The sequence below is a fragment of the Nostoc sp. genome (genome assembly GCF_036916655.1).
Classification (GTDB): Bacteria; Cyanobacteriota; Cyanobacteriia; order Cyanobacteriales; family Nostocaceae; genus Nostoc.
This window is the reverse complement of the sequence record NZ_JBALFY010000090.1, coordinates 1-57,671: the sequence shown is the minus strand read 5'-3', so window position 1 is coordinate 57,671 and position 57,671 is coordinate 1. Positions and strand designations below refer to the sequence as shown.

Here is a 57,671-nt window from a genome sequence, read left to right as displayed (position 1 = left end):
TCTTCGTAGTTGGCCTCAGCTGAATTCGGACTGGTCATCACCAGTGCTGGGAGCTTGGGAGACTGAGCGGCGTGCCCACTTGCTGTTGCTAGTGCCAGAACACATAAAGTAAAAAAACCAAAGCGCATTGAATTTTCCGAGCCTGAATTAGTGTGTCCAATCAAGGTTAACTGCAACGGACACTAAAGAACAGAGTTGGCTCGGTAGGCGTATGCAGCAAAGGTGTGAAATGAGCAGTGATACCAAAAGTTACGAGTATGCAGGGAAGGAAACCCCCAACTGAAATCGTTATACTAACTGTGGGAGGCTGTTTATCTATCCAGCCAGATTCCATAGTTGTATTTTTTTATAGCTTGTTGCACTATGTCCTTCTTCAAAACCCCGCTGATTGGTTTAAAAGCTGACTCATTTCGTCATCCATTAGACCTGGAAGCTACCAGAGCGCTCAAGCAGATACCAGGCATAGATATGTTAGTGCGAAATTGGCTTGGGCCAATGGCAGAGCAGGTTTTTTATGTGGAAAATATTGCCTCCAGTATTCTGGTGGGTGAAAACCAACTGCCCGATTTATACAAATTGTTGTTAGATGCCTGTAAAATCCTCGACATAGATCCTCCCCAGTTATACGTCCGGCAGCATCCGGCTCCCAACGCCTATACTTTTGCTATGCGGAGTAAGCAGCCCTTTGTTGTGCTACATACTTCCCTGATTGATATGCTCACACCAGAGGAAATACAGGCAGTAATTGCCCACGAACTGGGACATCTCAAGTGTGACCATAGTGTTTACTTGACTCCTGTAAATTTATTAATATTAGCTGCGGCAATTGTGCCCAATGTTGGTACTTTTGTTGCCCAAGCCATACAGGCACAACTTTTAGAATGGGTACGTTGTGCTGAGTTTACCTGCGATCGCGCCGCATTACTAGCAACCCAAGATCCCAAAGTTGTCATGTCCGTATTGATGAAGTTGGCTGGTGGTTCTCCCGCCTTAGCGCCACAACTGAATCTCGATGCCTTTGTTGCTCAAGCCCGCGCTTACGATGATATTAGCAAGACCGAACTAGGCGAAATGGTAAAAGCCGCCCGCACAGCACAATTAACCCATCCAGTGCCAGTATTACGGGCACGAGAAATTGATCGCTGGGCAAGCAGCACAGAATATCAAACTCTGTTGCAAACTCACGGATTGAAGTCTACTAATAACGAAGTTGCACCCAAAGGCGGATGGCGCAATTGGTAGAGTTACTAATCGCAACCACTTTTATGCTTTGTAGAGGGGAAAACGAGATTTGCCTCATCCACTAGACATTTCCAGAAATTAAATATGCATTATCCAGAATCCTTGTAGAGACGTAGCAGTGCTACGTCAAAACAATTCTTTTTCACCAGAAATGCAGAATATTTAGCAAAGCTTTAGCAGTAGTCTTAAGGCATACAAATGTGATGTCTGGCAACAAGCTGTTCTGGAAGTATGTGTCTACGCACTCAGATAAAATATTGGTACAGCTAAAAAATCAGCTAATGACCAGGTTTCCCTACGACCAGTTTGCAAAAGACTCAGAGCAAGCCATAGAAAGACCTATAGACTACCAAAACCAGAAACAATATTATTCTGGTAAGAAAAAAATGCACACTTTAAAAAATCAGTTTATTGTGCTGCCAAAAGGAGAAGATATTGTTGATGTATATGTTGGTAAATTAGGTAAAGCAAGCGATATAGGTTTATTTCGAGAAACACGGCATAAATTCAATGTTGAACAAAAGTTTATCGGTGACAAAGCCTATATCGGAGATAATGCAATTACTACACCATATAAAAAACCAAAAAAATCAGAGATTTCACAAGTACAAAAAGAACAGAATAAAGAATTATCTTCACGGATAATTGGTGTCGAACACATGATATGTTGTCGAGTGAAAATATTTCGAGTAGCAAGTGAGAAATTTCGTTTATCTCGTCATCGCTATAATCAGGTAATAATGGCAGTATGTGGACTTGTCAGATTGCGACTTAATTGCTCATGGTTTTTATCTATTAATAATTGAGTTTATCAGGGAGAGAATAAATTTTTATTCTTTCTATCTTTTCCTGCCTAACTGATAAATTAGCTCGATTAATTGCCCTAAAGCCTTATTGTTGCGTCCACAAAGTGCTTGCGATGCCTGCGGCGGTTCGCAAAGCGACCATCACAATCCATTAAAATAGCTAAAAATATTGCACAGCAAGCATTTTAGGTTTTCGGATAAGTCTAAAATATTAATTTTGCTGACAATGATAAAGTTCATATTCGTAGCCATTGACGCCTGGTAAAGATTGAGTATCAGATATAACGCACGTTTTGACGGCTTCTGCGACGGGGGCGTGAAAGTTTACCAACCATAAGTCAAAAGGTCGTGGTAATTTATTTAAAGTATTTTCTAGAGCTATGGTGGAGGTATTGGGGTCTTGGTCTTGATGGGCAAGGAGAAACAGAGGTTTCTGGAGTGAATTGCCAAGTTTAATCTCCCTAGCTACCCCCATCATTTCCCCAGTGTGTACATAAGTTTTGTGGGTAGTGGCAATCAGTACTGGTACTGGGGATATTTGTTGAATTAGTTGCACAAACAGGTCAGGGCGATAATATTTTTGATAGCCGAGATTGCAGAACACTGTAACTGCACTCAAAAATGCCATTGACCAAATTAATATCACAGCTTTTTTGCCATTTATTCCCCATCTACCGATGGTTTTGATGCCATTTTTCTCTAGTTCTCTTCCCAGCAATTCCTGGGGAGGATGCCAACAAGCTGCCAGACTTGTGCCTAGTAAAATAACGATCGCCGGAAAGTAAACAAAATTATATCTAGCACCTCTGGTCAGATCGATACCCAAAAAGTAGGTAAAGATAAAGAATAAAGCGATCGCGCTGATAGTGACTCCAATAAACACCTGAATCATCATCCCGTTTTCTGGATGCTGTAGTTGAATCTTAATTCCACGTAGCAAGATTGGTACTGCCCAAATAAAGAAAGTCAACATCACTACTCCAGAAGGAATCACAACCAAAGCTTGAGAAGATTCCACTGGTAATAGGCAAATCATGGCAATCAATGTTCCCAAAGCCTGAAAAATTGGGCTTAACCAATCTAGTCCAACGCGCGAACCTCGAATCCACTCGGTCAAAACACCACGATTTTTATTCTCTAATAAGATTGGTATCCAAATTAAACCCGCCACACAAGTACCTATAGCAACGGCATAGATGCGCCGCCAGGGAGGAGAGAAGAGGAAAGAAAATTTTCTGCTAGTTTGCAATTGCAGCCAAGCAAGAAAAATCAAAACTACGGCTTCTGTGCAGAGAGTGAGGGTAAAGAAATAATGAGTCGCAATACCTAAAGCATTAATTACTATCCAGAAAAGTGCTATCCAGATGGGTAAAGGTGTGCGGTTTTGAATATGACGTGTGGCAATTACTAAACAGGTGAGGGAACCAATTACCCATAAAATTGCCAAAGTGTAATGACGCGCTTCTTGTGCTAAAAACACGCCGTAGGGTGATACTGCCATCATGGCAGCAGTCAAGTGTCCCACTAATGGCGAACGAAATGCTACTCTACCTAATACATAAACACACGGAATGGAGGCAGCGCCGAGGATTGCTGGCAATAATCGCGCCCCAAACAACGACACTAATCCCCCATCGCTCTTAAATAATTTCATCCACAGATAAGCCAGTACAAAATACAGTGGTGGATGGTTATCTTGTGTAGCTAAGTTATGAACCACATCACCAATACTAGCCGTTGGGTTTAGTTGCAGTGGTTGCAATAAGGTATCAGGTGCGATCGCTCGATCTAAGGGTACTCCTAAAAAAGTATTTCCCAAGCTAAACACCAAGGTGGAAAATTCATCAGTCCAAGGAGGCTTTGCAGTCAAGTTGACTAGGCGCAAACTGATGCCGATGAGCAACCATATTAAGTTCAGCAAAAAGTGAACCCAAAAAGGAGGAAGTCGAGCCTGCCAATTTTGCCAATGCTTGTATTGTGAGCCATGTTCGGCAGAGGCAAGTAGCAACGAGATAATTTTTCTGTAAAAATAAAATGCAGCTGGGAAAAGAACTCTCATTGCTGGGCCTCACACGAATGGATTTGTAGATTTGACGCTGAAGATTGAAGTTCGTTCTAAAATCTAAAAACAAAAATCAAAATCTCAAATCCCTCGTTGTGATTATTTCACGTCGGTGACACGCCAGCTAAGTTTTAAATTAATCCAGAAATTCCAGATAGTAGCAACTGCGATCGCAATAAAGTTGGCAATATAACGGTTGTGAATAATAAAATTGAATACCAAATTCAAGATCAGTACATTCAATACCAGTCCAGCCAGACAAATAGCATTGAATTTCAAAAACCGCTTCAGGCGTTGATGCCATTCTTGCTGTCTGGCGCTGACATCGGCAAATGTCCAAGCGTCATTCCAGAAGAAATTATTTAAAATTGCAATCTCACCGGCAACAATTTTGCTGCGTGTCAGTGGCCAAGCCAAGGTAGTGGGATCGCTGAGTAAGTAAAGTATTGCCATATCCACAAAGACGCCACTAAAGCCAACTAATCCAAAACGCAGAAATAGACTAACGGGGAAATTGACTTTTTTACTCAATCGTCCGACTCGCCCTGTGGAAAGCCGCAACCGTACTAAGTGGTGGACATAATCTATATATTGCTTCCATGTCACCTTACTCTCGCCCTCTTTGCGTTCGCGGAACACATACCCAACTTCGGCAACTTGGTTTACCTTTCCCCGGCCGATTACTTCTAGGAGAATTTTGTATCCGACTGGATTGAGTACTGCATTAGCGATCGCACTCCGGCGTACCATAAAATAACCACTCATGGGGTCGGAAACTCTGCCCAGTACCCCCGGTAAGATCACTAAGCCTAACAACTGAGCGCCACGAGACAAAAAACGCCTTACTACACTCCAGCTACTAACACCGCCTCCTTCCACATGACGGCTGGCTACAGCTAAATCGGCTCCTTGCTCAACACTACGCAACAATTGCATCAGCACCTCTGGCGGATGCTGCAAATCTCCATCAATTACCCCCAACACATTCCCCGTCGCAGCTTGCCATCCACGAATCACCGCTGACGACAGCCCCCGTTCCTGTTGACGTCGCATCACCCGCAACTGGGGGTATTCTATCGTCAATGATTGTGCTATTTCCCAAGTTCGATCTGGGCTATCATCATCTACCACTATTAGTTCGTAGTTTCCTGGAATAGATTCATCCAGTAACTTACTCAAGATGCTGACTACATTCTTAACGTTGTCACGCTCTTTATAAGTAGGAATTACTAGAGAAAGGTAGATAGATTCACTACTTGTACCCAAATGGTTGGGAGGCAACTCTGAAATTTTTAGGGGGCCAGTTGGTACTATTAACAGCGAGTTGGATGAGTTTGTCTTCATATTCCAAATTGCAGAACGACGATATGTAAAGTCCGTAGAAAATAGAGCCAAACGTCTGCTGACTTTATTTACTCAACCTAGTTACTTAAAACTTGAGGAATACTTTTGCTACAGTTAGCTGTTCTGAAAGTTTAGTAATTCCCGCACTTCGATATCACACTATTTTTCTAAATTTAATCTAAACTTTGCATTCTGCTACTAATTTTATGGTATTGTCTGTGCTATTAGATAGATTTTACATAAGTATACTGTACCATTAAGTAAACTAAGTCAATAAATATACAGATGATTCAGCTAATTTTTATAATCTTTTAATAAAAATATGGATAATATCAAGTAAGTATGAAGTATTCGTAAATTTTGTTAACATAATTCCAGACCACATTATTATTGTCAATAATCCGATTAAGCATAATGGTTTTTCAGTACTTAGTTATGCTAAATCATTAATTATAAATGTTAAACAATACAAACAATTGTATTATTATATACTGAGTAAAATCTCTGATGTAATCGCTTATTCACTGTAAGTACAATAAAAAGGTTTTTTGTGTATCGAAAATATAGTCAAGAAAGAGGATATTAAAATTCTTACAAAGCTTCTTGATTTACTTTTGTAGAAGTTGTGTAATATTGTTTTCATATTGGAATCGAAATTATTTTACAAACCGAATCAACAAAATCATACAGTACTTGTCCTCGCTGTAGTACAAAAATCTATGAACTATACCACAATCCGGTTATGGATGTAGAAATTTTGATAATTTCCGAGCTTAGACGATGTTTGAAAAGTTTTGGGCGAATATAATTCGCTACTACATAAACGAAGTCTACCTCCGTGGAAAGCATGAAAAATCAAGGGTTTTTAACCCACGTTTGTCCTTGGCGTTCGGTAGGAAAGGTGGGTAAAGTCTCGGGTAGCTGCGGTTTTTAATCGCCAGGACAAGTAATAATTTAGACTTTTCAAACAACCTCTTAGATGCTTGTTAAATTGTCATTCAAACTATTAGCTAAACATACTATGTCCTAAAGAACCAATAAAATTTTACCATCGGTTATTAAGGCTTTGAGGAGATTGAAAGCTACATGAAAAAGCAATTGTCACAAAACTGGATTATTTCTAAGTCTTGGTTACGTTTTTTAGCGATCATCATATTAGTAATAGGTGTATTTTTTCGCTTCGTAAATCTTGACAAGAAAATTTACTGGAATGATGAAGTTTATTCATCATTACGCATATCTGGTTATCTCGAATCGGAGATGAATGATCGGTTACGCAATGGTCGTTTGGTCAGTCTTGAAGATTTGCAGAAATATCAATATCCTAATTCTGAAAAAAACACAATTGATACGATTAAAGGATTGATTTCAGAAGAATCGCAGGTTGTGCCACTATATTTCGTGATACTCCGGTTTTGGGTGGAGTGGTTTGGCAATTCCATAGCAGTTATAAGAAGTTTTTCGGCATTCATTAGTCTGCTCACTTTTCCTTGTCTTTATTGGCTATGTCAAGAATTATTTGGCTCTTCACTAGTAGGTTGGATGTCCATTGCGTTGATAGCCATTTCACCTATTCATGTTTTATATGCACAAGAAGCACGAACATACAGTTTATGGATAGTAGCCATCTTAATATCGAGCAGCGCACTGCTGCGAGCCATGCGCCTTAAAACAAAGGTTAGTTGGTGTATTTATGCAGCAACATTGTCACTAGGATTTTATAGCCACTTATTTTTTACTTGGATTGCTCTTGGACAGGGAGTTTACGTAGCTGTAATCGAACGCTTTAGATTGAGTAAAACATCGATTAATTACTTGTTCTCAGCGCTTGCAGGGTTTATAACTTTTCTGCCTTGGATTTGGATTATTATTACTCACCCTACTCCTGATAAACTAAGTTGGGCAAATGCTAAACAAACATTCTTTGAGTCAGCTATAAGGTGGGTTGGGATTATTAGTCGTGCTTTTCTTGATGTAGGTATTGGCTCTAGCGAACCGCTAAAATTTAATATTGCCTTAATTTTTTGCATTTTCATTATTCTAACTCTAATTATCTACTCAATTTATGTTCTTTGCCGAAGAACCTCTAAAGAGGTTTGGTTATTTATCTTAATCTTGACTGGATCTGTAGCCCTTCCTCTACTGGCAGTAGATTTATTATTTGAAAAACAATCTACTAGTACTCGATATTTACTTCCAGTCGTTTTAGGTATGCAGTTATCTGTTGCTTATTTATTTACCATTAAATTAACGTCTATTTCTCCTAAAATTTGGCAAAAGAAGCTATGGTCACTTGTAGTTTCCATAGTAATTATCAGCGGTATCGTATCTTGTATGCTCAGTTCTCAAGCCCAGCTATGGTGGATCAAAGTCCCTCAAAGATACCAAGAATATCCCGAAATCGCTAACATTCTTAGTAAAACTAATAAACCGCTTTTAATTAGTGATGCTGACATGATTTTCATCCAAACACTTGGTCATTTACTTGATCCAAAAGTGCGATTTCAATTCGTAACTCAAGAGCAGTTACCAGAGATTACTAATGGCTTTACTGACATATTCCTGTTCAAGCCTTCTGACTTCTTAAAGGCTGGGATTGAGAAAATTTATAACTCAAAGTTACAGCAGATAGACAGATCACTCTGGAAAATCACAAAATCTAGTTAAACCAACAAGGATACGATCGAAATCTAGCAGTTGGGATGCTACCTTTGAATATGACTCGTAGGTTAAAAATTAATATCAATTAGCCTTATAAGTAGCACAATTAGAGCCAAAATATACTTGCTTATTCAGTATATAGCGTTTCCTAAGCAACCGAGATACACCTAAATCATTTCAACAAAGATTAGTAGCTTTGAAAATGTACCTCATCAGGTCATAAACCGCTATATAATATGCTTAATTAATAGTTAAAATGGTAACTTAACAAGCATCTAACTCTGAAAATATCAAAGTTTATAAATCCTATTAAACAAAATAGAGACATATTATTCATATCAAAGTCATTTTTTTTGAAAGAGTAATAGTTATTTATTAACCGTAAGAGCAGCCATAGGATTTCTATTTTGTTTTAGAAAAAAACGACCTACTCCATAAAGTAATACCAATTCTGTATGAAGATGCACATAATATCCTTGTAGTCCCCCTGAGGCATTGGAGGACGGCGATAGCCGAGGGGAAAATTATATAAAGCTTCACAAATAAACGGTATAAGAGACAGTTATTAAAGTAGACATATACAGATATTGATATTCCTCTTTCCCAGGATTTATCAACGTTTAACGATAAAAAAACTCAATGTTTAATAAATTAAGTATACTATTTAGGAGATATTGGATGGTAAATATGTCAAAAATAACACCATAAAATCCCCCAATAGGGCATTGCAAAAAAGATAAAAATTTTGTTTGTTATTAAAATGACGGTGTAGCTTTATTGCTTGTTTTGACTAAATTAACATCTTAAGAATACAGGGGAAATCATGCATATTCCTGATGGATTTGTTTCTGTACCAGTGGCAGGGGCTACTGGTTTAGCGAGTGCAGCAGCGCTGTTTATTGCCTTCGGGCGATCGCAAGAAACCTTTGGTAGCCGTCGTGCGCCCATATTGGGACTAACCACCGCCTTCATTTTTGCCGCCCAGATGATCAATTTTCCGGTAGCAGGTGGTACTAGTGGTCACTTGTTAGGGGGAACCTTAGCGGCGATCGTTTTGGGCAGTCCTTGGGCAGCAACTTTAGCCATGTCAACAGTTTTCGTGATTCAGGCAGTTCTATTTGCCGATGGTGGCATCACTGCATTGGGGGCAAATATTTTGAACATGGGGTTGGTCGGGATCTGGGTTGGTTGGTTGTTATACCAACCACTACAGCGATTACTAGGAGGTTCTAGAGGACGCTTACCTTTGGCAGCCGGCATTGCAGCAGCGATTAGTGTCGTTGCAGCGTCCATTGCATGTGCTATTGAGTTAGCCATTTCTGGAACAATACCCTTGAACATCGGTTTGCCAGCAATGGCAGGTGTCCATATTTTGATTGGGATTGGCGAAGGATTGATTACAGGGGGCGTGTTAAGTTATCTTGTCAAAGTTCGACCTGACCTCTTGCCAGGAGAACAGCCGCAATTACAGAAGTGGTTAGTACCAGTGGTGAGCATTTTCTTAATTGCTGGTGTGCTATCGCTGTTTGCCTCAACTTGGCCTGACGGATTAGATTCAGTAGCCGAAAAATACCGCTTTAAAGACAAAGAAGCCCCAGTAGTTGAAATTCCTACTCCTTTGGCTGATTACAAGGTCAAGGGCTTGGATGGAAAAATTAGCACCAGCATTGCTGGGCTTCTGGGATCTGGGGTTTGCTTTGCTGTTGCCTTTGGCATTGCCAACGTGGTGAAACCGAAGAATGCTTAAACTTTCTTTACCGCTACGCTTGCAACTGTCTCTAGTGATTGTGGTGGGGGCAGCTTTATTAAAGCATCATGCTTGGTATGAACTAAGTATATATGGCGCGATCGCACTTTTATGGGCTTGGTTATTGCGCGTACCAATTCGCCAATTGGGAGGATTACTCGGCACAGAATTGATTTTTTTGTCATTGCTGGCCTTGCCCTTAGGATGGGAGCGAGCTAGTTTTTTACTGGTTCGTTCGCTGATTTGTCTGGTTACAATGAATAGTTTTTTGTTGACCTTACCGCCCCACAGTTTCGGAATTGCCCTTAAAAGTTTACCCGTACCAGCACCTTTAAAAGAAAACTTGTTGTTAGCTGGGCAATATATGGAAATTTTACTCTCAGAAGTAACCCGGATGCGGCGCAGCGCCCAATTACGCGGTTTGACTGGTACAGGAGGATGGTTGCGTTATGCCAGTGCTGCCATGATTGGAGCTTTGTATCTCCGTAGTTTGGATAGGGCAGAGCGAGTCTATGGGGCAATGGTAACTCGTGGTTACAACGGACAATTGCCCATAGATTCTACCCTCAGACCAAAAGAACGTTTTGCCCTATTACTAGCTTGGGCGATCGCTGCTGTTGTCACCCTAACTTCTTACAAAATTTAACCCACTCCTCAGAGACGAATACGCTTGGGTTAAGAAATTTGTCCGTTGAGGCAGGCAGAGGTAGCAGGGGATATGGGGGATGCAGGGGGGAGAGAAAAGCTTATCCCAAGCGTATTGCCTTATAGACGCAATTTATCGCGTTTCTACTGTACACTCCATTACATAGGTAAATTTTGAAATCTTTAACTTCCAATTCCCAAACATCAACCAGTAACCTCCATACAGCCGTAGTGGAGGTTAAGAACCTAGTGTATGCGTATTCCCAGCAGGAGCCAGTATTACAACAAATTTCTTTTACCTTAAACAAAGGCGATCGCGTAGCATTGATGGGAGCAACGGGTTCGGGGAAAAGTACCTTGTTGGAGAACCTAATTGGCTTAAAAGAACCGCAATCTGGGAAAATTGCAATTAATGGTATTCCCGTAGAACCGCAAACCTTACCCCAAGTGCGTCGTCAAATTGGTTTTAGCTTCCAAGATGCCAACGACCAATTATTTATGCCGACCATTTTAGAAGATGTTACCTTTGGGCCACGTAACTATGGTATGTCACCAGCAGAGGCAAGCGATCGCGCTCGACAGTTATTAGCTGATTTTGGTCTAGAAGCCTATGCCAATCGTTCCGCACATGAACTTTCTGGTGGACAAAGACGCCTAGCCGCCCTAGCCTCGATTTTAGCCCTAGAACCGACAATTTTAATTTTGGATGAACCAACTAACGGTCTAGATCCAGCATGGCGGCGTCATTTGGCGCAAGTATTGTTAAAATTACCCGTGCAGGCGATCTTAATTGCCTCCCACGATCTACATTGGTTAGGCAGAGTTACTCAACGCGCTTTGGTGTTATCTGGTGGTCGCATTCAAGTAGACAGCGACATTGAACCACTTTTGCAAGATGGCGCTACTTTAGACCAGTTGGGTTTGCCGATAGATTGGTGATTTGGGCATTGATAAAGAGGCAGAGGGGCAGGGGGCGGAGGGGAAAACTTTTCTCCCCAGATCCCTTGCTTCTTCCCCAGTCCCCTCATTTACTCGTAATATTGGATACTATATTCTCTGTTTTATTGCTGTTGGGGTGTTAATGTCTGTTTTACATAAATATACTGTTCTTGCTCCTGTTAGCCTGAGCATTGCTTTGTTCGTTACTAGTTGCAGCGAAAATAAAGTCTCTCAGTGTCAGCGACTAATTCGAGTTGTAAATGCCGGAACTTCTCTGATTGATAAAAATAAAGGAACCCAAGTGATAACCAGCATACAGCTATCTAAAGATTTAGAATTTGTGACTAAATCCATTGCGGAACTGAAGTTAACAGATCCTAAGCTGAAAGAATTTCAAAGCGGTTTTGTCAAGATTTTTCAAAATCTCAGTCAAGCGATAGCTATTGCAGGTAAAGCGCTTGGTGCAACCAAAACAGCAGAAGCATCCGCATCTGGCAGAGAAAAAATCCAAAAGGCTAGAGCCGAAATTGATTCAACACTGACAACAGCAGCTACAACGGTTGGCAAACAATCAGATACGTTAGTGAATGAAATGAATAAGTATTGTAATCAGCCTGAATAATTTATCTGGGGGATTGGGGATTGGGGAATTAGATTAAATGTTAGGGTTCAAATAGTTTTTTCCAGTCCCTAGTCCCTAGCGCTCTTTTATTACTCTCATGAGAGTATAATTAATTATTAACAGTTTAACTTAGCAAGGGTATTTAATTGGGTTCAAGAACAGCTACCTCCACGAGCGCTGTGGTAGATCAGTACTGCGATGCCTATAGAGATTTATTTCCAGATGTTTAGACTCAATAACTGTTACTCAGAATTTTTGATTTAGAAGTAAGAAGTCAATTCGTCCTTTGATGATAGTTTGTTTATCTTGTGTTTCAATCTCGATAGATTTCTCTAATTTGACGTGAAAAGGAGGTAAATAAAACTTGCCAATGAATAGCAGTGGTGATAAAACAATCGTGTTCACTGTATTTTCTAATAAAGGCGGATAGTTTCGTAAATTTATGTAACCTGCCTTTATTTAATCCAATAGCTGCTTTTTTAAACTTGTCAGTTCTGGTAGGTCATCTTGCCACTCTCGAAAGAATTCTTCCGAATCAACTAACTCTAATCCATAGAACAATATTAGTTGCTTAAATGTGACGTTTTCCGCAGCAAGAGTTTCAACCATTATGTTAATCAAGTAGTAGAAAAATCTACCAGTTTAGTAATTCACACCTTCAGGTAGGGTGAGAATTTCAACGCCATCTTCAGTTACAGCTAAGGTATGCTCACATTGAGCAGAAAGCTTGCGATCGCGCGTTACCGCAGTCCATTTATCGCTGAGAACTTCGACTTCGTAAGTACCTTCGTTAATCATTGGCTCAATAGTAAAAACCATCCCCGATCTGAGGCGCTTGCCCTTGCCGCGTGTGCCATAATGGGGAACATCTGGCGCAGTATGGAAAATATTACTGATGCCGTGGCCAACGAAATCTCGCACTACAGAAAAGCCTTGTCCTTCAGCATACTCTTGAATAGCTGCACCAATGTCGCCAATGCGTGCCCCTGGTTTAACTTCAGCAATACCTAGACGCAGACACTCTTCTGTCACCTCTACCAACTTCCTCGTTTTTGCCGAAGGTGTACCAACAAAGAATGTCTTGGATGTATCGCCGTGATAACCCTCAACAATGGGCGTGACATCAATATTAATAATGTCACCTTCTTTCAGAATTTGCTTGGCGTTGGGAATACCGTGACAAATTACCTCATTTACACTGGTGCAAATCGATTTCGGATAACCCTTATAGCCAAGGGGTGCGCTTTTTGCGCCATGCGCTTGTGTCCAGCGTTCGGCTTCATCATTTAGTTCCAGAGTGCTAACCCCTGGCTTCACGAACGGTTCTAGATGCTGGAGAAGTTTAGCAGCTAAACGCCCAGCTTGCCGCATTTTCTCTATTTCTCGTTGGGATAAAATAACAATTAGTTCAGTTCTCATTAACTTTTATCTAGAAATCTTTCATAAACATAGTTAACCCTGTCTGTGCGGCTCTTTGGGCAGCATCAGCAACCTTTAGAGTATATAAGCTCTCCTCTGGGGTAACGTACAAAGGAGTGCCATCAAAAAGATGATCTAACACCATACTCGTGTCTTTAGCGAATAAACCCCGGCGAGGCCCAACCTCTATAGATGTTGTTTCTCCTGGCTGGATGAAAATTCCGGTGTCACCATCAAAAATTAAACCACCTTTTTCACCGTGAACTTCAAACTTGCGTTCTGATTGCCAAAGACTTTCACCTTTGCCGTACACTACTTGGGCTAAAAGTCCACTGTTAAAACACAATTCACTAGTGCAGAAACAGGTTTGGTAATATTCCGGTTCTATTTCCCAATATCGCTGGTGACAGTTAACTGTAAATACTTTACCAAATAAATCTGTGAGACGATGTAGGCGAGACAAAGCCCCCATTAAGGGAAAGCCGAAAAACTCGTGGTTATAAGTCCATTTGCGGGGTGCAGGATTTTGAGGATTGATGGTGCTGTAGCGAACATAAAACACTTCACCAATTTTGTCTAAGTTTTGCTTCAAAGCTTGATGCAAACCACCCAAAAGTTCCAGGTGTTCGACGTGTAGGAGTTTTTGTTGTGCTTTGGCTAAAGCAATCAGTTCCTCAGCCTCAATTACATCCAACGAAAGAGGATACTCTACAATCACATGTTTGCCGTTGGTAAGTGCTGCACGAGCGATCGCACCATGATCTCGATTAATTGTAGAGATCGCTACTAGGTCTATATCTTCACGTTCTACTAGCTCTTGCCAAGAACTCAATATTTCAATCTGGTACTCTTTAGCAAAGGTTTCGGTTTTTTCTTTTGTATGACCAACAACTGCGACTAAATGCGATCGCTCATCGTGGAGCAATGCCTCAGCCCGAAACTTTGCCGCATACCCAGTACCGATCAAACCTACACGCACTTTTGCTTTTTCCGAAGCAGCTTTTGAATTATACATGATCCTTAACTAGTTCTGTTTTTGATCTTCTCACGCTTCTAGTGGTAAGATTTTCGGTTCATGAGGTTTACCAGTCTAGACTCTACAACATTCGTCCGAACCCCTCAAGCACGTATGAGACTTTATTTTCAAAATCAAGCCCCCTTTTTGAGAGCAGAACTAATGTGATTCACAATATGTAAAATTTGTCAAATAGAAAATTTTGGAAAAAGTTACCACGTCAGCTTGCTTTCATCGGGGTATGCGATCGCTATGATAATTGTCTAATCAGATTAGAAAATGAAACAACCCCGCTTTTTACAGGAGTTGGGGGATTTGTTCTACGTAAGTTCTACAGAATCCAGATAACATTAATATTGCTCATATTTTTTATATATAAAATAAGCTTTTCTTATTGCAACCTGACTAAGGTCGAAAATAACATAAATAAAACTTATCGGGATTAAGTAACTAAATTTCATTACTAATCGGGTTCAATTTCCAGTCACATAGTTTAATTTTTCTCGTAGTATCAGAATTGAAGCAAATTTAAACCAGCGGCTAATCCCACAGAACAGCCGTGACCTTTGCCTTAAGATAACTTATACTGCCGTTTGCAAAAGAGAGGATTACTCAATGCCAAGTTATAAAGTGACACTAATCAACGAAGCCGAAGGACTAAATACAACACTTGACGTTGATGATGATGTCTATATTCTAGACGCGGCTGAAGAAGCTGGTCTTGACCTGCCCTACTCTTGCCGCGCTGGTGCTTGCTCTACCTGTGCAGGTAAAATCATCAAGGGTACTGTCGATCAAGGCGATCAGTCATTCTTAGACGATGAGCAAATCGAAAAAGGATATGTACTGACTTGTGTCGCTTACCCAACCTCTGACGTAACAATCGAAACTCACAAAGAAGAAGACCTTTACTAAGAACTAAGCAACTCAACCATAAACCTCTTGCAAGAGTTACCAATGTTGAAAAAATATAAGTATGGCATCTAGGGCCAACACACTTGCAATGCTGTGTGTATCTCTAAAAGCGACTTTGATAAAAAGCCTAGTTCCGTATTGGGCAGGAACACAATATTTACTGTGTTCCTGCTTAATTTTTATCAGTAATTTGAGGTATTTAGATCGCGATTGAGACGGGGAGTTAGGGTAATTCAATTACTTGAAAATCAGTATACTATGGAATTACCTCGTACTTAGTGCTTAAACTCAGTGCGGATACTTTAAAGCTTAATTTCTTTACTGAGAATTTTAATCTGAGTACCAGGATAGTAGAATTGGAGAATTTTTGGACTTGACCAACCTAGTTTTGCTAAATTTTGAGCGCCAGTTTGACTTAAGCCGACTCCATGTCCTAATCCACCACCAATAAAAGCATATCCCCAGAGTTCTGCCTTGCCTTTGTTTAGGGGTTCTATGTAAAAAAGCGTACTTACCGGAGCGGCAAAGGCGCTGCGAACTTCATCTTTATGCAGAACAAAGGTGCTGCGATCGGTTTTAACCGCAAGTTCAAGAATGCGTCCACTCTGACTTCGCTTCACAACTGCCATAGCCTGAATGGTCTTAAATTTGGCATGAGGACTGTTTTTCACCTGCAAAAATTTCTGCAAGTCCTTGATAATATCCTGTAAAGGGGTTTCCTTATGCCAACGAAACATATCCCACTTGCTTTCATTAAATCCTTGTTGTATGTTGATAAATTTTTGGAAGTTCTTTTCATCTGCTAAACTCTGCTTAGATAAGTCCCAAAAATTAGTCGGAGCATCCAGTATAGGGCGCAGATAGGGACGATCGTCACCATTCCAGATATCACTGAAGGAAGCGGTGACACCACCAGTGGTGGAAGAATACAGAGCATCTACTAGTTCATTTTTATAAGTTAATACTTTACCCCTGGTTGAGGCGATCGCTTGGTCTGTTTTGGCAGCTGCTCCCTTCAGCCCATAATAAACTTGGCAGTGAGTATCAGCACACAACTGATAATTATCTGCGGCAAACCTGCGTAAATTTCTCAAGGCATAAGTCCGGGCGAGAATTGCTTGGGCTTCTAGCGCCGCTTTTGGTGCATCTGTTCCTATTTCGTAAGGTACAACCCCACGCAAATAAGTTTCTAAGGATACTTGATTAACGAGAGTGTATGTGCCATAAGCGTTTGGCTGCAAATTCAGGCGACCGGCATAAAGACGAGCATTTTCTGGTTTCTCGCTTTTATTCACCCGAATTAAGTTTTTATCAGTGCTAATTTCCAAGTCATTCGGGCTATAGCGATTACCATCCACTACCCAACTTACTCGCGGCACTTGTTTTAAAACTTTAGTATCAAGATATACTTTATCTTTGGTAGAAGTTTGGATGTTTTGCAATAACAAGCGTCGCAATAAAGGAGTGCTGTAAACATCTCGTTTCGCCCAAACCTGCCAGCGTTCTGGCTGGGCTATTTCCACTTCCATTCCCTGAGAACGCCATTTATTAGCACTGTCTTCCGCAGTTTCAAAAGTGCGGTATGTGCCTAAAACTACTACTTCTTCGACTGCTGGCTGGGGTAAAGCTTGTATGACTGTTTCTAGCTTTACAGGATTCTTAGTAAACAGAATTTGCTGCTTGTTGCCCACTTGAAATTTTAACCTTAAGCGATCGCCTTTTATGGGTTCAAGTTGTAGCTTGGCTGTGGCTTCGGCGCCAAATCGCTGCACAATCCCAATTTTAAGTTCTATATCCTGGATATTGCTCTCTGGCCCTGATGCCGCAGTCAGTCCCAATAGACAAAATGTTGTCAGCACAGTGTAGGGAAAACACCAAAATGAAAATTTCATGACCACCTGATAGCGTTCGCGCAGCGTCTCCAAAAGTTGCGATCGCGAGTAATCGTTCGCGTTGGCGGAGCCTCTCGTAGAGAGCGTCTTCTGCCCCTTAATGTGTCGTTGGAGCTTATTTTCCAATTGCTTTGTAGCGCGGTTTTTTTGTCGCATGAATGCTCCAATGATACCATTACCAATTTTGCCCCAGATACTAGTTGCAAAAACGAAGTCATAATGACTATGATTTATTTAGAGACAAAAAACAGAACTAGTTGGATAAACTCTTTATGGTTAAAGTCCAAGAAATTCCATTAAATCAGATAAAACGGCCACTGCCTCGTACAAACGATCCAAATAAAGTGCAAGCCTTAATGGAATCGATTGCGGAGATTGGGCAGCAAGAACCTATTGATGTCCTAGAAGTAGATGGACAATATTATGGCTTTTCTGGTTGCCATCGGTATGAAGCTTGCCAGCGTTTAGGCAAAGAAACCGTTTTAGCCAGAGTTCGTAAAGCACCCCGTAGCGTTTTGAAGATGCACTTAGCATAGACAATAGGGATTGGGGACTAGGGACTGGGGACTGGGGACTAGGAATCAAGGGCTTAATTTTCTTGCCAATCCCCAATACCCAATTCCCAACCCCAAATTACATATAACCTAATTAGGAGAAAATTATGTCATCGAAAGTAACAGTTAAAAATGTAAATATCGGCATTGACGAGGCGAGTAGGGCTAAAATTGCTGACGGTTTATCTCATCTGTTGGCTGATACTTATACACTGTATCTGAAAACTCATAATTTTCATTGGAATGTAACGGGGCCGATGTTTCAAACGTTGCATCTGATGTTTGAGACTCAGTATACAGAATTAGCCTTAGCAGTGGATTTAATAGCCGAGAGAATTAGAGCGCTTGGCTATCCTGCACCAGGAACCTACAGCGAATACGCCAAACTGAGTTCGATTCCAGAAACTCCTGGAGTTCCTAAAGCTGTGGAAATGATCCGCTTGTTAGTGGAAGGACAAGAAGCCGTAGTCAGAACTGCACGGTCTATTTTTCCCGTGATAGAGGAAGTTAACGATGAACCTACCGCCGATTTATTGACTCAGAGGATGCAGGTACACGAAAAGACAGCTTGGATGTTGAGAAGTTTACTGGAAGAATAGGAATAAGGGGCTGGGGACTGGGTACTAGGGACTAGGTAATAATGTACTTTTAATTTGCATAACTAGGGCGGGCAAGATGCCCACCCCACAAGAGTTTTAATGCCAGGTAATATGCAAGTTAAGTGTCCAACAGCTTACTAACAAATAAAGACTTAATTTTTTTACCAGTCACCAATCCCCAATCCCCAATGCGCCATACCCAAAAGTTGCAAGATTTAATGCAGCAGCTAAGTATTTCTAGTTTTAAAGCGCTGAGTCGCGCTGCTGGTGTCTCAGAGCGTCAAATTTTGCGATTACGCCAGGGAAAGCTAGAGCAGATGCGGGTAGATGTGCTACTCAAGCTGTCGTCAGTGTTACAGATGCCATTGAATGAATTGATCGCAACTTTTTCAACCGTAGAGTTATTACAAGAGAAAACAGCACCTACCCAGGAATTGTTACAAGAAATTACAAATTTAAGAGGAGAGTACGATCGCTCCCAGCTTCAATTAGAACAACAGCGAGAAATATTACTACAAGAACTCCAGCAGTCGAGCTTGCAACTGCTGGAGTCTTTATTATTGCAATGGCCAACAGCGGCACAAAAAGCGCAGGAGAATCCCCAGCTAGCAGCAGTTAAAATAGTCCCATTGGTACAGAAACCCCTGGAAAAGCTTTTGCAAGCGTGGGGAGTAGAAGCGATCGCACCTGTGGGAGCAGAATTACCTTATGATCCCCAACTTCACCAATTGATGGAGGGAACTGCACAGTCTGGAGAAACAGTCAAGGTACGTTACACTGGCTACCTTCAAGGTGAGAAGTTGCTTTACAGAGCGAAAGTGAGTCCTGTTTGAGGTAGTTAGAGACGCGATTAATCCCGTCTGTACAGGATTTGTATTGTCTGTTGAGAAATATATAGATATTGGGAATACTAAAAATAGCAGGGGCGATCGCCTTAGAGAACTTCTGTTAGACAGATGGTGTAGATTCAAGCTTGCTTGGCGCTGTTGAAATCAAAGCTGTTGGCTCTAGAGGGGTAATCCAGAGGTAAATTATTTCAATAATGTAAGTAATTGGACATAAATAAACGTAGATCCTAGTTACTATCATAAATACTCAGTAGTCAACAAAGGATTATATCTACTAATGATTATGATGTGAAACTTTGATAGCTGAGTATTTTTGCTTATAGTTTTAATTGGGCGATAGGGGCTGGGAAAATTTTATGGGTGATGCAGATCCGCTTACCCAAACAAAGGAACGCTGCTGCTAGACTCGGTTTAACTGCGCGTAGGCGTAGCACAACCTAGACATCGCTCTAACTCATTGAATTTTTAATTGTTTAATGACGGCTATCATCATGAAATTTATTGGAGAATCTTAGCTTGGGCAAAAATATTTAATAAATAATCTGAAAAGCAGCAACATCAGCTTGTAGATACAGTATATATTTACATACATGACATACAAGTAAGTTAGTGTTAAAAATTAACATATTATGCCTAAAAATAAAATCAGCGAACAGCTTACAAATCTATCGTTCCAACCGTTATACAAAACTAAACATACATGAGTTTTACTGTGCTGACTTACTTGTATAGTCTATTTTCAACCAGTATATTCCTAGTCAAAAATCGATATTAAATGTAAGGTAATATGGTTTTCAGTATTACAAAAAATTAGATTAAAATACTTATAATTAATCTTTATTTATCCTGATTAATTATCAATGGCTACTCAATATGTAATGTAATCTTATATTTTATTTTACAAGCATTTTTAAATGTTCTATAATGGCGAAATCAGAGAATTATTTACACAAATCAGAGTGACATAATTATGAGAGAACAAGTAAAAGTTATTAAGCTCAGTGGTAATTTGAATGCCACAACTTCACAAGAATTTCGGCAAAATATCACTGATATTCTAGAGAAGGGTGCGAAAATCGTGTTAGTTGATTTTAAAGATGTAACGTTTATGGATAGTTCCGGTTTGGGAGCTTTAGTATTAGCTTTTAAAACCTTGCGTGCAGCAGACACTAAACTTGTTCTTTGCTCAATTAATGAGCAAGTCAGGATATTATTTGAACTGACTAATATGGATAAAGTATTTGAAATATTCCCTAGTCAAGATGCATTTAATCAAGTTTTAGTTTCCAATACTTAATTAATCAAACTTCATTTGCAAAATAGATAAATCATCATCAAAAGCATCTTTGGAGTTCAGAGCAATTAAATAGCTTAATACGCGATCGAGTTGGCTATCAACTGGATCTTGTAAGCTAACTAATAGCTGAATAAAAGCATCCAAACTCCAAAGTGTGCCATCTGATTTAGTAATTTCATAAGCACCATCACTAAAAATATAAAGGCTACTAAATTCTTCAATATTGCAAGAAGCATCAATATATTTTGCCTCTGGAAACATCCCAACTGGCATACCGGGGGTTTTCAAGAGTTTAACTTCAGATTTTCTTGGAGATGTGCCGGCTACTAAAACTGCTGGTGGATGACCTGCACTAGCATAAATTAACTGACGATTGATTCGGTTGTAAACTCCATACCAAATCGTAAAGTATTTATCATTTTGATAATTCATTTGAAAAGTATCATTCAAAGCCTTCAATACATCACTAGGTTGATAATAATTCAGACCTTTAAGCGCACGGGAACGCAGCAAATTCAGCACTGAAACAGAGGGAAGAGTAGCTTTCAATCCATGTCCAGCAGTATCGAGTAAGTAAATTGCCAGATAATCATCATCGAGCCAATAGTAATCGAAACAGTCACCGCCGAGTTGTCGCGAGGGAATGAACCGGAAATTTATCTTGAAGGGTTCGGTCATAGAAAGAGGCAGCAGCGATCGCACATAGTCTGCGGCTTCTGACATTTCTGATTCTAAAAGCAACTTTTGATCCTGCAAATCTCTGCTCAACTGATGCAGGCGTAATCCTGCTCTTACCCGTGCTTGTAATTCATTATGCTCAATAGGTTTGGAGATAAAATCATCAGCACCAGCATCTAGACCTTTGACACAATCAGCAACGGAATCTAAGGATGTTAATAAAATAAAGAATGTGGTGAAAAATTTGGGGTCTGTCTTAATGCGGTGGCAAACTTCCAGTCCAGTCAAACCCGGCATGATCCAATCACAAATAATTAGTGCTGGACGATAAACTAGTGCTTTTTCTATTCCTTCCTCGCCGCTACTGGCAGTCACTACCTCATAACCTTGTTTTTCCAAAATCCTTTTTAAGAGTATTTTTATTGAATAGTCGTCATCAATTATTAGTATTTGAAACATATAAAGTTCTAGGAAACACTCATTAATAATTTGCTGTCAAAATAAAAATATGCTATGAGGTAATAGGCTAGTAGTATGAATATAGGGATGCTACTATAGCATTTATTGTTTGTATGCAATAGACTTTAACCTCACTTCCATTCCTCTCTTTTAAAAGCATAGAGTCTTTGAATTTTACTCCCCAAACAGAGTAAGGATTTGGGGTTAGTTTCTATTAGACTCAACCCAGAAGTATTAGAAATAATTTTTATTTACGTATAGAATTTATGACTGTCAAACAGTCATAAATTCTATGGTGCTGCCAAAGGATTTAGCCATAAGAGAATGTTACTTTTTAGCTGGTTCAAGTCGCGGTATGCTTCTTGCTTAAACCATTGTCCTAAAGCATCAAAAGGGGTGAAAGATGTTCCAGTTTGCCATTTAATATCTTGACCTAGAGGTGTTGTATGAGTTCCTGGTAAAGTTTGTGCTGTCACCATCTCATCAAAACGTTCTTGTAAGATTTTGGTTAAGGCTGCCGATTGATCGATGTTGTCATTACTAAATTTTATTAATAAATTGCGCCGGACATTGTAACGTTCTTGGACAAGCTTGTTAGTTTCCAACGGTGAGGGAGTAAACTCGATTTTCAAAGTAGAATTGAATTGTTCTACTAGGGGGATAGCTTCTTTAGCGGCGTAGTTGTTGAAGGATATTAAAATATTGCCTGCACGTTCTACTTTAAAGAGGCTACCAATCAGCAAGTGAAGTTTACAGCCCATGCTATGTCCAACGCCGTAGATGGGGAAGTAAAGCTTGCGTAATGCCCCAGAATCCTGTAAGCGTTCGAGGGTGCGGTCAAAATTTAACAGTACGGATTTGGCGATCGCAGTATGATCCAATGTATTGACGAAAGGCGTAGCAATTACAACATAACCTTTACTTGCCAGTTGTTCGAGTAACCAGCGATAGGTAATGTGCGGTGCAGTGGCGACAAATGCACCTCCTAGAAAATGAACGATACCTATGGGATTTCGGGGAATGATTACCCAGTTCCCTCTAATTTCTTTCCAGTCCATGTAGATAAGCGATCGCTTTATGTATGAATATTCTTTATGTTAGATCGGTGATTGCAACCCTGGGAAGGATTCTGGCAAAAACCATTGATAATGTCTCTGAGTAGGTTGGAAATCAACCCACCTGAGTGCTTTCTAAATTACCATTACAACACCTAATTACGTTAGCGAGTATTCGTACCCCTATGGGGAGGCAAGCTACGCGTAGCGTCTCTTAGAGAGCCTCATTACGAATTACGAATTATCTTAACGCTGAGTCTGTAATCTTTTCATTTCGTGTTGCACATCTAATGCAATTTGTAATGCTTCATTGAGTAACCTTCCATGTTCAGTAGCTTGTTCAGTTACTTGCATAGCTGTTAAAGTTGCTAAATTGTTGACGAATAGTTCTGTATTACTCAAAATAAAGTTCTTATTTTCCCTCAAAATTCTTTCTGTCTTCAAAGCGCGAACTAAATCAGCTTTGGTGAGTTTAAGCGCTTCAATCACACCTTCTCTTTCCTTTATAACCACTTCTGGATTACCAGCTTCTTCGATTTGGTCATTGATATCTATTACTCTAATAACAGTATTATATCTATTAACTTCATTTAACAGAATGTAAAGAGATTTTGTCATATTATTTTTGACAACCTTACTTCTACTTTTCCAGATTAAATATAAGATAGTTTGTGAAAAACCGCCAACCCAAAGACTTAAGAGAATTAATAATATCCAAGATGGGATTGTTATCCACGTCACAAAAATTTTAAGAATTAAATCAAATAGAATATAGACAAAAACAAATGTAGAAAATCCGATAAAAACTACAGTTGCCCCTTCAGAGCTTTTCAGCTTTTCTATATATATTCTTGCGAATCTATTTAGAGTTTTTGTAATGATTAAAAGTTCCTCATTAACAGGTAAATTAGTCAGTTTTTGCAAATCATCTTGACTAATTTCCAAGCCCTTTAAATCATCCTGCACAGCTTTTTAACCCTTGCCAGAATAGTTATTTAGTCTAATATAGCAATCAAATTTCTAGAATGCTGGCATTTTGTCCGAACTTTTTCAGATGAGTTAAGCCTGGTAGGCAATATCAAGATTTTTTGTACAATATGATACTCTTTTGCTAAGACAACTATTTATAGCAATCTTAAATCATTTGTGATGAATAAGATCCCCGACTTCTTAAATAAGTCGGGGATCTGCAAGTTACAATTCTGACAAATCAATAGTATTACAGTGATAAATAATTGTGCCTCACTCGTTACACTAACTTTGCTTGGAAGAAGATTGTTTCTGTTTTGAAACACCACGCTGAGGATTTAAAAATGGGGGGATGGGACAGTCTAACGTCATAGCGATCGCTCTGAGTAAATCTGCCTCTGAAGGAGTAACTTTATTATCTAATAGTACTGTGTGGGCACAAGCATCAACAAGAGCTTGCTTGAGTTTGGGAGTGGCAAGACGTAGACGCTCAATACTTTTCTTAAGTTCAGTGAAATTACAACTTGGCGGTTTTTCTGGTTTTTCTTGCTCTCCGGCTTTGGGAAGTCGAAAAACTCCAGAACGAAAAGCATAGGCGATGTCTTCAGTGGAGGCATCGGGTTGGGAGTGTCCGACGCGAGCAATTACGGACAGTACTAATAGACTATCTGGCCAAATCTGTTCGATGGAAGTGAATTCTACCGTTGTCGTAGATACGGGATTGATACTAGGTTCGAGACGATGCCATAGTATTAATTGCAACACAAAATGCCACAATGATAAACTTCCGGTGGCTACAGTTAAACCGTGGACGCATTTGCACAGCCTTTGGCATTCTTTGGCAGAATTTTGGCGTAATATAGGCACTGCCAAATCCACAAGTGGCAAACGAATTCTGGAGTCTAACTGACTAATTTCGTTACTTAATTCCAGGGTTTTCTCTACTAAATCAGCGGGTTGCACCTCGCGTAACCAAGTAATTTGACGTTCTTGGATTTGGAGATTTTCTGTATCTAAGGTTAACGCAAAAGCGATCGCCATTGCACTTTGCTGCTCCCGCGCACCCAAACGCAGGGATTCTGGTAACTGCGATAAGAGCGCTTGAGCATGGGCAAAATGCTCTGGTGTCACGCTTCCCACTTGGCTGATAATCCGTCCTGGCATGGTGCTAGAACCACCAGCAAAGCCCATTGTTAGAGATTCCTGGGAGGGGGAACCTACTTGATTGCGAGATGGCATTGCTGCTAAATTACGGGCGTTCAAACCCCCAACGCGGCGGATACGTTCTGCTAAGGGTGGGTGGGTAGAAAACATATTTTCCCAGAAAGAGGGGTTGAGGGCATTGCCAAAAAACATGTGGCTAGCGGCTTCTGCACCCGGCGAAATCAACCGTGAATCCATTTGTTGGAGTTTTTCAAAGACTCCGGTAAGTCCATTGGGGTTGCGAGTGAACTGTACCGCCGAAGCATCAGCGAGAAATTCGCGTTGGCGAGAGACAGCAGCTTTAATCAAACGTCCACAAAGTAATCCAATGCCACCAATTGCCATTAGTGCCAAGCCAAAAGCCCACAAAGGCAAACCCTTGTCTTCGCGGGAAGTACCACGAATCCGCCAGAGCAATTCCCCAGTTAAATAAATGAACAAAATCCCATGCAGTAGTCCCATTAAACGCAAATTTAGCCGCATATCTCCATTGAGAATATGACTGAATTCGTGGCCAATGACTCCTTGTAGTTCATCCCGGCTCAAGTGTTCCAAAGTTCCACGGGTAACTCCAATTACAGCATCATTGGGCGTAAATCCGGCAGCAAAGGCATTAATACTGGTTTCTCTTTCAAGGAGATAAACTTGCGGGACGGAAATCCCAGAAGCGATCGCCATTTCCTCGACAATATTTAATAGTTGTTGCCCTTGTTCATCGGCCATTTCTGGTAGCAGGAGTCTTCCCCCTAACCCTTGAGCAATTACGCTTCCACCCTCCCGGAGACAGGCAATTTTGTATAAGCTTCCAATTGCGATCGCAATTATTGTAATCCCAGCTACGTAAAGAAATATCCCTGGATGCCACCAAACACGAGGAGCCATGCGAAACAGAAATAAAGTGGCAATATAAATCGCCATAATCATAACTGCGATCGATAGGGAAAATAACCCAATTAATTGTTGCGTATTTTGGCGTGCCCGATCCTGATGTTCAAAGAAATTCATAGACACCTAAAAAGACACGCGTGGGGCATTTCTAATTTCTGGAGTGGCTTCGGGGAGCAATTCTGCAACGGTAAAGTTAAAGGTATTTGCTACAAGGTTGCTAGGGAAAGATTCGCTCTTGGTGTTGTAAAGTGTCACCGCGTCATTAAAAGCTTGACGTGCAAAAGCAATCCGGTTTTCAGTAGAAGATAATTCTTCCATTACCTGAGTCATGGCGCGATCGGCTTTCAATTCTGGATAAGATTCTGAAAGTACCATCAAGCGACTTAATGCACCCGTTAGTGCCCCTTCAGCATTACCCAACTGTTGCATCGCTTGAGGATCGCCAGGATTTTGCGCGGCACGACTGCTAGCATTAATTGCAGTATTACGAGCGGCAATAACTGCTTCTAAGGTTTCTCGCTCATGTTTCATATACCCTTTAGCAGTTTCCACTAAATTGGGAATTAAATCATAGCGGCGCTGTAATTGCACATCGATTTGAGAGTATGCATTTTTGTAACGATTCCGATACTTGACTAAATCGTTGTAGCTATTAATGATAGTTACAGCAACAATGGCAACTAAAGCAACAGAAAATATTAAAAGCCCCATATTTTTAGGTTATTTTCATCAGGTACTTACTTTTTTGCAGATTTACCAATCACGGTAATCTTTGATATCCAGCAAAATTTGTGTGGATATAAAGATGAGTCTACTTGTAGCAAGTTGCCCTCGTCGTCTGTAAAATTAGTTACGTTAATTTACTTATATTGCACGAGATACCCGACAACTTTTACAGATGCAGGTAGCGAATAGGGGGTCTGACCCCTTAAGATAAACCAGTCTGACAATAACAGGGGAAAAAGTCTTACCCCCCACACTCCCCACACTCCTCTTTCCCTGAAGCTTACACTATGCATGAGAAATCCGGGTCTACTTTTTGTATTTTCCGACCTGCTTCTCTAAGCTGTATTAGGGGGTAAGACCCCCCATTCACCAGCTGTATCCGTAAAAGTTGTCGGGGGTCTGAATACCACTAACCCTTAGTCATGATTTTGACCTAGCAAATCTGCAATTGAAGTGAGTAATTCAGTTGGTTGTACTGGTTTGGCAATGTGTTTTTGAAAACCTGCTGCTAAGACTCGATCGCGATCGCTTTCTCCAGCATAAGCGGTAAGAGCGATCGCCGGAATTTCCCCGCCCTTCTCTTTGGGCATGGCTCTCAGCTGCTTGATCAGGCTGTAGCCATCTATTTCTGGCATTCCTAAATCACTGATTAATAAATTAGGTGCAGCCTGTGCTATTATACACACCGCCTCATTTACAGATGCCGCAGCAGTTATAAATGCCCCATTCTGTTGTAGCAAAAAGTACAGAAACTCTCGTGTGTCAACATCATCATCGACAATCAATATTCGTATTCCGCTGAGAACTGACGAGTTAGATTTTTCCCCTACTTCCCCTGCTCTCCCTACTCCCTCACTTTCCTTCATCACGGGCAGTCTAATAGTAAAAACTGCTCCTTGTCCAATTCCTGGACTAGCTGCTGTTGCGGTACCACCATGCAACTCTACTAAGTGATAAACTATGGCCAATCCCAATCCCAGTCCCCCAAATTTTCTGGTTGTGCTGCTATCAGCTTGACGAAAATATTCAAATACGTGGGGTAGGAATTCAGGGGAAATACCTTGACCTGTGTCTTTAACTTGAATTATTGCTGAGTCGGAAGAAAATTCACGACTCAATGATAGGCTAACTTCGACTGAACCACGAGAGGGAGTAAACTTGACTGCATTCGAGAGTAAATTCCCCACAACTTGCTGTAAGCGATTATAATCGCCTAACACTTTACCAACATTGGGGTCAACCTGTACTTTAATCTGGATAGCTTTGGTTTCGGCGATTAACCTGACTGTCTCAAATGCAGCATCAATGACAGCTACCAGGTTAACAGGGGCAAAAGTCAGGTTCAACTTACCGCGAATAATTCGAGATACATCTAGCAACTCATCAATTAATTGAATCTGCAATTGAGCATTTCTTTCGATGGTTTCTAAAGCACGATTAGTAGTAGCTTCATCAAATTTGCGGCTTTTGAGTAGCGATGACCATCCTAAAATCGGGTTGAGGGGCGATCGCAATTCATGAGAGAGAATGGCGAGAAACTCATCTTTATTCCGGTTTGCCTGTTTGAGTTCCTCTGCTTGTTGCCTGAGTGCCTTTTCTAATTGCTTCCTGGGTGTTAGGTCAAGAATAAAACAGATCCAAGATGCCGGATCTTGCTCCACCAAAGCACCACCGATTAGTATGGGAATGCGAGAACCATCTTTGCGGATGTATTCTTTTTCAAAGGGAGTACATATCCCAACCGTTAAAAGTTGCTCTAGTCCTTGCCGATCGAGAGCGTGATATTCTGGTGGGGTAATGTTTTGTCTGCGTATTTTACCCGCCAATAGTTCTGCTCGCGTATAACCTACCATTTCTAAAAAAGCCTCGTTCGCCTCAGTAATGCGATCGGGAGTGGCGAACATAATACCAATAATATTGGAATCAACTAACCGCCTTAATTGAGTTTCGCGCTGGCGCAGATCATTTTCTACTTGTTTTCGCCGGGTAATATCTTGGGTAGTACCCATCATCCGTACTGCCTTACCGTCGGCATCATAAAAAATGCGACCTTTAGCAGCAATCCAATGAATACTACCATCAGACCAAAGGATGCGGTATTCTATGTCACAGTCAACCTTTTCTTCAAGAGAGCAGGCGATCGCTTCATGAATGCATTGGCGGTCTTCTGGATGTACACAGTTGAGGAAAATCTCAAAGCTGATTTCGGCTTCTAAGGACACTCCAAACAGCTGCCGACATTTCTCTGTCCAAATTACCTCGTTGGTGGTGATATTCCAAAACCACATACCCAGTTCGGCAGCATTAGTAGCCAACCGAATCCGTTCTTCACTCTCACGCAGATTTGTTTCAATTTGCTGGCGTTCCTGTAGCGCCGCCTGCTGTTCGGTAATATCAGTAGTAGCACCAACTACCCTAACTACCTGATCATTTGCATCCCGGACTGCAAACCCGTGGTCTTCCACCCACAAATAACGGCCATCCTGGTGACGCACTCGATACTCAATCCGATAACGGTTTCCATTGACCATACTAGCCATGAACTGGTCATTAACTTTTTGTTGGTCATCGGGGTGGATACGTTGTTGCCACCACTCAAAGGTAGGTTCCGTTTCTTGTTGTGTGTAGCCAAAAACCTGGGTTAGACCTTGAGTTCTTTCTACAGTATTTCTCCCAATCTCCCAGTCATAGATTAGGCAATTAACCGCCGCCGCCGCTAACTCAAACCTTTCGTTACTTTGTCGTAGGGAAATTTCTATATGTCGTCGCTCTGTAATATCAAAAGCGATCCCCAAAAGATATTGCGGCAATCCATCAGCATTTATGGTGTGTACAGTGTCATGGCTACAAAACCAGCGCCATTCTCCATTGGCGTGTCGAATCCGGTATTCAAAGCTGAGGACTTCACCTTGGCGAACAGAATTAAATTTTTCAAGATAGCTAGGGAGTCGCGCCAAATCTTCAGGGTGTAGAAGCTGGATAGATAAATCCTTTCCCATTGCCTGGATTTCGGCTGGTGTATAACCCCAGCTTTGAGCAATTTCGTAATTAACGTAAGAATTTCGCTGCTCAATTAGGTCATAAATGTAGAGTATCCCTGGAAGAGTGCCAGCAATTTGTTGAAATAGACGGTGACTATCCCAAAGTGTTTGAAATTCATCTGTATTAACTCGTTGAGTATCTAGTTCACAGTTACCATTCTGCTCAAGCTGGGCGTTTTTAGATTCCGTAATATCCGAAAAAGTTGTGACGATCGCATAGAGGCTTCCTTCTGCTTGAAACAGAGGTTGGGAGGAAAACAATAGCCAGACTAGTTCACCATTTGGCTGATAAAAGCCACTGACCACATTTAAACAAGGTTTACCTGTATTTTTGGTAACACTTATAGGGTGAGTTTCACTGAGTAAAGGAGTGCCATCTTCATGAATAAATTGCCACTTGGGATCGAGCAAGTTTTGTCCCACAAGCTGTTGTGTGGTTAGTCCCAAAATGCGATCGCCAGCGACATTACAAGCCTGGATAGTGCCATCAGCCAACTGAAGCAGCATTCCTTCTTCTCCACTGGCGATTAGTGAATAATTGGCTTTTTTACTAACTTGCCGATGCAGCAGCTTGTCATTAGCCAGCTGGTTCTGGGACTTTTCCGCGTCTGGCATTCTATAAAGTTAAATAAATTTAGAGTTAATCTAAGATTCAGCGGCTTATACTTACATAAATTTTAAGGCAATTTCTTCCACCTTGAGGCTGAAACTGCGATCGCTACTTCTATCACCGAAATAGTGCTGTTAGCGGATAGCTAAGGTTTAGCCCGTGCTGAGTAACTCAGCTTAGAGTAAAAAAAGTAATAATCGCACTCAGTAATCTTAAATCAGCACTCATTACTCATTACTCATTACTCATTACTCAGCACTCCTAAATCAACCCCCAACGTGAATACCAGGTCGCATTTGGGGATTCTTTTCAGCACGGCGGAGGACTTCACGGGTAACTACAGCAATGTCACCTTCACCAAACAAGATAAAACGCAGTAAGTATTGTATGGGATTTCCTTCAACCCAACCGAAATAAGCATGGGGAATCTTACCTGTTTGGTCACGAATATAGAGTAGTAAAGCTGCGATCGCATTTGGTACTGCTGCACTTTCAGCCCGAAGAATGCGATAATCACCAACTTGCACCCCTTTGACTACAATCACATCCGCAAATTCCGAAGCATCGGATACATGAACCTCTAGAAACAGAATTGGATCGTTGGGTGGAATATGGTTGTCCTCGCGCACCTCTTTCTCTTTCATAAAATACTCAAGGACATCGCCTGTATTCAATCGGTTTGCAATTAACCGTATTGCTCCCTGGCTCTCTTCAGCAAGGAATTGGGCAGCAAGTTCGTCAACTTCGATTCGTTCTGCTCGCAGTTCTGTTGAACGCCAAACACGAGAAACCAGCGAGGTAAAAATGATCGCACCGATGAAAAACCCAGCGATCCTAATCCCTTCTGGTCTTTCGATGATATTGACAACAGTGGTATATAAAAATAACAGTGTAATGATTCCAAAAACGAGTTTGGCCCGCTTCTGTCTATGACGGTGAGCTGATAGGGTGACAGCAAAGGCGGCTGAGGTGATTAATACAAGTACACCAGTTGCGTAAGCCCCACCTTGGGCTTCTACACTTGCTCTAAAGATAATTGTGACAACAAAAGCGATCGCTGTGTAGACTAACACTAAAGGTCGCGTTGCTCGTGCCCAATTGGGAGCCATACCATAGCGTGGTAGGTAGCGAGGCACAATATTCAACAGCCCTGCCATTGCAGACGCACCGGCAAACCACAAAATAGAAATAGTACTTAAATCGTAAATAGTGCCAAAGGCATTGCCTAAATGAAGATGTGCTAAATAAGCAAGGGCCCGTCCGTTGGCTTTGCCTCCAGATGCAAACTCTGCGGTTGGAATCAGTAAAGTAGTTATAAAGCTGGTGGTGAGCAAAAAGAAGCTCATAATCAGAGCAGCAGTGGTAAGCAGCTTGCGTGTATTCCGAATTCGCCCTTTGGGATGCTGCGGAGTGCTGTTATTGCTGCCTTTTACCAGAGGCATAACGGTAACACCAGTCTCAAAACCTGACAATCCCAGTGCTAGTTTGGGGAATATAAGCAGAGAGATACCAATTAATATTAAAGGGTTGGAATGGTTTGCAAAAAGTGCAGTTTGCCAATTTGCGATCGCTTCTGGGTGAGCTAAAATCTGATACAGACCGACGCTAACAACAATGAAATTTAACAGCAGATAAACTGCCACCAAAACTACTGCAATCCCAATGGCTTCTCGGAAACCTCTCAAGAAAACTGCACCTAGTAATGCAACTAATATCAGAGTAACTGCGATCGTCTGACTGTGAAACCAAATTGGTGTCAGCGGATTTTCGATGATATGGGCAGTAGCATCAGCAGCAGACAAAGTAATGGTAATAATAAAGTCAGTTGCTACGAACCCAAGTAAGCACAGCACAAGTAATTTGCCTTGCCACCAGGGGAGTAAACGCTCTAACATTGCGATCGACCCTTCACCATGAGGGCTTTCAGCAGCAATGCGCCGATAGATTGGCAATGCTCCAAAGAGCGTCAGCAAAACCAGAATTAGGGTAGCTATAGGAGAAAGAGCGCCAGCCGCCAGTGCTGCAATCCCAGGTTGATAACCAAGGGTCGAAAAATAATCTACACCAGTCAAGCACATTACCTGCCACCAAGAATGCTGGCGATGTGGTTCTTCTTTGCGGTAAGGCCCTTCCTTCTCTCGTCGTCGGTCTTCTTCAAGCAACCAGTGGATTAACTGGTTACCGAGCCGTTTTGTTGAAACAATTGAATTAGCCATCAAATACGGTTGTGTTGCAAAAGTCGGCTTTGTGATTTTGTTAAGCCTTCGTAGTTTATTTAAATTTTTAACTACAAAGATATAGCACTATATATTGTAGGTTAAGCATCCTATCCGATTTATAAAATATATAGTAGCTGCTCGTAGTCGTCTAGCGTAGCAAGAGCAATTGCAACCTCTGGGATGGAAAGATTCAATACTGTATCCGTACATTTTCGGTTTAACGCTTTCGCACCCTTAGCATTTTCAAACTGTATCAGTTCTAATCATCTAAGTTACTAGACTGAAAAACAAACAGACCAATAATAGACCTAATAGCAACAGCAAAGCTTGGTTGCGTTTTACCCAAATTTTCACCGTTACTGCAAAACTGTTGGTGTAACGCTGCTGTTCTAACTCTAACTTTGTCTCTTCAATATTTTGGTAGAGGGTACAGTCTTTGGCGTAGGGACGCTGGGGAAAATTGCAAGTATCATCAGCGTGATAAGTGCAAGTGTCACATAGATACCCGTCCCCAGTAGCGCGGTGCAATGGAATACCGGGATGACCGTAAGCTTTGAGTGTTGTCCGACAATAAGGACAACTAATAGCTTGTCTATCAACAAGTTGATGACAGTGGGGACAAGATACAGTAGCCAAAACCTTTAGCGCAAATAAGTAAAGTAAACACCTTGATTCTAGCCATTTACGGGGGGAATGGTGAAATACATACACAGCCTGGTAATTTTGAATATGACTAGCTTTCAGAAGTGGTTATTTCATCAGCAAAAGCACTAATTTTATGATGATTTTTATATTTTTCTAAGTGATTTCTATCACTCAAAATAATTAAGGTTATGGCATAATCTAGCAAATATAAGGTTTTGTCCCAAGTCAAATAATTATTTAGAGGTAGAAAAATATTGCCTTTTAATCCTGAGCTATGCCGTAACGAAAGCGAAGTTGAAAGCAAACTCATAGTGCAATATTTGCTACCCCAGCTAGGTTATACTCCTGACACCTGGCATCAAGAAGTTGCCATTGGTAGCATCCGCTTAGATTTTTTAGCATTTGCCGTACAAGTGATTCCCTTTGTCTTAGATGCCAACTCACCCCTGAGTGTCGTCATGGAGGCAAAGCATCCTAAACAAAACTTAAATCATCATCTCCCCCGACTCAGGCATTATTTAACCAGCTTGAATGTCAGGTATGGATTGTTGACTAATGGCAAAGAGATTAGAATTTATGAGAAATTCCAGACTGATATCAAACTAGTATTTCAATGTTCTGGCAAAGAAGTTGAGACTCAATTAGAGATTATTAAATGTTTAATTGGTAGAGATAGTTTAAAAGAAGGACAGTTGGTAGATCAACCAGAAGTTCAAATAACTGACAAAAATTCCAATTTTGAAATAAAGAGAAAATATTCAATGAAAACGATTGCAATCTACCACAATAAAGGCGGCGTTGGTAAAACTACTATTGCAGTAAACCTGGCAGCAGCATTACGTAAAAAAGGTAAAAATGTACTTTTAGTCGATATAGATTCTCAGGCAAATACTACTTTTGCTACAGGATTAATCAAATTTCAATTTGAAGAAGATGATAATTTAAGAGAGTTAAACGTATATCATTTATTAGAATCAGGAGATTTTAACTTTATTCCAGAAGTAGTACGCGCATCTGATTATTTCAACAATCCAGAAATTGATGTTATTCCTTCACATATTACATTAATTGAATATCAGGATAAACTAAATAAAATATTAGCTAGTAGGAGCAGGCTAGTAACAAAACTAAAAAGGGTAGAAAATAATTATGATGTTGTAATTATTGATACTCCTCCCTCTAGGGATTTGTATGCTGAAGTTGCACTGATTGCTAGCGATTACCTGATAATTCCATCCGACTTGAAACCATTTGCTAACCAAGGTTTACCAACGGTCAAAAATTTTGTTAATCAAATTAATGAATCTAGAGAAATGATGGGTAAACCGCCTATTAGTATAATGGGCGTTCTTGCTTCTAAAATCTCAACAAATGCTAAGTTTTTACAATACAATTTCCCTAAACAGAGAGAAGTAATTTCAGAGCGCTATCAGCTGCCACTTATGGAAGCTGTAATTTATGATAGAACAGCATTATCAGAATGTATGAATCAGACTATCCCAGTTGGAGATTTAGAATATCCTGACCCTAAATCTATTATAAAATTTGCAGATTTAAAAACTTCCGCTCAAATTTCTGCTGAAGAATTTAATGTATTAGCAGATGAAGTTATCCAAAAAATGGGGGTTTATTAATGATTAATTTTTCTTTAGTGGATGTCAAAAGTATTGCTTCTAATGAACCTCGTTCAAATTTTGCCGAAGCCGATTTAGAAACCCTTGCAGATATAATTATAGAAACTGGAGGAATTATCAGACCATTGGTTGTGAAAGTGATAGGAGTAGATAGCTATACGGTAGTTGATGGACATTTTGAATATTATGCTGCTGTCAGGGCAAGAGAAAAAAATCCTCGACAAGGTGAAATGGTTAATGCTGTTGTCATTGCTCCAAAATTAGAGGATTTAGTTGTAAAGCAAGTTGCATCTCTTAAAGGAATCGATTCTTCTACTAAACAAGTAACATCACAGCCTGAAACAACAAAACTAGAACCACGTCTGGCAAATTTAGAATTACGTTTTGAGAAGCAATTCAATGAGTTTAAGTCAGAATTTTTACAAGAAAGGCAGAGAACAGATAGTAAATTCAAGCAACTTGAAAACCTGATTCCCCAAAAGAGCGAACAGAGTAATCCACTTAGTTTATTGAACTCTTTGGATAAAGACGATTTATCTATAAAGTTACAACGCTCTCAGGGCGGCCGCATCATGTCAATAAGACTACTCTATTCTCAATAGACTCAAAAATAATCTCATTAAGCTCTACTTATTGATAAAAATTTTAGCGATCGCTTTGAGCCTTGGAAAATAAATCAAGCCAGAAATACTGATTTTTCGTTGGGTCTTAATCTTGGTCTTGATCAAGAGTACTTTAGATGCGTTTGCCCTGACAACGCTCTAGGATTCCTGGGGCTGAAAAACTTGCAAAGGGTATATTTGATGCTCGAAGTAAGAAACCGAAGCAAAAGTTTGAAGATTACCGCGATGTGGTAAAATCTGTTAAAAATTTGGGTGATAAAACAATTTTGACTATTATTGATGAGTGGTCAAGAACTTAGTACAAAATTTCATTAATTCATAGCGAATTAACTTTGCTAAAACTTTGCGTACCTACCCTGCGGGAAGGCAAAGTGCCTATGCGTTTACCTCTGTGTTCCTCTGCGTTTAAAAAAGTTACGAACTTATGCAAAGCTGTACTTATCTTCCTAATATACAAGGTTGGGTTTCACTTAGTTCCACCCAACCTACACAGCTTTTCCACATGACGAAAAAAGTCAGTTGCATAATTATGTCAATCTCTAACCCCGCACCTGTCGCAGTGCATTAAACGCCTTACCTCGCAACCCAACAGGTAACAACGATAAACCTAAACCAGTCCAAGCTTTAGGAGTCGAAAAAGACTGTCCTGCTAAAACTAACTCTCTGCCTTTTTGCGTTTCACCCTTTTCAATTAAACGCAAACCTAATAATAATTTCGTTTCACTTAGACGATTTTTCCTGATTGCCTCTATTTTTTCAGACTCAAACTTATAATTTTCTAAATACCGGATTTTATCAAATAAATAAGGAATAGCTCGATTGATACCTTGCTGTTCTGCATGGTAGCGATATTCCATCAATAATTCTGGTAAATAATAGCCCTTTTTTCCAGCCAAAGCCAGACGCACAAATAAATCATTATCCTCACAATTTTGCAGGTTTGCCTGCATATATCCTAATTCTTGCAATGTTTTACGGCGAAATAATGTCGCCCCTACTTGAAAGCTTTGCTGAATAAATACGACTTCCAACAAATTATTTACAATCCCTGCGGGTAAATTATTCCTACCCCAACGATGAGAATTTTCTTGAGTTTTTGCCTCGTCTCGTACATTGTTAATATCAATTATCCAATGGTCTGTACCAACAAAATCAATGCTAGAGTCTTGAGCAAGAATAGCCGCTGTACTTGCGAGAAAATCGGGTGTTAGGCGATCGTCATCATCAAATTTAATAAAATATTCACCACTGGCTGCATCAAAGCCAGAGCGCATATTATTACTTTTACCAATATTTTGCAGATGACGGATATATTTAATCCGCTGGTCTGTGTACTGTGACATCAACTCAGGTGTGCCATCCTTAGAACCGTCATCACAAACAATTAGCTCAAAGTCTTGCTCAGACTGATTGAGTACACTGTCAATAGCATAAGGAAGGAGATGAACACGATTAAAAGTAGGAATGCAAACAGTAATTTTAGCCATACTATCTACTAATAACTGGGTGAAGATGAAGCTATTTTAGTTATGGATGATACTAATATTAATATTACGCGCTGTTTGTCTGCATTGGTAAAACTCGTGCTGTGGTATAGCTTCTCCCAAAAATGCCCCGTGTCCTTGAGATTTCGATTAAACACATAGCAAGGTAGATAAATAACAACAGACTATCAAAAATCATATCTCAACCCAATACAGTTCAGTTAAGGGCTACTGGCAAAAATTTTGGGTTTTCGAGACGCGATAAATCGCCGTATCTACAAATCTTTTTGTCTTGTCTAAACTGTATTGACTTATAAAGGAATAGAGTTTTAAAATGAGTATATTTAATACTAATTTCTTCCACTATTCCACTCGCTTTTAACTAATATTCATTACCCACTCATTCAGTAAGCTAATCAGCATTCAAGTTGCATAATCAGAGCGGGCAAGATGCCCACCCCACAAGATATTAATAGAGTTTTAATATGCAAATTAAATGTGTTTTAGTTTATTAATTCTGAATTCTTCTTCAATAAATTTTAAGATTTATTTGTTTTCAATAATTCGATTTGCGCTGATCGTAGGCGATCGCACTCACATAACTTGACTGCGTTGCACTAGTCCAAAATAGGCGGCGAAAGAAGCGATCGCAAATATGGCCATAACACTAGACATGGCGATCGCTGTATGACCATCAAAAAGAAATGCGACTAGTCCACTAGCGACAGCACCAGCCAACATCTGCATAAATCCGACTACAGCAGCAGCAACCCCAGCACTTTCTGGGACTGGCTGAATTGCGCCGTGCATCGCATTGGGTGAAATAATCCCGCGACAAAAAGTATTAATTACTAATAGTGGCATCAGTGTTATTACTTGAGCAGCACCACTCACTGACACAATTACCAGCGCGATCGCTGATACTGTAGCAGTCACTAATCCCACAGTCAACAAACGTGAAGGTAACACACCTTGAATACTCAACCGTCCATTTAAGAAAGAGCCTGCCATGATACCGAAGGCGGTGGAAGCGAACAACCAACCGTAAGTTGCGGTGGAAACACCAAAAACGTTGAGCATCACGAGGGGAGAGCCAGCAACATAAGCAAACATACAACCAAAGTTAAAAGCATTAACAAGGGCGTAACCAAGACAGATTGGGTTGGTGAGGATGCGCCCGTAATTTTTAATTAAGCGAACTGGTTGGATAGCATTTACATCACGATGCCCTATAGATTCACTTAGTCCTACAGCTATAGATAACACCAGCAATAAACCTGCGATCGCAAGTGTCCCATAAATAGCCCGCCAACCAGCCACCATCAGCACTCTACCGCCGATTGTCGGTGCAATCATTGGTGCTACACTCATCACCAAGTTGACATAAGAGAGTTGAGCGCGTGCAGTTGCACCCTCAAATAAATCGCGGACAATCGCCAATGTCATCACCATACCAGCACCAGCACCAGCACCTTGAACCAAACGCCAAGCGATGAGACTACCGATTGATGGTGCAACAGCACAGGCTGCTCCTGCTAGGGTGAAGAGTCCACAGCCAAATAGCAGAACTGGTTTGCGTCCAAAACGATCTGAGAGGGGGCCAAAGACAAGTTGGGCAAGGGCAAAGCCAAGCATGAATAAACTCAGCGTTAACCCTACAGAGCCAGAAGATGCCCTTAATGCCTCGCTAATTGTCGGGAAAGCTGGTAATCCCATATCGATTGATAGGGGTGGTAGAGCCGAGAGTGCCCCTAAAAATACAGTGAAGCTCAAGGTGTTGGGTCGAATTCGCATTCTTTGTAATTGAAAATAGCTGTAATACCTTGAATATATGACAGAGGGATGCTGTCTCTGGTCATCTGGCTACACTACTGTAGCAATGCAGACATCACTCTGGGCAAAGATAAGTAGATAAACAAAATTAATTGCGAATGCAGTGTACCCCTACAGGGATCTTGCTACGCGGTAGCGTCTCCAATAGTTGCGAAATGTACTCCTTCGGAGAACTTACATTTTAAGTCAGGTGAAGCCCTACAAAATATCCGAGCATCTATATTGATCGTTCTCTTAGCGATCGCTAGCTATACCCTTCTTCCACATAACAGGCTTCTTATCTCTAATCGGAATCTGCCAAATTTAAACATTTTATATACATTTTCAGCAGCAATATGTCAAGTGTTCGGCAAAAAAATCCGATAGGATTCGCTGTCCATTAAAATTCTGAAACCCAGCCACATCAGCACAAAGGGGAAAATCTTGCTAGCATAACGGCTGAGTACCAAAGCGATGCCAGGTAGACGAGTCAGATTATAGGACATAAACAGCCAGCAAAAAACAATGAAATAGCAAACTGGTACGATTACACTGAGATTTTGGATTGAGCTAGTGGCAAACAGAGGGATATAGATCCCAAGATTGTTGCCGCCGTTGGCAATTGTTACCGCCGAGACGCGATAGGTCTGGGGATCGCGAATTACGTCCCAGAGCGATCGCTTTCTGGAATCAAATCCTCGAAATTTAGAGTTTCTTTTCAGATTGGCTGACTTATCTTCGGCTGAATCATCCTTATTCAGGTTGAGCAAATTTTTCAAGCCAATGAGTATCGGCAAAATCCCCAGTAGACCAGTCCAAGTTGACGGAATTACTAGACCTACTAAGAACCCAATTAAACTTACTATCACTAATGCCGTGAACCCTAGAATTTCACCAACCACAACATGCTGAGGACGAAAAGTCCGATTAACCTCGCTAAAAAAAGCAGTCAGATAAATATTGTCGTCAAACGTTGTTGCTACAGCCGCAGCTAGCCCGATCTTAATTGTTGCAATTAACCAATCCATCACTATTCCTCACTCAACACCTATCTGATAACCGAAACTAGCGATCGCTCAACCGTTGAAATCAGCCCCACAATGTCGAGATATATTAATACAAGTACACGAGCTTCACGCGTCAGGTATGACTCGACTTTTCAATTTCTTCAATTTAGTTAGTTATTACACAGAAACGACACTGTAAAACTATCCATAGCGAAGATGGTGGGTTACACTGCGCTTTTCTTGAATGCCCCAGACTATACACGCCCTACATATAAAAGATTTGCATAAGTCCTAATAATATATAAATAACCCCAAAAAGTCTAACATTCTGGCTGTATTCTTGTATATAACGCGCCATTCATTACAAGCATCAACAAAGGAGTCATTATGATTAGCCGTTTGATTGATCTTGTGCCTAAATGCACAGGTCAAAACATCTTACGGTCGCTTAGATCAGCTACTCGTAGATCGGCTACCTACAGGTTTGCAGTTCGATTTTTCATCGGTCTGATCTCAATTTTGGTCTTAACTCTAGTTTTTGACGGTCATGCTATTGCCGCTTCTGAATCTAACAATCAGATATCTTCTCTAATCAATCAATTTAAATTACCCAAAAGCTCCACAATCCAGTTAATGGAAACCGTGGGACTGTTTGTCGGGGGGATAATTTTCTGTATAGTTTTGGATCGCTGGTTTTCTCAGCGTTCTGCTCAATCTAGCAACACGCCTTTAGCAGAACAAGCGCGGCGGCTCAAGCAACTCAAAATTGGATATCCAGAGGGGATGACAAATCTAGAAGTTCTCCGCGATCAAGGCTTGCTGGAAAACCGTTTGCGACCTTATGGGCTGAGTGTTACCTGGACAAGTTTTTTATCAGCCTCGGCTCTGATAGAAGCACTAAGCAATGGGACAATTGACTTCTGCGGCGGCGGTGGTACAGCCAGTATTTTCTCTCAAGCGGCAGATCATGTATTTGTGCGGGTGGCTAAAGAAAAATATACCGCTCCCAAAGGTCAAGCAATTTTAGTGCCGGAAGATTCACCAATTCAGACACTAGCAGACCTGAAGGGTAAAAAGATCGCTTTTGACAAAGGCTCAAGCGCACATTATATACTTGTGCGATCGCTGGCAAAAGTCGGCCTCGATTTTAACGACATCGAGCCGGTTTATCTTACACAACCAGAGGCGCTGCCGCGATTCCGCCGGGGTGAACTCGATGCTTGGGTGATTTGGGTTCCCTACACAGCAACTCAAGCCCGAAGCACTTACCCAGGGCGATCGATTGCAGACCTAGAGAGCATATTTGGTGACAAAGCCTCCGTAGAAGTTCCCACTTATTACTATGCAATTCCCGAATTGGTACGCGACTATCCCGACTTACTCAAGGTGATTTTAGAAGAGGTAAACGAAGCTGGAACTTGGGCTAAGAGACAGGAATTAGAAGCTGTTCAACGATTGGCAAAACACCATGAAATCGATCCATCTATTGTAGAACTTTTACAGAAACATAGTGGCGAACGTGCTATCATCCCGATTGACGACCAATCGCTCAATGCTTTACAACACCAGGCAAATATATTTAGAGATTTAAATCTAATTCCTGAGCGGGTGAATGTGAAAGATGGAACCTATAGTTTGCAAACTAAGCAAAACTGGACTTATTAATCCGATTTTCATACCTTAACCTCGTCCATTTTGAAACCTGGAGTTCTTAAGGAGAGTACATTATTCGTTCATGCCTTGAGTTATGAGCTTTCCCTAATTCCAAAAAACTATGGTTTTCAAGGTAGACGCGGTTTAATTTAACTGACACGATCAGCTGTTCTATATTTAAATTGCGTAAGCTGGGCACTCATGTTGCCCATTTCACAAGAGTTATTGTTTTTAACTTATTAAATGCGAAGTAATAAAAGACCACTTCTTAAAACTTCATTCCACAGAGACAATTTTTGAACTTCTAGCAAAGAAAGAGGCTGATTTACAGATAAAGGTATCTTTTTTTGCAGAGATAGTTGCCACCAGCCGACATCATGCCACTCACTAAATTTATATCCAACTCTGCGAAATACACCTACAGGTGAAAAACCGACAGCTTCATGCACAGCAACACTTGCTAGATTAGGTAAAGCGATCGCAGCAAAAACATTATAAAATCCTTGGAGTTGCAGCAACCCAAAAAGGGAAGTATACAAAGCTTTAGCAACTCCTTTTCTACGATGTTCAGCACTTACATACACGGATGATTCTACAGACCATTGATAGGCAGCACGAGTCCGGTAGGGAGTAGCATAGGCATAACCTAAAAGCTCACCGTTAGTTTCACACACTAGCCAAGGCATCTGCTGTTGATAGTTATTAATGCGTCCTTCAAATTCCGTTTGGCTGGGAGGCTCTATTTCAAAAGAAATTGCAGTTTCCCGCACAACTGGCGCATAAATTGCCAACATTTTTAAGGCATCACTTTCGTGAGCTAGTCTAATTACAGCCTTCACAGCAGATCCTTTTTGGGTTTTAATTATTATGGAATAGGGAGTAGGGAATAGGGAATAGGGAATAGAAGAATTAGCCCCGAATCTTGGTTTAAAGCCATACTTGTCTATGAGACGCTACCGCGCGCCCCACTATACGCTCATCCTCATTCCACCCAGCCGAACGCAACCCTGCCAAGTATCTCTTAAGCACAATTAAACATCTGGTGAAAAAGAATTGTTTTGACGTAGCACTGCTACGTCAAAACAAGGGTTCTGGGTAACGCATCTTTAATTTCTGGAGATGTCTATTGAATATTTTTTTATTTGGAAGTCCTTTACAGCACTTACAGCAGCTATGAGGTACATTCTCAAATCTAAAAGCTTTGATAGGAGAGGACGAGGAGAAAAACTGTATTGCATAATAGCCGGAAGCGCTGTAACCCAAGCGGATTGAGTTATATCTCACAAAGGATTGTTTGAACTTTGCCAATGCTGCTAGAATACATCGATGTCAAAAAAGCAACATTTCTTAAACAAAAAACCCGGCTGGTCTTTGGATGAGCGAGATCCAAAGTTCATAGAATCTCTGATGCCTGTGTTTGGCTTTTTCTATGACCACTATTTCCGAGTTCAAACTAGGGGCTGGGATAATATCCCACCCCAAGAAAAAGTTCTATTTGTCGGTTCGCACAATGGGGGACTCGCAGCACCCGACATGGCAATGGTGATGTATGACTGGTTCCGACGATTTGGTGTAGAGAAACCCGTTTATGGTTTGATGCATCCCAAGGCTTGGCAAGTTAGCACACCACTAGCACAACTGGCCGCCAAGGCTGGAGCAATTATCGCCCATCCGAAAATGGCTTATACTGCCTTACACTCTGGAGCTAGTGTACTAGTTTATCCTGGTGGAGCCGAAGATGTCTTCCGACCGTATTATTTACGTAACAAAATCTATTTTGCGGGACGGCAAGGATTTATCAAATTAGCATTACGGGAAAATGTGCCGATTGTGCCTGTGATTTCCTGGGGCGCTCACGATACCCTGATTGTAATCGCTGACTGCTACAAAGTTATGCGGCAACTCCACGAATGGGGGATGCCTTGGCTGTTGGGGATTGACCCAGAAGTTTTTCCGATCTATCTTGGATTACCTTGGGGATTAGCAATTGGCCCGTTGCCCAATATTCCTTTACCAGTGCCCATGTACACACAGGTTTGTCCACCAATTGTATTTGAACGTTACGGCCCTAAAGCAGCTAGCGATCGCTATTATGTCAATGAATGTTATGAATTAGTTGTTAGTCAGATGCAGCAAGAGTTAGACCGCTTAGTGGAACTAACTGCTAATGCCAATTCTCTTTGAGTAGTTATCAGTTAGAGAACTTATAACTCATAACTGTTTTCCTAACCACCGCTAACTGGTGGAATCAGCACAACTTCATCCCCATCTTGTAGTAGTGTATCTGGTTCGACAAATATCAGATTAATCCCAAACCGAGTTATATCGCGCCATTGGGAGAGTTCAGGGTGTTGAGCTATGAGGCGATCGCACACTGCTTTAACTGGCATACTATTAGGAAATTCCAGCACTAACTCTGAAACCCTAAAGGCTTCTTGATAAGCAGCAAATAACTTGACAGTAACGGTGATTGCAGATTTAGACATATAACATACTTTGGCAGCACAAGCAAGTATTTTAATACTCGACAAGCACCCTGAACTGTTGGGGTTAATTATACATTACTAACTACATGATTGATTTCATATCATGTCCAGTTCAGTCCGGCTTGAGCCAGAATTAACCCACGCGCAACGGCGTGGGATTGAAGCAAGACCGACAATTAATTGTTCCCCTTGTCCTCTTGGATGACTATTCAGCATTAAGGATTTTTGGTACTTTAAAAAATTCGCCTTCCTGTTCAGGCGCACCATTGAGAATACTTTGTCTGTCAGGATAGGGTTGCAATTCATCCTCTCGTGTGATATTACTGACATCAATTGCCCGTGTTGTTGGGGCCACATTAGTGACATCAAGTTCATTCAGTTGTTCAATATAGTCTAGAATACTTCCCAACTGAGTAGTGAATTGTTCTTCTTCTTGTGGAGTCAATTCTAAACGAGCAAGATTAGCTACCTTGTGAACTTGTTCTTGGTCAATCATATTTTTTAGTGGGGAGTGGGGAGTGGAGAGTTAGGAGTGTATGATTTATAATTCCTAACTCATCACTTTTAGAAGAATACGTCAATTTGCGATCGCCCGGTGGTTTTCAGCCAGTTTTGGGCTTCGATGTAGTTATTGGGAGCCATGCGAATAGCACGAATCCAATAGTCTGCTGCTTGGTCAAAAAGTGCTTCGCCAGCCTCGTTGTCTCCAGCTTCTTTTTCCTTTTCGCCTTGGTAGTGATAAATCACGGCGATATTGTTCAAAGCTTGGGGTAGGCGTGGGTTTAACTCAATTGCCTTGTGATATAGTTCTAAAGCCTTTTCGTGGTCGCCATTGCTGGCATAGATTAGCCCCATATTGTAGAAAATATAGCCGCGATCGTTGGTATCTTCTTCTAGTGTTAGAGCTTCTTCATAGTATTCCAATGCCTCAGCATATTCCCCTTCCGCCTGGGCCGACATACCATCTCGATAATAAACAAACGCTTCTTTAGCTTTTTTGTTCGTTGGCAGGATCTTCAAAATGATATCCGCCATCACTGTAAAGGATTTGTCAACAAAATTATCGTTTTTTTGTGTTCTTGGCATATTTGTCTCTGGGTATTGCGTATTGGGGACTGGGGATTGGGGATTGGTTATTTTCCTTGTCCCCCTTATCTCCCCAATTCCATAGTTCACTCAATAGCTAATTTAACTGATTTGCGGGGGCATTCTGCTGACTGAGGGGTACGATACATTCTGAACTATTATGCCGAGAGTTGTTTACCAAGGTGCTAACTGGATATGCAGTCATTGCTGGCGCTGGATAGGGACGCAATAGCTGCTGTAGGGTTTGGGGGGTTTGCACTTGGGAATCTAGCCATAAATCGTAATCTTGTGGCTCCAGAATCACTGGCATCCGCTCATGAATGGGTTGGAGTAATTCGTTAGCTGCCGTTGTCAAAATTGTACAAGAGATTATTTCTTCATTAGCAGGCGATCGCCATCTTTCCCACAAACCGGCAAAGCCGAAGGGTTGCCCATCTTGGAGACGAAAATAAAATGGCTGTTTCTTACCTTGTTGGCGTTGCCACTCATAAAAGCCATCAGCTATGACTAAACAGCGTCTATGCTTAAAAGCCGAACGAAAAGAGGGTTTTTCGGCAACGGTTTCTGCTCTGGCGTTAATCAGCTTTGCCCCGATTCCCGCATCTTTCGCCCATGACGGAATTAACCCCCAATGCAACTGCTTAAATTCACGCTTTTCGCTTTCGGGATTTTGTAACACTGTTGCCACCATTTGCGTAGGTGCAATGTTATATTCTGCTGCTAAATCTGGAACTGACTCCACATGGAAAACTTGAGATAATCCTGCTGCCGACTGGTTTAGCGTAAATCTTCCACACATACTTTTATTCTCGAACACTGACTAAATTAAATATCTCAATCTAGAAATAAATAATACTTTTTTTTATTTTCTCAGATAATTTTCTGTAGTACGTTCAGATGCTAAATACAAAAAAAATATCCGGTTTTGGGAAAATCTTTTGGTAAGATATTGTATTTTGAACCTTTACTTATCAGCATTTTCCTAACTGTATTTTAACATGGAACTACTGCGCCTGTACGATTTTTTACCTTCTGGCAATGGTTATAAGATACGTCTTTTATTGACACAACTAGGTATGCCTTTTGAGAGAATAGAGCTTAATATCTTGAAAGGTGATACTCGCACACCAGAATTTTTAAGTAAAAATCCCAATGGGAAGATACCTGTTTTAGAAATCGAGCCAGAGAAATATTTGGCAGAATCAAATGCCATATTGGTGTATTTGAGTGAAGGCACAGAATTTTTACCTTATGACCGTTTTTTACGAGCGCAAGTGCTGCAATGGTTATGTTTTGAACAATATAGTCATGAGCCTTTTATTGCTACATCAAGATTTTGGATTTCTATTTTAGGTAAAACTGAAGAATATAGTGAAGCTATCAAGCAAAAACGTGAACCTGGTTATACAGCACTTAACTTGATGGATAAACATTTAACTTCTCACACTTTTTTTGTAGGAGAGCGCTACACAATTGCTGATATCGCTTTATTCGCTTACACTCATGTAGCTGATGAAGGCGGGTTTGATTTGACACAATTTCCTGCAATCAAAGCTTGGATAGAAAGAGTCAAAGCTCAACCAAGTTATATCAGTATTACACAAGCATAAAAATTCGGTTTTGCAAGTTTTTGTCTCTCGTTTCTTGGCCCTAATAGAGGATTCACTGGGTGAGATGTAGCCTCGCATTTAGGAGAAGGTAGAATCTTCCAAAAAGGTGTTGTTAAGCAGCAACTAAGTATCTGTATCAATTTCTATCAGCTTTTGCCGAGAAGACAAACCTGACTTAATGGTGATATGAGATTTAGGTATATCAAATTTATCTGCTAGTAGTTTAATTAATTCTTCATTAGCCTTACCATCGACTGGGGGCGATTTTAAATACACAGTTAGACTACCATCAGATTGTTCTTCAATCTTTTGCTGTTTTGAATTAGGCTTAACCTTGATTCTTTTTTGCATAATCTATTCTGTATAATTGTCCCAGCCACAACCAACCTAAAACAGAACCAAGTAAATAATGAGGAAAATCCCACCAAACAAAGGTTGTACCAAGTAACAATTTACCTATTAAGGTAGCGCGAATTTCCTCTAATAGTGGCGGATGCCAAAGTTGCAAGAATTCTAGTATACAGGTGATGACAAAAACCCATATAGGGATTTGGATTACAGCCGCTCGACTTCTGAAAAACCAAAACGCGAACAGACACCAAAATATTTCGTAAAATACAGCCGCTCCGTAATCGTTAAACCACTCATGGACAGGTCCATTATAATACTTAAACAAAAAGCCCATCGGTACAACGATGAGTACAGAAATAATAATAAAGATTGTTTGGTTACGATGTCGAAGCATTTTCTATAGGCTAGAGACTAAGCAAAATTTTAACAGTCCGAACGACTAGAAGTCTTGACTACACAAACTTAGGTATACCTTTATTCTTAAGCAACGCTTAGTGAATGTAAATTTTAGTCTATAAATTCCTCTTCGTCTGTTTTCTCTGGGGAGCATCTCAATGAGTGTAAAAACACGTTTCCCTAGCAAATGGAATTCGCGCGCCAGTTGCTCATGGGGAAACCCCCAAGACTGCACTGGCTTGGCTATACAGACAAAACCCACCTCCGTGGGTTTCAAATCCTTTGAGTCCGCGTTCGCGTAGCATTCCGCAGGAAAGACGGCCTACCCTGCGGGAACGCCAAAGGCGAACGTTTGTGTAGCCGCGATTTCTAATCGCCTGGTATATTTGCAAAGGTGAGATGCTCCCTTTTCTCTGTGCCTCTTATCTCTAAAAGTAATTTATTTAACCGCAGAGGCACAGAGAGCGCTGAGAAAAAACCAAAGATTTTACGAACTTCTCAACACACCTTGTTTTTTGCTTCTGACTGTGTGATACTTTCGTTTAAATTCACAAAGTACTGTATCTCTATTAATTTACAGTATTTATAAAAATATTATGCAGTTGGAAATAATTATAAATTGCGTACAGTGGGCGCTCATGTTGCCCACCCCACAAGAGTTATGTTTAATTAAGTTATGCAAATTAGATGTTTTTTAGCTGATTACTGAGGAATGTAAAATGCAAGAACAAAGTTTATTAAAGCAGCTACAAGAGGCATAAAATAATGAAATTCAAGCAATTTCAGTCTTGGAGTTTATTGATTGGATTAGCACTGCTAACCTTTGTATTTGTGGCTTGCACTTCTGGTAATCAAATAGCTTCAAAAGTTCCAGAAAAAGTAACACTTGCCTATCAACCAGGAATCAACTATGCAAATTTACTAATTGTCAAACAGCAGCAAATTTTAGAACAGCAGTTTCCCCAAACAAAGTTTGAATGGAAAGAATTATCTAATGGTGCAGCGATTCGGGATGGAATTATTGCAAATCAACTACAAGTTGGTGCAGGTGGCGTTGGGCCATTTCTTGTTGGTTGGGATAAAGGTGTAGGATGGAAAATTTTAGCTTCACTTAATCATAGTGAGTTTTGGTTGGTCGTCAAGAACTCGAACATAAAAAGTTTAAAAGATTTTAAGCCAGGAATGAAAATTGGCTTACCATCTCCTGATTCGCTTCAAGCAATTGTACTACGTCGGGCAGCGCAAAAAGAATTAGGTAATGCTACAGCCCTCGATCAGAATATACAATCTATCGCTCACCCATTAGGGTTACAATCTCTATTGAATGGTCAAATTGATGCACATTTTACAACACCACCTTTCCAATTTCAAGAAGTTGAAAAAGGTGGTAGGGTGATTCTTAAGAGTTCTGATGTTTTTGGTAAGATTAGTGCTGCCAGCATCTTTACTACGGAGAAATTCTACAATCAATATCCTGAATTTGATAAAGCTTTGTACACTGCGATCGCAGATGCTACTAAACTCTTGAATGACAAACCCGATGAAGCAGCAAAAATTCTCTCACAGATAGATGGTGCTAAAATCTCGGCAGAGCAATATAAAAAGTGGATTAGCGATCGGGCTGTAGAATATGGTCTTGAGCCAAGAGCCTTCCTGAAATATGGAGAATTTATGCACGAAATAGGTATGCTAAATCAGCAGCCTAAATCAATTGATGAATTAATTTTACCGACGCTTAAAGGCGTTGGAGGAGATTGAATTCATGGCGAAATTAGAGCCTTTAATTATAGCAAACAGTGTTCAAATTATTTATAAGGAAGGTAGGCATCGGTTCACGGCTGTAGAAGATGTTAGCTTTGCTGTGAAACCAAAAGAAAAGTTTGTAATTATTGGCCCATCGGGTTGTGGAAAGAGTAGCCTGCTAAAAGCGATCGCAGGTTTTCAGCCCATCAGCAGCGGCGAATTGTTGATGAGAGGCAAAAAAATCACTTCTCCAGGGCCAGATCGGATGGTTGTTTTTCAAGATTTTGAGCAACTCTTGCCGTGGCAAACTGTACGGCAAAACATCGTTTACGCCCTTAACATTACAAGTAAAGCAGCTAGCAAAACCTATAATGAAGAGGCTTTACACTATCTCAATTTAGTTGGAGTCTCAGCAGCCGTAGATAAATATCCTCATCAGCTATCGGGAGGGATGAAACAACGGGTAGCGATCGCCCGTGCTTTGGCTGTGAAACCGCAAATTCTGCTCATGGATGAGCCTTTTGCTGCCCTAGATGCCCTGACACGTACTCAACTCCAATACGAAGTCAACGCTATTTGGCAAGACACAGGCGTTACGATTATTTTAATTACCCATTCCATACAAGAAGCTGTGTACTTGGGACATCAAGTTTTAGTCATGACGCCGGTACCTGGAACTGTGAAAGAAATTGTCGATACAACGCAGATTGACGATATTAACAGCAAAGAATTCGCCAATATGTCCGCCCATCTGCGTAGTTTACTGGGTGCTGATTCCCGTAGTGATACCAAATCGGCAAAGGAAGTATTATTTCAGGAGTAATATCACGTCCGGTTAAAGACAGCAGATTGCACGTTAGAGACTTTCAAATAAAAAATACTCAACAACTTCTTGTAGGGTGGGCGTAGTAATCGTTCTGATAGTTCCAAGCTGTTGATAGAGATGGCTGAAAATTATAGCGTGAACATTTACTCCTGTCTTAAAGGTGGTGAATTTAAGAAACCACTACTAACGAAATATGACAAGTATTTATCTAGGAGTTTAACATCCATTTGTGGACAAACAATTGTAGAATCTACCAATCCATTGAGGGTATTCTGATAGTCATAATCAACTGTATTTTGATACAACTCCATGATTGTCAAAGAATTTTGATAGACTTTTTCAGACATCATCGATAAAAGCGGATGTAAAACATTTTCCTGAGAGTGCCTAAAACTTGCAATTAGCTCATCTTTCCACTGAGTATATGGTAACTTCTTGAGTTGGTAACCATAAGAACAAATAAACTCAAAAAGCTCGCTGATTGGAATATTTTGGTCTGGTGGCGGTACTATATGGAAAGCTTTTCCTAGAGATTCTGGCTTTTTAGATAAATGGACAATTGCTCTAGCTGCATAATCCACAGGAATCAATTCTTCTTTTTGATCTATGAGTTCTGGATAACTACCAAGCTGTATGCATCCTTTAATAACTCTAGGCACATAAGCATCTTTTGTATGAGTAACACCTGTACTGCTATGTCCCATGAGAAATCCTGTTCTGAAGATGCTAACAGGTATTCCCCTAGACTTGGCAACCCATACAAGATTTTCGGCTACCCATTTGGTTTGAGAATAGCCGAGATCCAGAGCAACATAGTCTTTAGAAAGCTCGATATCGTCATCTTCATAAACTACTTTTTGTCCTGTAAAATGGTTGATTGCACCAAAAACAGCAATGGTAGAAATGTAATGCATTGGTTTAATTTTGCCCATACAAGCTAATCTGAGAACTTCTTGAGTTCCGAGAACATTGGATGCCTTGATTGCAGAGTATGGTTTAGCAAAATTGACTTGGGCAGCACTGTGATAAATAGCATCAATTTGCAGAGCCAGTTTTTTAAACTGTTCGCTAGGAAGACCCAAGTATGGCTGTTCTAAGTCTCCCGGAATCGCAATCACATGAGAGCTAAAATTTGGGTGATGAAGGGAATATTTTTCTAGGTTTTGTTGAATCTTTTTTAACCCTTCATGCTCGTTCGGAGAGCGCACGAGACAGTATATTTTTGCTTGAGTTTGATGTAGCAGTTCATCAATTAAAAAAGCCCCCAAAAAGCCTGTAGCTCCTGTAAGAAAAACATGACGCAATTCGTTGACCTGAGCAAAAGGCCTTCCTTGGGCATTGATCGCGGGATCGAGTACTACCTCAGATTTTAGATCGATCGCACTGGTTAAAGTAGAAACGCCATCTCGACGCACTCTCTCTATTACCTGAGCCAGCGCTTCTATAGTAGATTTTTCAAACAAGCTTTTTAGAGGTAAATCTACTTGAAAGGTTTCTCTCACCAAAAAAATCAACTGAGATGCTAGTAGGGAATTACCGCCAAGCTCAAAGAAATTATCGTGAATCCCAACTTCTGCGATCGCCAGAAGTCTGCTCCAAATTTCAGCCATTTGTTCCTCAATTACAGTCCGAGGTGCAACAAATGCTGCTTGCAAATCGCTTCTATCCATTTCCGGCTCTGGTAGACTGCGAATATCTATATTGCCGTTGTATACCTGCTGAGTTTGCCGATCGCCAGGGAATGTTAACAGGGGGAAGTTGGAAATTGTCTGGTCTGGGTTAGAGACAATACTCTGTAATAGAGTAGAAAAATTTTCCACGAGCAGAGCGATCGTCTCAGCTTTAAATAGGTCAGTATTATATTCCAAGTTGCCGGATATCCCTGCTGCTGTCTCGCGCAGTTCCAGGTATAGATCGAACTTGGATGTCCCGTTATCAATTTCCAGACGGTTCATTGTCAATCCGGGAACAGTCAGCTGAGGCTTTGGGGTATTCTGAAGATGAAACATCACTGAAATCAGTGGATTCTGGTTCAAGTCCCGCTCGATCTGTAGGGCATCAACTAGCTTCTCAAACGGTAGGTCTTGGTAGGTATAACCCCATAAAGCTACTTCCCGGACTCGGCCTAACAACTGCCGGAAACTTGGGGAATCAGACAAGTTGGTTCGCAATACCAAAGTATTGAGCAAAAACCCAATTAGTCCTTCTAATTCAGAACGGTGGCGGTTGCTAATCGGAGCAGCTACTAAAATGTCTTCTTGCCCTGTGTAGCGAAATAGGAGTGTCTGGAATGCTGCCAACAAGGTCATAAACAAGGTAGTACCCTCTTGGCGTGAGAGAAAATTGAGGGCATCTGTTACGGATTTGGGGATAACGACCGATTGACGCGCCCCCTGATATGTTGGTTCTAATGGTCGTGGATAATCGGTGGGCAATTCTAATATGGGTAGATTACCACCCAAATGTTGCTGCCAATAGGTAAGCTGATTATCTAAAATTTCACCCTGTAGCCACTGTCGTTGCCAAGCTGCAAAGTCTGCATACTGAATAGCTAAGTCAGGCAGAGGAGAGGGGTTGCCAGTAGAAAAAGCTGGATACAGAGTTGACAGTTCCTCAAACAAAACACTTAAAGACCAATCATCACAAAGAATATGGTGCAGGTTGAGGAGGAATATATGTTCCTCTGAACTCAATTGCAGCAATGTTGTTCGCAGCAATGGCCCTTGAACTAAATCGAAAGGACGTTGGGCTTCTTCAAGGATCAGCTGGCGGACTTGAGATTCGCGATCGTCTGGAGACAACCCTTGGAGATTCACAACTAAGAGTTTGATGGGAAAAGTTGAGTGGATGACCTGTATGGGTTGTCCTTTTACACTCGCATAAGTAGTTCGGAGGATTTCATGGCGATTGATAATTTCATTCAAACTCTGTTCTAATATTGTGGAGTTGAGTACACCTCTGAGGCGAAAGGCTTCGGAAACATTGTAAAAAGAATGATTCGGTACTAACTCGTTAAGAAACCACAACCGTTCTTGCCCAAAGGAAAGCGGTAAATCGCGATCGCGCCCAATAGATTGTATTGGCACAACAGAACATCCTCTGTCTTCCTGTTGCGCTTGTGTAATGCTGTCAGCTATTTCAGAGATGGTAGGTGCTTCAAAGAAATGCCGCATTGGCAACTCAATTTGAAAGATATCGCGGATACGGTAGAGGATCTGAAAGGCTAGTAAGGAATGTCCTCCCAACGCTAAGAAATTGTCATGAACGCCAATGTTTTTTAGACCCAATACATGAGACCAAATTTCTGCTATTTGTTCCTCAATAGGAGTGCGAGGAGCAACAAAATTCTCATTTGCATTCAAAGTTTGGACGGGTGCTGGGAGCGCCTGACGATCAACTTTTCCGTTAGCTGTTAAGGGTAAAGCACTCAATTGCACAAAGCGAGAAGGGATCATGTAGTCAGGCAATTTATGTTTGAGAAAATGGCGTAAATTACCAACATTCGTGTCTGATGATTCGGGCTTGAGAACTACGTAAGCTACTAGGCGTTGGTCGCCAGGGGAAAATTCTTTAGCAATCACTACAACTTCTTGCACATCAGGATGTTGCCACAGTGCAGTTTCAATTTCTCCTAGCTCAATACGGAAGCCGCGAATCTTTACTTGTTGGTCAATGCGCCCAATATACTCAATGTTGCCGTCTGGTAAGTAACGAGCTAAATCCCCAGTTTTATATAATTTACTCCCTCCTGCCTCCTCAAATGGGTTGGGGATGAATCGCTGATCTGTCAGTTCTGGACGGTTGAGATAGCCTCTGGCTAGTCCCTCACCACCAATGTATAGTTCTCCAGAAACACCTGTGGGTACTATCTGCATTTGTTCGTCCAACAGAAGACAGTATGTGTTGGCGATCGCACGACCAATGGTGACGATGCTATCACCTTTCTTCACCGAGGCAAATGTGGAATAGGTCGTATCTTCTGTCGGGCCGTATAGATTAAAGACTTTTTGAATATGGTCTAACGCATATATCTGTTGCACCAAACGATTTTGTAGAGGTTCACCTGCTAAGTTAACAATGCGAACAGAAGCGGGTATACCTTGAATTCTCAGTAATTCTGCGATCGCAGATGGCACTGTATTGATGAGAGTGACTTCTTGAGCGGCACGTAAGGTAGGTAAATACAAGGCATTTTCTGCCAAAATCACCTTACCACCCCAACTGAGGGGAACAAATATTTCAAAAACTGAGAGATCGAAGCAAATAGATGTTGCGGCCAGCACTCCAGCTAGATCCTCTGTTGTAAAAACTTCTCTAGCCCAATGCAACAGAGCGACTGTGCTGTGATGTTCAATAGCTACCCCTTTCGGTTTACCAGTCGAACCGGAGGTGTAAATGACATAAGACAGGTTTTTATCTGTAACTGGACTGGTTAGATTTTCCTGGTTTTGTTGAGTAATTGCCTCCTTATCACTATCTAGACAAACTATATGGGTCTGATGCTCTGGAAGCTTTGAAAGTAGATGTTGTTGGGTCAGTAGTATTGGTAACTGTGAGTCCTCTAGCATTAAAGCTAGGCGCTCTGAGGGATAAGCTGGATCTAAGGGGACATAAGCTCCGCCTGCTTTGAGGATGGCTAATAGTCCCACAATCATTTCTAGCGATCGCTCCATGCAAATACCAACTAGAACCTCAGGTTTGACATTCAAGGTCTGTAGATAGTGCGCTAGTTGATTAGCTAGCTGGTTAAGTTCTTGATAAGAAACTTGTTTGTCTTCAAAAATGACCGCGATTTGCTCAGGTGTTTTTTCTACTTGATATTCAAACAACTGATGGATGCATATATCATTTACGTAAACTGCTGGATTTTCTTGCCATTCCAGAAGCACCTGGTCTACTTCTATCTTGGGTAGACTGAGGTCTTGTTGAGAACTTTCAGTAGAATTTTGCATAGAAAGATAGTATTTTTTAATACTATTATCTTATTTGCAAATACTTAAAGTGGCTAGTCACAATGAAAAGTTTCTACTTGGTATCAGTTTAGAGGAATGAAAGAAAAGTGGGCATTTCGTATGAAGCCTACACTATGCGTGAGAAATTCGGGCTAGGGGTGTACCTCACGTGAACAAGAAAGAACCGCTACAAGTAATTAACCGATTTTAAGCAAGATTGGCACTTAAATTTACTTGCACAATCACATCGTTGTAATCTTTGTCACCACCATTTGGTAAATCCTCAAAACCAAAGGTATTATTTCCCAACAGTCGAATGTGATCGACCTTATCTGAGTTGGCACCCAAAAATGAGAAGTAAACCTTTTTATTGGCATTACCACTGAGAACAGCATCGGGTTTACCGTCCACGATAATAAATGGTGCAAACAGCGAATCAGCCCCAAAAGTGCCAGTATAAGTTGCAGAACCTTGGTTGCTTACCGTCAAATCAATGCCTGCAATACGTCTACGCACGGCGGCTTCGGCGTAACCTGCTTGTCCAACGAGAATATCTGCTTTACCATCGCCATTGGTGTCAATACCACCATTCTCATCAGCAACTTTATAGAATCCCACAAAGTTGTTAAATGCAGCTTCTCTATGAACCTTAAAGTCAGCTTTCACCGATTGTCCTACACCACGTAAATCAATCAGTTCTCCTTCCTTTTTGCCTTGCAAACCTGTACCCAAAGTTACCTGTTGATTTGTTGCTTGAACTGTGACAACCAAATTCTGGAAGTTGAGAGAAAATCCTTCATCTTCTGTGTTGCTATTGGTAGCTGAGGAAAAAACAACGCTTGAGAAAGAGGCTTTTCCAGACAGTACAGCTTGAGTAGTACTGTTAGATATCATGTAGAATCGGAGTTTGGTATTAGACTCAAATTCTAAGATATTTGTCAAGTCCGCACTATTAAAACCATTAGGTGAATTGCCAAGAGAACAGAAAATCACCTTTGAACGCAAAAGAGCCGCTTTGGCATAGCCTTCTGCACCAGGGGCTATGCCATCAATCTTACCTTCATCGTCATCAACATTAAATACACACAGTTCATCCACCTGTTTGGAAGTTTTGGTTTTAATCTTGATTGAGAGTTTTGCTTTATCACCTTTAATGTTGAGCTTAGTCTTAACACTAAAGATATCGCCTGTAATTTTTGTCAGTAGGCTAATGGATTGGATATTAATATTAACAGTTGTCTTTTCATCAACTGCGAGTGTAAATACATCACTGGCTTCATCTCCAGCAATATCTTTAGCAGTAACTTTGATGTTTAGACTACCCACATCCTTATTTTTAGGAGTTCCACTGAAGGTAAGAGTATCAGGATTGAACTTCAACCAAGTGGGTAGTAAATCACCATTTGCCAGAGTTGCAGTGTAAGTCAGGATATCTCCAGTATCTTCATCGCTAAAGGTGTCAACTGGAACTACAAAGTTGAAGACACTATCTTCGGTGGCTTCTTGATCTTGAATTTCATTTGCCACCTCTGGAGCTTTATTGGCATTATTAACTGCAAGTGTAAATACATCATTGGCTTGATCTCCAGCAATATCTTTAGCGGTAACTTTGATGTCTAAACTACCCACATCCTGACTTGTGGGAGTGCCACTGAAGGTAAGGGTATCAGGATTAAAGTTCAACCAAGTGGGTAATAGGTCATCATTTGCCAGAGTTGCAGTGTAAGTGAGGATGTCTTGAGCATCCGCATCGCTGAAGGTGTCAACTGGAACTACGAAATTGAAGACACTATCTTCGGTCGTTTCTTGATCATGAATTTCATTTGCCACCTCTGGAACTTGGTTGACCAAGTAACGGGCTACAGCAAAGTCATAATCTGTGCCGTTATTGCTAATTCCCGCCACAAGAATCTTGCCGTCAGATTGCACGCTGATACTTTTGCCAGAGTCATCATTGCTATCAAAGTCGGTTGTGACCTTGCCAGTAGTGTTGAAGTTGGTGTCGAGAGTACCATTGCTGTTGTAACGCACTATGGCAAAGTCGTCATTTGTCCCGTTATTGCTAGTTCCCACCACGAGAATCTTGCCGTCAGCTTGCACGGTGACACTGTAGCCATAGTTATTGTTGTTGTCAAAGTCAGTTGTGACCTTGCCAGTAGTGTTGAAGCTGGTGTCGAGAGTACCATTGCTGTTGTAACGCACTATGGCAAAGTCACTATTTGTCCCGTTATAGCTAATTCCCGCCACGAGAATCTTGCCGTCAGCTTGCACGGTGATACTGTAGCCATAGTCATCATTGTTATTAAAGTCGGTTGTGACCTTGCCAGTAGTGTTGAAGCTGGTGTCGAGAGTGCCATTGCTGTTGTAACGCACTATGGCAAAGTCACTATTTGTCCCGTTATAGCTAGTTCCCGCCACGAGAATCTTGCCGTCAGCTTGCACGGTGATACTTTTGCCAGAGTCACTATTGCTATTAAAGTCGGTTGTGACCTTGCCAGTAGTGTTGAAGCTGGTGTCGAGAGTGCCATTGCTGTTGTAACGCACTATGGCAAAGTCATTATTTGTCCCGTTATAGCTAGTTCCCGCCACGAGAATCTTGCCGTCAGCTTGCACGGTGACACTGTAGCCATAGTCATCATCGTTATTAAAGTCGGTTGTGACCTTGCCAGTAGTGTTGAAGCTGGTGTCGAGAGTACCATCGCTGTTGTAACGCACTATGGCAAAGTCATTATTTGTCCCGTTATTGCTCTGTCCCGCCACGAGAATCTTGCCGTCAGCTTGCACGGTGATACTGTTGCCATAGTCATCATTGCTATTAAAGTCGGTTGTGACCTTGCCAGTAGTGTTGAAGCTGGTGTCGAGAGTACCATCGCTGTTGTAACGCACTATGGCAAAGTCATTATTTGTC

48 protein-coding genes (1 of these 48 running past the window's edge) are annotated in these 57,671 nt (G+C 41.0%); 19 read left to right on the top strand and 29 right to left on the bottom strand.

Annotated elements, in window-relative coordinates; all coding sequences use genetic code 11:
* A protein-coding gene (locus tag V7L31_RS23840) for a hypothetical protein (RefSeq protein ID WP_334698552.1) crosses the window boundary here: on the bottom strand, positions 1-41 show its start. 367 nt of this gene lie to the left of the window's left edge; the window shows 41 of its 408 coding nt (coding positions 1-41); its start codon is at positions 39-41; its stop codon lies beyond the left edge, outside the window.
* Positions 42-363: 322 nt separating this feature from the next.
* Here V7L31_RS23840 and V7L31_RS23835 point away from each other — a divergent pair, with 322 nt between their 5' ends.
* Positions 364-1,242, top strand: a complete 879-nt coding sequence (locus V7L31_RS23835) for a M48 family metallopeptidase (protein WP_334698551.1) — start codon at positions 364-366, stop codon at positions 1,240-1,242.
* A gap of 203 nt (positions 1,243-1,445) precedes the next feature.
* A complete protein-coding gene (locus V7L31_RS23830) occupies positions 1,446-2,048 on the top strand; it encodes an HARBI1 family protein (RefSeq protein ID WP_334698550.1) in 603 nt (200 codons plus the stop codon).
* A 211-nt stretch (positions 2,049-2,259) separates the two neighbouring features.
* Here the strand turns inward: V7L31_RS23830 and V7L31_RS23825 are convergent, their stop codons facing one another.
* A complete protein-coding gene (locus V7L31_RS23825; RefSeq protein ID WP_334698549.1) occupies positions 2,260-4,107 on the bottom strand; it encodes a glycosyltransferase family 39 protein in 1,848 nt (615 codons plus the stop codon).
* 102 nt (positions 4,108-4,209) lie between these two features.
* Positions 4,210-5,454, bottom strand: coding sequence for a glycosyltransferase (locus V7L31_RS23820; protein ID WP_334698548.1), 1,245 nt, complete (start codon positions 5,452-5,454; stop codon positions 4,210-4,212).
* A 1,086-nt stretch (positions 5,455-6,540) separates the two neighbouring features.
* Here V7L31_RS23820 and V7L31_RS23815 point away from each other — a divergent pair.
* From V7L31_RS23815 to V7L31_RS23795, 5 genes are all read left to right on the top strand, one after another.
* Positions 6,541-8,121, top strand: a complete 1,581-nt coding sequence (locus V7L31_RS23815; protein WP_334698547.1) for a glycosyltransferase family 39 protein — start codon at positions 6,541-6,543, stop codon at positions 8,119-8,121.
* A gap of 817 nt (positions 8,122-8,938) precedes the next feature.
* Positions 8,939-9,862 carry an energy-coupling factor ABC transporter permease gene (locus tag V7L31_RS23810; protein ID WP_334698546.1) on the top strand — a complete coding sequence of 308 codons (924 nt, stop codon included), beginning with the start codon at positions 8,939-8,941 and terminating at the stop codon, positions 9,860-9,862.
* Positions 9,855-10,508, top strand: a complete 654-nt coding sequence (locus V7L31_RS23805) for an energy-coupling factor transporter transmembrane component T family protein (protein WP_334698545.1) — start codon at positions 9,855-9,857, stop codon at positions 10,506-10,508. Before V7L31_RS23810 ends, V7L31_RS23805 begins: the two co-directional genes overlap by 8 nt.
* Positions 10,509-10,681: 173 nt before the next feature.
* Positions 10,682-11,446, top strand: a complete 765-nt coding sequence (locus tag V7L31_RS23800) for an energy-coupling factor ABC transporter ATP-binding protein (protein WP_334698544.1) — start codon at positions 10,682-10,684, stop codon at positions 11,444-11,446.
* A 142-nt stretch (positions 11,447-11,588) separates the two neighbouring features.
* Positions 11,589-12,068 carry a hypothetical protein gene (locus V7L31_RS23795; RefSeq protein ID WP_334698543.1) on the top strand — a complete coding sequence of 160 codons (480 nt, stop codon included), beginning with the start codon at positions 11,589-11,591 and terminating at the stop codon, positions 12,066-12,068.
* 246 nt (positions 12,069-12,314) lie between these two features.
* Here V7L31_RS23795 and V7L31_RS23790 read toward each other — a convergent pair whose 3' ends face one another.
* The 4 genes from V7L31_RS23790 to V7L31_RS23775 are packed head-to-tail and all read right to left on the bottom strand — an operon-like array spanning position 12,315 to position 14,502.
* Positions 12,315-12,473 (bottom strand): hypothetical protein, encoded by a 159-nt coding sequence (locus V7L31_RS23790; protein ID WP_334698542.1) that lies wholly within the window; start codon positions 12,471-12,473, stop codon positions 12,315-12,317.
* Between the two features lie 54 nt (positions 12,474-12,527).
* The gene (locus tag V7L31_RS23785) at positions 12,528-12,677 is read right to left on the bottom strand and encodes a hypothetical protein (protein WP_334698541.1); all 150 of its coding nucleotides are present in this window, start codon (positions 12,675-12,677) and stop codon (positions 12,528-12,530) included.
* Positions 12,678-12,710: 33 nt separating this feature from the next.
* Positions 12,711-13,487 carry a type I methionyl aminopeptidase gene (map, locus tag V7L31_RS23780; protein ID WP_334698540.1) on the bottom strand — a complete coding sequence of 259 codons (777 nt, stop codon included), beginning with the start codon at positions 13,485-13,487 and terminating at the stop codon, positions 12,711-12,713.
* Positions 13,488-13,497: 10 nt separating this feature from the next.
* A complete protein-coding gene (locus tag V7L31_RS23775; RefSeq protein WP_334698539.1) occupies positions 13,498-14,502 on the bottom strand; it encodes a Gfo/Idh/MocA family protein in 1,005 nt (334 codons plus the stop codon).
* A gap of 615 nt (positions 14,503-15,117) precedes the next feature.
* On the opposite strand from V7L31_RS23775, the gene V7L31_RS23770 reads away from it, so the two are divergent.
* Complete coding sequence (locus V7L31_RS23770; RefSeq protein ID WP_334698538.1) at positions 15,118-15,417, top strand: ferredoxin; 300 nt, start codon at positions 15,118-15,120, stop codon at positions 15,415-15,417.
* 302 nt (positions 15,418-15,719) lie between these two features.
* On the opposite strand, the gene V7L31_RS23765 is transcribed toward V7L31_RS23770, so the two are convergent.
* A complete protein-coding gene (locus V7L31_RS23765) occupies positions 15,720-17,465 on the bottom strand; it encodes a SpoIID/LytB domain-containing protein (protein ID WP_442944480.1) in 1,746 nt (581 codons plus the stop codon).
* A 116-nt stretch (positions 17,466-17,581) separates the two neighbouring features.
* On the opposite strand from V7L31_RS23765, the gene V7L31_RS23760 reads away from it, so the two are divergent.
* The 4 genes from V7L31_RS23760 (at position 17,582) to V7L31_RS23745 (ending at position 20,607) form a co-directional block, all read left to right on the top strand.
* Entirely contained in the window at positions 17,582-17,845 is a 264-nt protein-coding gene (locus V7L31_RS23760; RefSeq protein WP_104907642.1) for a ParB N-terminal domain-containing protein, read from the top strand.
* Positions 17,846-17,970: 125 nt separating this feature from the next.
* A complete protein-coding gene (locus V7L31_RS23755) occupies positions 17,971-18,462 on the top strand; it encodes a Dps family protein (protein ID WP_292739190.1) in 492 nt (163 codons plus the stop codon).
* Between the two features lie 188 nt (positions 18,463-18,650).
* Positions 18,651-19,295 carry a nucleotide exchange factor GrpE gene (gene grpE, locus V7L31_RS23750; RefSeq protein WP_334698567.1) on the top strand — a complete coding sequence of 215 codons (645 nt, stop codon included), beginning with the start codon at positions 18,651-18,653 and terminating at the stop codon, positions 19,293-19,295.
* Between the two features lie 985 nt (positions 19,296-20,280).
* Positions 20,281-20,607 carry an STAS domain-containing protein gene (locus V7L31_RS23745; RefSeq protein ID WP_179065806.1) on the top strand — a complete coding sequence of 109 codons (327 nt, stop codon included), beginning with the start codon at positions 20,281-20,283 and terminating at the stop codon, positions 20,605-20,607.
* Here the strand turns inward: V7L31_RS23745 and V7L31_RS23740 are convergent, their stop codons facing one another.
* The 8 genes from V7L31_RS23740 to V7L31_RS23705 form a co-directional block, all read right to left on the bottom strand.
* The gene (locus V7L31_RS23740) at positions 20,608-21,744 is read right to left on the bottom strand and encodes a PP2C family protein-serine/threonine phosphatase (RefSeq protein WP_334698537.1); all 1,137 of its coding nucleotides are present in this window, start codon (positions 21,742-21,744) and stop codon (positions 20,608-20,610) included.
* Positions 21,745-22,034: 290 nt separating this feature from the next.
* Complete coding sequence (locus V7L31_RS23735; RefSeq protein ID WP_334698536.1) at positions 22,035-22,802, bottom strand: DUF1350 family protein; 768 nt, start codon at positions 22,800-22,802, stop codon at positions 22,035-22,037.
* Between the two features lie 243 nt (positions 22,803-23,045).
* Positions 23,046-23,765, bottom strand: coding sequence for a hypothetical protein (locus V7L31_RS23730; protein WP_334698535.1), 720 nt, complete (start codon positions 23,763-23,765; stop codon positions 23,046-23,048).
* A 288-nt stretch (positions 23,766-24,053) separates the two neighbouring features.
* Positions 24,054-25,976, bottom strand: a complete 1,923-nt coding sequence (locus tag V7L31_RS23725) for a M48 family metallopeptidase (RefSeq protein ID WP_334698534.1) — start codon at positions 25,974-25,976, stop codon at positions 24,054-24,056.
* A 6-nt stretch (positions 25,977-25,982) separates the two neighbouring features.
* A complete protein-coding gene (locus V7L31_RS23720; protein ID WP_334698533.1) occupies positions 25,983-26,570 on the bottom strand; it encodes a LemA family protein in 588 nt (195 codons plus the stop codon).
* 431 nt (positions 26,571-27,001) lie between these two features.
* The gene (locus tag V7L31_RS23715; protein WP_334698532.1) at positions 27,002-30,241 is read right to left on the bottom strand and encodes a PAS domain-containing protein; all 3,240 of its coding nucleotides are present in this window, start codon (positions 30,239-30,241) and stop codon (positions 27,002-27,004) included.
* Between the two features lie 261 nt (positions 30,242-30,502).
* The gene (locus V7L31_RS23710; RefSeq protein WP_334698531.1) at positions 30,503-32,452 is read right to left on the bottom strand and encodes an amino acid transporter; all 1,950 of its coding nucleotides are present in this window, start codon (positions 32,450-32,452) and stop codon (positions 30,503-30,505) included.
* A gap of 270 nt (positions 32,453-32,722) precedes the next feature.
* Positions 32,723-33,091, bottom strand: a complete 369-nt coding sequence (locus tag V7L31_RS23705; RefSeq protein WP_334698530.1) for a zinc ribbon domain-containing protein — start codon at positions 33,089-33,091, stop codon at positions 32,723-32,725.
* Positions 33,092-33,354: 263 nt separating this feature from the next.
* On the opposite strand from V7L31_RS23705, the gene V7L31_RS23700 reads away from it, so the two are divergent.
* Together V7L31_RS23700 and V7L31_RS23695 are read left to right on the top strand one after the other, a co-directional pair.
* Positions 33,355-34,734 carry an AAA family ATPase gene (locus V7L31_RS23700; RefSeq protein ID WP_334698529.1) on the top strand — a complete coding sequence of 460 codons (1,380 nt, stop codon included), beginning with the start codon at positions 33,355-33,357 and terminating at the stop codon, positions 34,732-34,734.
* Complete coding sequence (locus V7L31_RS23695) at positions 34,734-35,336, top strand: ParB N-terminal domain-containing protein (protein ID WP_334698528.1); 603 nt, start codon at positions 34,734-34,736, stop codon at positions 35,334-35,336. The genes V7L31_RS23700 and V7L31_RS23695 overlap by 1 nt, the downstream gene beginning before the upstream one ends.
* A 560-nt stretch (positions 35,337-35,896) precedes the next feature.
* Here the strand turns inward: V7L31_RS23695 and V7L31_RS23690 are convergent.
* From V7L31_RS23690 to V7L31_RS23680, 3 genes are all read right to left on the bottom strand, one after another.
* Complete coding sequence (locus V7L31_RS23690) at positions 35,897-36,844, bottom strand: glycosyltransferase family 2 protein (RefSeq protein WP_334698527.1); 948 nt, start codon at positions 36,842-36,844, stop codon at positions 35,897-35,899.
* Between the two features lie 591 nt (positions 36,845-37,435).
* A complete protein-coding gene (locus V7L31_RS23685) occupies positions 37,436-38,635 on the bottom strand; it encodes a multidrug effflux MFS transporter (RefSeq protein WP_334698526.1) in 1,200 nt (399 codons plus the stop codon).
* Between the two features lie 377 nt (positions 38,636-39,012).
* On the bottom strand, positions 39,013-39,681 hold the full coding sequence (locus tag V7L31_RS23680) for a cadmium resistance transporter (protein WP_334698525.1): 669 nt from the start codon (positions 39,679-39,681) through the stop codon (positions 39,013-39,015).
* A 498-nt stretch (positions 39,682-40,179) separates the two neighbouring features.
* Between V7L31_RS23680 and V7L31_RS23675 the strand changes: the two genes are divergently transcribed.
* Positions 40,180-41,325: an aliphatic sulfonate ABC transporter substrate-binding protein gene (locus tag V7L31_RS23675; protein WP_334698524.1), complete on the top strand. Its 1,146-nt coding sequence runs from the start codon at positions 40,180-40,182 to the stop codon at positions 41,323-41,325.
* 227 nt (positions 41,326-41,552) lie between these two features.
* On the opposite strand, the gene V7L31_RS23670 is transcribed toward V7L31_RS23675, so the two are convergent.
* Positions 41,553-42,152, bottom strand: a complete 600-nt coding sequence (locus tag V7L31_RS23670) for an arsinothricin resistance N-acetyltransferase ArsN1 family B (RefSeq protein ID WP_334698523.1) — start codon at positions 42,150-42,152, stop codon at positions 41,553-41,555.
* A gap of 487 nt (positions 42,153-42,639) precedes the next feature.
* On the opposite strand from V7L31_RS23670, the gene V7L31_RS23665 reads away from it, so the two are divergent.
* Positions 42,640-43,497: a lysophospholipid acyltransferase family protein gene (locus tag V7L31_RS23665; protein ID WP_334698522.1), complete on the top strand. Its 858-nt coding sequence runs from the start codon at positions 42,640-42,642 to the stop codon at positions 43,495-43,497.
* A 41-nt stretch (positions 43,498-43,538) separates the two neighbouring features.
* Here V7L31_RS23665 and V7L31_RS23660 read toward each other — a convergent pair whose 3' ends face one another.
* The 4 genes from V7L31_RS23660 to V7L31_RS23645 form a co-directional block, all read right to left on the bottom strand.
* Positions 43,539-43,799 (bottom strand): MoaD/ThiS family protein, encoded by a 261-nt coding sequence (locus V7L31_RS23660; protein ID WP_334698521.1) that lies wholly within the window; start codon positions 43,797-43,799, stop codon positions 43,539-43,541.
* A 205-nt stretch (positions 43,800-44,004) separates the two neighbouring features.
* The gene (gene gatC / locus V7L31_RS23655) at positions 44,005-44,295 is read right to left on the bottom strand and encodes an Asp-tRNA(Asn)/Glu-tRNA(Gln) amidotransferase subunit GatC (protein ID WP_179064808.1); all 291 of its coding nucleotides are present in this window, start codon (positions 44,293-44,295) and stop codon (positions 44,005-44,007) included.
* A 68-nt stretch (positions 44,296-44,363) separates the two neighbouring features.
* Positions 44,364-44,885: a photosystem I assembly protein Ycf3 gene (locus tag V7L31_RS23650; RefSeq protein WP_179064807.1), complete on the bottom strand. Its 522-nt coding sequence runs from the start codon at positions 44,883-44,885 to the stop codon at positions 44,364-44,366.
* Positions 44,886-44,982: 97 nt separating this feature from the next.
* Entirely contained in the window at positions 44,983-45,684 is a 702-nt protein-coding gene (locus V7L31_RS23645) for an SOS response-associated peptidase (protein WP_334698520.1), read from the bottom strand.
* 199 nt (positions 45,685-45,883) lie between these two features.
* On the opposite strand from V7L31_RS23645, the gene V7L31_RS23640 reads away from it, so the two are divergent.
* Positions 45,884-46,495 carry a glutathione S-transferase family protein gene (locus V7L31_RS23640; RefSeq protein ID WP_334698519.1) on the top strand — a complete coding sequence of 204 codons (612 nt, stop codon included), beginning with the start codon at positions 45,884-45,886 and terminating at the stop codon, positions 46,493-46,495.
* A gap of 123 nt (positions 46,496-46,618) precedes the next feature.
* Here V7L31_RS23640 and V7L31_RS23635 read toward each other — a convergent pair whose 3' ends face one another.
* From V7L31_RS23635 to V7L31_RS23625, 3 genes are all read right to left on the bottom strand, one after another.
* On the bottom strand, positions 46,619-46,846 hold the full coding sequence (locus V7L31_RS23635; RefSeq protein WP_334698518.1) for a DUF167 domain-containing protein: 228 nt from the start codon (positions 46,844-46,846) through the stop codon (positions 46,619-46,621).
* On the bottom strand, positions 46,824-47,240 hold the full coding sequence (locus V7L31_RS23630) for a ribosomal maturation YjgA family protein (protein WP_334698517.1): 417 nt from the start codon (positions 47,238-47,240) through the stop codon (positions 46,824-46,826). The genes V7L31_RS23635 and V7L31_RS23630 overlap by 23 nt, the downstream gene beginning before the upstream one ends.
* Positions 47,241-47,451: 211 nt before the next feature.
* Complete coding sequence (locus tag V7L31_RS23625) at positions 47,452-47,634, bottom strand: hypothetical protein (protein WP_334698516.1); 183 nt, start codon at positions 47,632-47,634, stop codon at positions 47,452-47,454.
* Between the two features lie 373 nt (positions 47,635-48,007).
* Here V7L31_RS23625 and V7L31_RS23620 point away from each other — a divergent pair, with 373 nt between their 5' ends.
* Positions 48,008-49,000, top strand: coding sequence for an ABC transporter substrate-binding protein (locus tag V7L31_RS23620; protein ID WP_334698515.1), 993 nt, complete (start codon positions 48,008-48,010; stop codon positions 48,998-49,000).
* A gap of 4 nt (positions 49,001-49,004) precedes the next feature.
* Positions 49,005-49,808 carry an ABC transporter ATP-binding protein gene (locus V7L31_RS23615; protein ID WP_334698514.1) on the top strand — a complete coding sequence of 268 codons (804 nt, stop codon included), beginning with the start codon at positions 49,005-49,007 and terminating at the stop codon, positions 49,806-49,808.
* Positions 49,809-49,954: 146 nt separating this feature from the next.
* On the opposite strand, the gene V7L31_RS23610 is transcribed toward V7L31_RS23615, so the two are convergent.
* Positions 49,955-54,763 carry a non-ribosomal peptide synthetase gene (locus tag V7L31_RS23610; protein ID WP_334698513.1) on the bottom strand — a complete coding sequence of 1,603 codons (4,809 nt, stop codon included), beginning with the start codon at positions 54,761-54,763 and terminating at the stop codon, positions 49,955-49,957.
* A 207-nt stretch (positions 54,764-54,970) separates the two neighbouring features.
* Positions 54,971-57,671, bottom strand: a 2,701-nt coding sequence (locus V7L31_RS23605) for a putative Ig domain-containing protein (RefSeq protein ID WP_334698512.1), incomplete at its 5' end; no start/stop codon positions are given.

Excerpts from the sequence above, each read along its gene's own strand:
- V7L31_RS23835 (WP_334698551.1), top strand. The coding sequence starts at position 364 with ATGTCCTTCTTCAAAACCCCGCTGATTGGTTTAAAAGCTGACTCATTT.
- V7L31_RS23830 (WP_334698550.1), top strand. The coding sequence starts at position 1,446 with ATGTCTGGCAACAAGCTGTTCTGGAAGTATGTGTCTACGCACTCAGAT.
- V7L31_RS23825 (WP_334698549.1), bottom strand. The coding sequence starts at position 4,107 with ATGAGAGTTCTTTTCCCAGCTGCATTTTATTTTTACAGAAAAATTATC.
- V7L31_RS23820 (WP_334698548.1), bottom strand. The coding sequence starts at position 5,454 with ATGAAGACAAACTCATCCAACTCGCTGTTAATAGTACCAACTGGCCCC.
- V7L31_RS23815 (WP_334698547.1), top strand. The coding sequence starts at position 6,541 with ATGAAAAAGCAATTGTCACAAAACTGGATTATTTCTAAGTCTTGGTTA.
- V7L31_RS23810 (WP_334698546.1), top strand. The coding sequence starts at position 8,939 with ATGCATATTCCTGATGGATTTGTTTCTGTACCAGTGGCAGGGGCTACT.
- V7L31_RS23805 (WP_334698545.1), top strand. The coding sequence starts at position 9,855 with ATGCTTAAACTTTCTTTACCGCTACGCTTGCAACTGTCTCTAGTGATT.
- V7L31_RS23795 (WP_334698543.1), top strand. The coding sequence starts at position 11,589 with ATGTCTGTTTTACATAAATATACTGTTCTTGCTCCTGTTAGCCTGAGC.
- V7L31_RS23785 (WP_334698541.1), bottom strand. The coding sequence starts at position 12,677 with ATGGTTGAAACTCTTGCTGCGGAAAACGTCACATTTAAGCAACTAATA.
- map (WP_334698540.1), bottom strand. The coding sequence starts at position 13,487 with ATGAGAACTGAACTAATTGTTATTTTATCCCAACGAGAAATAGAGAAA.
- V7L31_RS23775 (WP_334698539.1), bottom strand. The coding sequence starts at position 14,502 with ATGTATAATTCAAAAGCTGCTTCGGAAAAAGCAAAAGTGCGTGTAGGT.
- V7L31_RS23770 (WP_334698538.1), top strand. The coding sequence starts at position 15,118 with ATGCCAAGTTATAAAGTGACACTAATCAACGAAGCCGAAGGACTAAAT.
- V7L31_RS23765 (WP_442944480.1), bottom strand. The coding sequence starts at position 17,465 with ATGCGACAAAAAAACCGCGCTACAAAGCAATTGGAAAATAAGCTCCAA.
- V7L31_RS23760 (WP_104907642.1), top strand. The coding sequence starts at position 17,582 with ATGGTTAAAGTCCAAGAAATTCCATTAAATCAGATAAAACGGCCACTG.
- V7L31_RS23755 (WP_292739190.1), top strand. The coding sequence starts at position 17,971 with ATGTCATCGAAAGTAACAGTTAAAAATGTAAATATCGGCATTGACGAG.
- grpE (WP_334698567.1), top strand. The coding sequence starts at position 18,651 with ATGCGCCATACCCAAAAGTTGCAAGATTTAATGCAGCAGCTAAGTATT.
- V7L31_RS23745 (WP_179065806.1), top strand. The coding sequence starts at position 20,281 with ATGAGAGAACAAGTAAAAGTTATTAAGCTCAGTGGTAATTTGAATGCC.
- V7L31_RS23740 (WP_334698537.1), bottom strand. The coding sequence starts at position 21,744 with ATGTTTCAAATACTAATAATTGATGACGACTATTCAATAAAAATACTC.
- V7L31_RS23735 (WP_334698536.1), bottom strand. The coding sequence starts at position 22,802 with ATGGACTGGAAAGAAATTAGAGGGAACTGGGTAATCATTCCCCGAAAT.
- V7L31_RS23725 (WP_334698534.1), bottom strand. The coding sequence starts at position 25,976 with ATGAATTTCTTTGAACATCAGGATCGGGCACGCCAAAATACGCAACAA.
- V7L31_RS23720 (WP_334698533.1), bottom strand. The coding sequence starts at position 26,570 with ATGGGGCTTTTAATATTTTCTGTTGCTTTAGTTGCCATTGTTGCTGTA.
- V7L31_RS23715 (WP_334698532.1), bottom strand. The coding sequence starts at position 30,241 with ATGCCAGACGCGGAAAAGTCCCAGAACCAGCTGGCTAATGACAAGCTG.
- V7L31_RS23710 (WP_334698531.1), bottom strand. The coding sequence starts at position 32,452 with ATGGCTAATTCAATTGTTTCAACAAAACGGCTCGGTAACCAGTTAATC.
- V7L31_RS23695 (WP_334698528.1), top strand. The coding sequence starts at position 34,734 with ATGATTAATTTTTCTTTAGTGGATGTCAAAAGTATTGCTTCTAATGAA.
- V7L31_RS23690 (WP_334698527.1), bottom strand. The coding sequence starts at position 36,844 with ATGGCTAAAATTACTGTTTGCATTCCTACTTTTAATCGTGTTCATCTC.
- V7L31_RS23685 (WP_334698526.1), bottom strand. The coding sequence starts at position 38,635 with ATGCGAATTCGACCCAACACCTTGAGCTTCACTGTATTTTTAGGGGCA.
- V7L31_RS23680 (WP_334698525.1), bottom strand. The coding sequence starts at position 39,681 with ATGGATTGGTTAATTGCAACAATTAAGATCGGGCTAGCTGCGGCTGTA.
- V7L31_RS23665 (WP_334698522.1), top strand. The coding sequence starts at position 42,640 with ATGTCAAAAAAGCAACATTTCTTAAACAAAAAACCCGGCTGGTCTTTG.
- V7L31_RS23660 (WP_334698521.1), bottom strand. The coding sequence starts at position 43,799 with ATGTCTAAATCTGCAATCACCGTTACTGTCAAGTTATTTGCTGCTTAT.
- gatC (WP_179064808.1), bottom strand. The coding sequence starts at position 44,295 with ATGATTGACCAAGAACAAGTTCACAAGGTAGCTAATCTTGCTCGTTTA.
- V7L31_RS23650 (WP_179064807.1), bottom strand. The coding sequence starts at position 44,885 with ATGCCAAGAACACAAAAAAACGATAATTTTGTTGACAAATCCTTTACA.
- V7L31_RS23645 (WP_334698520.1), bottom strand. The coding sequence starts at position 45,684 with ATGTGTGGAAGATTTACGCTAAACCAGTCGGCAGCAGGATTATCTCAA.
- V7L31_RS23640 (WP_334698519.1), top strand. The coding sequence starts at position 45,884 with ATGGAACTACTGCGCCTGTACGATTTTTTACCTTCTGGCAATGGTTAT.
- V7L31_RS23635 (WP_334698518.1), bottom strand. The coding sequence starts at position 46,846 with ATGCAAAAAAGAATCAAGGTTAAGCCTAATTCAAAACAGCAAAAGATT.
- V7L31_RS23630 (WP_334698517.1), bottom strand. The coding sequence starts at position 47,240 with ATGCTTCGACATCGTAACCAAACAATCTTTATTATTATTTCTGTACTC.
- V7L31_RS23620 (WP_334698515.1), top strand. The coding sequence starts at position 48,008 with ATGAAATTCAAGCAATTTCAGTCTTGGAGTTTATTGATTGGATTAGCA.
- V7L31_RS23615 (WP_334698514.1), top strand. The coding sequence starts at position 49,005 with ATGGCGAAATTAGAGCCTTTAATTATAGCAAACAGTGTTCAAATTATT.
- V7L31_RS23610 (WP_334698513.1), bottom strand. The coding sequence starts at position 54,763 with ATGCAAAATTCTACTGAAAGTTCTCAACAAGACCTCAGTCTACCCAAG.